Here is a 55,226-nt window from a genome sequence, read left to right as displayed (position 1 = left end):
GCCTCACCCCTTGCCTGATTCCGGGAGATTTTCATGACGACACAGACAAAGCCGATCGAACTTTATTACTGGCCGACGCCCAACGGCCACAAGATCAGCATCATGCTGGAGGAACTGGGCGTTCCCTATGAGGTCAAATATGTCAATATCGGCAAGGGCGACCAGTTCAAGCCGGATTTCCTGAAGATCGCGCCGAACAACCGCATGCCCGCCATCATCGACCCGGAAGGCCCAGGCGGCGAGCCGATCTCGGTGTTCGAATCCGGCGCCATCCTGCAGTATCTCGGACGGAAGTTCGGCAAGTTCTACCCCACCGACGAGCGCAAGCGCGTGGCGACCGAGGAATGGCTGATGTGGCAGATGGGCGGGCTCGGCCCCATGTCCGGCCAAGCGGGCCATTTCCGCATCTATGCGCCCGAGAAGATCCAGTACGGCATCGACCGTTACACCAATGAGGTCAACCGGCTCTACGGCGTGATGAACCGCCGCCTCGAAGGCCGCGATTATCTGGCGGATGAGTACTCCATTGCCGATATCGCCTGCATCGGCTGGATCAGCGCCTACAAGAACTACGACCAGAAGCTCGAGGATTTCCCGAACCTGAAGCGCTGGTTCGAGACAGTCACGGCCCGCCCAGCCGTTCAGCGCGGCATGGCGCTGGGCAAGGAAGCGAGGACCAACCTCGCCGAGGATAAGGACGCGCAGAAGGTGCTCTTCGGGCAGAAGGCGCGGTAAACGCCACCTTCCTTGTTTTAGATATTTTGTCTTCCTAGATAAGCAGAGGCCGGCTCGAAAGCCGGCCTCCAAAGCTGGACGCATAAAATTAGCGTCTGGATCCACCATGAGGCCCACTCAGGTGAATACCGTGGAGCGACCCGATATGTGCGGTCGCTCCACTTCCGATCGAAGGACCCCCGTTGGGCTGAGCACCCTGACCGATAGCGGGACCGCCATTGGGCTGGGCACCCGATCCGATGGCAGGGCCACCGTTGCCGCCCGGCTGGGCACCCGATCCGATACCGGGACCGCCATTGGGCTGAGCACCCGAACCGATGGCAGGGCCACCCTTACCGCCCGGCTGAGCGCCCGAACCAATACCGGGACCGCCATTGGGCTGGGCACCCGATCCGATGGCAGGGCCACCCTTACCGCCCGGCTGAGCGCCCGAACCAATACCGGGACCGCCATTGGGCTGGGCACCCGATCCGATGGCAGGGCCACCGTTGCCGCCCGGCTGGGCGCCCGAACCAATACCGGGACCGCCATTGGGCTGGGCACCCGAACCGATGGCAGGGCCACCGTTGCCGCCCGGCTGGGCGCCCGATCCGATCGGGGGATTGCCACCCGGCTGAGCTCCCGACCCAATCGAAGGACCACCGGCGCTCTGCGGGCCACCATCGTGCGGGGCGCCGACACGGCCGCCTACGCGCTGCGGGCCGCCATTGTGCGGGGTGCCGACACGACCGCCCGTGATCTGCGGGCCGCCATTGTGCGGCGTGCCGACGCGGCCGCCTACGCGCTGCGGACCGCCGTCATGCGGGGTGCCGACACGGCCCCCGGTGCTCTGCGGGCCGCCGTCATGCGGGGTGCCGACACGACCGCCCGTGATCTGCGGGCCGCCATCGTGCGGCGTGCCGACGCGGCCGCCTACGCGCTGCGGACCGCCATCATGCGGCGTGCCGACACGGCCGCCGGTGCGCTGCGGACCGCCGTCATGCGGCGTGCCGACACGGCCGCCGGTGCTCTGCGGGCCGCCATCGTGCGGCGTGCCGACACGGCCCCCGGTGCTCTGCGGACCGCCGTCATGCGGCGTGCCGACACGGCCCCCGGTGCGCTGCGGGCCGCCATCATGCGGCGTGCCGACACGGCCCCCGGTGCGCTGCGGACCGCCGTCATGCGGCGTGCCCACACGGCCCCCGGTGCTCTGCGGACCGCCGTCATGCGGCGTGCCGACACGGCCCCCGGTGCTCTGCGGGCCGCCATTGTGCGGCGTGCCCACACGGCCGCCGGTGCTCTGCGGGCCGCCATTGTGCGGCGTGCCCACACGGCCGCCGGTGCTCTGCGGGCCGCCATTGTGCGGCGTGCCCACACGGCCCCCGGTGCTCTGCGGACCGCCATTGTGCGGCGTGCCGACACGGCCCCCGGTGCTTTGCGGACCGCCATTGTGCGGCGTGCCGACACGGCCCCCGGTGCTTTGCGGACCGCCATCATGCGGCGTGCCGACACGGCCCCCGGTGCTTTGCGGACCGCCATCATGCGGCGTGCCGACACGGCCCCCGGTGCTCTGCGGACCGCCGTCATGCGGCGTGCCGACACGGCCCCCGGTGCTCTGCGGACCGCCGTCATGCGGCGTGCCCACACGGCCCCCGGTGCTCTGCGGACCGCCGTCATGCGGCGTGCCCACACGGCCCCCGGTGCTCTGCGGGCCGCCGTCATGCGGCGTGCCCACACGGCCGCCTGCATATTGCGGGCCGCCGTCACGCGGCGTGCCGACACGGCCGCCGGTGCTCTGCGGGCCGCCATCGTGCGGCGTGCCGACACGGCCCCCGGTGCTCTGCGGGCCGCCGTCATGCGGCGTGCCCACACGGCCGCCTGCATATTGCGGGCCGCCGTCACGCGGCGTGCCGACACGGCCGCCCGGCTGCTGAATGTGGATTTCACCGGCCCGGTGGCGATGGGGCGGCAAGGCGGCTGCACTTGCAGCCACGGTGCCAAGACCGAAGCCGGCGGCGATGGTGCTCGCGAGGAGCGTGGTTACGAGTTTGCGGTGCATCACAAGTACTCCTTTTGATGCTCTCAGCGTCAGTACCTGCTACCGGCCAATCCCGCATTACAACTGAAACTGGCAGGCAGCGGGCGGGGAGTCCTGATGCCGAATTGTGTTGTGAATATGTTATAGCGTTACGTGCAATAGTAACGCTTTCGTGCATGATATAACGTAACGCTCTCTCTATTTAACGGGACTTGAGGAGCGCAATTGATCGCCAGTTTAAAAGCGCAATCTGCTGGATTTACATAAAAATTTACTAAGTATCGATGGCTCATGTCGGCTTGGCGGCGCCCCCGCTCTCGCGAGGGGGATGCCGCATAGGAACGGCGGGCGTGTCGCCTATTGCCGCGCCAGATTCTCGCTTTTGCAGATCAATCCACCCATCACACAGCCGGATAGCGACAGGGTGTTTCCCTTGACGCTCGCCTTGCCGGTATAAGTCTTGCCTTCGTCAAGCTTGTTGACCTTGCCTTTATAGGAGCCATCCTTGCCAGACATGGAGCCGATGGACTTGCCCTTGTATTCGCCCGTCATCACGGTGCCGCAATAGGTGCCGGCGCCGCAGGGCTCGTATTTGATGATGGTGCCGTTCGGCCGCTTCCATGAGCCGACAATGGGCTCTTCCGCAAGCGCGGGCATGGCGGACAGCGTGAAAATGGCGGCTGCCGTGACGATCAATGCGCGCATTATTTGTTCCTCCCGATATGACTAAACCTTGGGGCCGGTGACGTTTTCCTCCCGGCATCGGCCTTACGCGTACGTAAAAGTAATGCAAACCCGAAGCCATGCCAATCGAATCTTTGGTTAGCGCGTGGTTGATTTCCCGATTTCACTTTTTACGAGAATTTTCGGCAAAAACCCGGAAAACCGGGCCTCGTCATGTTTAACGGAAGTATAAGTTTACTTTCGTTTCAGCTTTTGTTCCGACTTGCTTAAGCATCCTCCTTAACAGCCATTTCAAGCCTGTCTGGCACTCTCGAAGCATAGAAAGAGCACCGGGTTTAAACCGGATGTTCGATTGAAAACAGGGACTTGGACAATGGCACGGTTTGAAGTACGCGGCACGGAATCGGGCGCTTTCGACGCCTCGACACAGGCCGAGATTCTCTTCGAAATGGGCATGATGTACGCCACGGGACGAGATTGCGATGTCGATCTCGTCGCGGCGCACAAATGGTTCAACATCGCCGCCGTCAAAGGTTGCGAACGCGCCGCCATCATGCGCAACGAGATTTCCGTCTCCATGAGCAAGGTCGACCTTGCCACCGCCCTTCGCGCCGCGCGCGAATGGATGACGGCTCACTGAGTAAATTCCGGGGCGGATGAACTGGAGTTCAGACAATGAACATCAAGTGCATTCTTTTCGGCTTCGCCGCCCTGGCCTCTATTTCGGCTGCCCAGGCGGCAAACGCCGCTGACGCCGTCGCGGCGACGCAAAACACGACCGCCCCCCAGGCGGAAGCGGACGACGCACATTACTTACGCGCATGCTATACCACCGGCGCAGGCTATTTCTTCATTCCGGGCACGGAAACCTGTCTGCGCATCTCCGGTTATATCCGTCTCGACGTGAGCGGAGGGGACGCGCTCGGCAGTTATGCGCTCGACCGCCGGAGATTATACGCGGACACGCCGGAGGTGAAGTTCAACAATACCTGGAATCTGGGCACGCGCTTCGCGCTGCGCACGCAGACGGCGACGGCGACGGAACTCGGCACGCTCTATACCTATACCGAGAGCCGCTTCCAGTATGATACGAACTACCAGACATACACGATCACCCGGCCCGTTCCGGAGCAATATGAGAGCGCCTGGGCCAGCTTCGACACCACGACGCTTAATTTTGCCTATATCGAACTGGGCGGCCTGCGCATCGGCAAGGACGAAACCGCGTTCCGGACCTTCCTCGGCTATGCCGGCAATGTCGTCAATGACGATACGCTGGAGCCCTATGGCTACGATACTATGCTTATCAGCTACACTTTTACCGGCAGCAACGGGCTTTCGGCCATCCTCTCGCTGGAGCAGGGCACTGATGATTACACCATCGACAGCTATGTGCCGCATGTCGCCGCCGGCCTCAAATATATGCACGGCCGCGGCTCGATCGGCGCCGTTGCCGGCTATGACGCGAATTTCGAGGAATATGCGGTCAAGGTCCGCGCGGATTATAACGTCACCGACTATTTCTCGGTCTTCGTGATGGCGGGCTGGCGGTCGGATGGCGCGGTGGCGGATCGCTTGCACAATTTCTACGCCTCATGGGGCGGCGACTGGATCGGCTGGGCCGGGGCGAGCTATGCGCTGTCGGACAAGGCCGTCGGCAATCTGCAGGTCTCGTTCGACGATTCCAAACAGTTGGCCGTTGCCGCCAACGTCGCCTACACGCTCGCGCCCGGCTTTTCGGTAACGCCCGAACTGCTTTACAAGAAGAACTCGAAAGAACTCACCGGCAATGACGATGCCGTCTGGGGCGGCGGCATCCGGTTTCAGCGGTCGTTCTAAATAGAGTGCTTAAGCTCCGCTTCGAGAAACGCCCGCACTTCCGCCGGGCTGCGCAGGTGGAAGACCCGGACGTGCGGCGGGACGGTCTTGAGAAGCTTCAATGCACGGATGCGGCCGTTTTTCCTGTATCCGGTCACCCATTTGAGAAAAGCCCAGTCGAACCGCTCCGGGCAGCCTTCGGCCATGTCGGGCCGGGTCCTGCCGTAATGCTTCATGACGCGCCGGATCACGCGCCAAAGACGGCGGATGGTGCCGATATCGAGGAAGACGAGCGCATCGGCCCGCTCGAGTCGCGCAGGGATGGTTGCCGTATGGTTGCCCTCGAACACCCATGCCTCACCTCGCGCCGCTTCAAGCGCCAGCGCTGTCGTTTCTTCCGGCGTGCGCTGCACCCAGCCTGGCTTCCAGTACATCGGGTCGATATGGATGACAGGCAGGCCAAGCCGCTCGCCGATTTCCCGGGCGAGCGTGGATTTGCCGGAACCGGCGCCGCCGATGATCATGATGCGTTTCATGGCCTCGCTTCGCTCGGAAGGGAATAGGGGGAGTATGAGAGTAAGGGAATATGTTTCTGCATACCCCCTTATTCTCCTCCTCACTTATTCTCCTACTGCCCTATCTCTTCATCGACACCAGCGAGAACAGCGCGCCCTGCGGGTCGACGCAGTTGACGATCCAGCTATCGCCCGGCACCTGCATCGGCTCCATAAGGGTCTTGCCGCCACCCTCCTTCACGCGATCTATCGCCGCGTCGAGCCCATCGACCCAGAAATAGAACGACCACATCGGCACGGGCACGTTTTCCGGCTTGGTCATGACGGCGCCGCACAGTTTACCGTCGATTTCGAAAAGCTGGTAGACGCCCATGTCGCCGCCCATTTCCATCGCCTCGCCCTTGGTCCAGCCGAACTGGCTGGCGTAAAAGTCGAAGGCGCTCGGGCCGTCGGCGGCGTAAAGCTCGTTCCAGCCGATCGTGCCCGGCGTCTGGTCGGGCAGAGGGGGCTGTTCTTCCATGCCCGGCGTGAATAGGTTGAACACCGCCCCTTGCGGATCGGTGACGACGGAGAAGCGCCCGACTTCCGGGATATCGGCAGGCTCGCGCAATATTTTACCGCCCGCCTTTTGAACGCTTTGCGTCTCGGCATCGACATTGTCGGTATAGATGAAGGGGAGCCAGATGGGACGCGCGCCCATCGCCTTCGCTTCCTCCGGAATCGTCATCATGCCGACGACGCCGCGGTCGCCGGCCTTGCCGATGACATAGGGCATATCTCCCGGCCAGCGTTCGATGTTCCAGCCGATGACCGTCTTATAAAAAGTCTCGGCGGCGGCGAGGTCCGACGTCATCAGTTCGTACCATACGAAATTCGATTGCTTGGGCATTTCCACATTTCCCTTTTCTTTGGGTTGATCGGCGCAAGCGTTATGGCGCGGCGATATTACACTGAAAATGCGGGAACCTCACCTCTCCTGACAAATGAGACAGGTGCCCTCCTGACAGATCAACTGACAAAATACTGGCAGTTGAAGAGGGCGACCGATGCACTTTTTTCCCGCATGATCTTGCCTGTAAGTCTGCAACTGTTCGGGATCATGCTATACGTCCGCCCGCGCAAAAAGAGGGATGGCGGCGGATGAAGCTGATTGCATGGGTTATGGGTGCGGCTTTGGGCTTGGGCGTCGCGAGCGGAGCACAGGCGGAGTGGAAACCCGCCGAGCGGATCGAGACCTATCCGGTGTCCGGCCAGACGGGTATCGAGCTTTACCGCTCGATCGGCGAGAACGGCCCAAGACTGAGCCTGGGGCCGACCATCGCCTACACGACATTCGATCTCAAATGGTCGCGCAAATATGTGCCGGAGGGCGGCGGCTGCCGCCTCGCCCAAGCGGTGCCGCACCTGACCATCATCTACAAGCTGCCGAAGCCCTCAGCCAAAATGCCGCCGGATACGCAGAAACGCTGGGACCGCTTCATTGCCGGGATTGAGGCGCATGAGCGGGTGCATGGCCAAATCATCCTCGACATGGTGAAGAAGATCGAGGCCATGTCGGTGGGCCTGGCAGTGGCGAACGATCCGGGATGCAAGAAGATCAGGCAGGAACTGACCCGCCGCCTCGCCGCCCTTTCGAACGAACAGCGCCAGCAAAGCCGCGATTTCGACAAGACGGAAATGAGCGAGGGCGGGAATGTGCATCAGCTGGTGTTGGGGCTGGTGAATGGATGAAGGTAGAGCGCCCTCCTTCCCCCTTGCGGGGAAGGTGCCCGCGTTAGCGGGTGGATGGGGGTGGTAATGGCAGCGCGGTGGGATCTCCGGCAGGTTGCACTTTTTAGCTATCTGCACTTTTCATAAGTGCATAATTTTCGAAGTCACCTCTATCACAACCACCCCCATCCGTCTGCTCCGCAGACACCTTCCCCGCAAGGGGGAAGGAGGGCGCCACGCCTTGCTCACATATTCACATAAACCGGCCCCTCGCCGCCCTGCGGGGGGACCCAGTTGATATTCTGGTTGGGGTCCTTGATGTCGCAGGTCTTGCAGTGGACGCAGTTCTGGGCGTTGATGACGTAGATTTCCTTGCCGTCCTGCTTCACCCATTCATAGACCCCCGCCGGGCAATAGCGCTGCGACGGGCCGGCATAGATGTCGAATTCCGAGGTCCGCTGCAACTCCATATTCTTCACCTGAAGATGGACCGGCTGGTCCTCCTCATGATTGGTGTTGGAGAGGAAGACGGATGACAGGCGGTCGAAGGTGAGCACGCCGTCGGGCTTGGGGTATTCGATCTTCTTCGCCTCGCTGGCGGGTTCCAGCGTCCTATAATCCGGCTTGCCATGGCTCATCGTGCCGAAGGGCGACCAGCCGCCGGTCAGCGTGTTGATCCACATGTCGAGGCCGCCGAGCGCGACGCCCAGAACCGTGCCGAGCTTCGACCAGAGCGGCTTGACGTTGCGGACCTTCTTCAGATCCTTGCCGATCTCGCTTGTCCGCCAGGCTTCCTCATAGGCGGTCAGTTCGTCATGGGCGCGGCCCGCGGCGATGGCTTCGGCGACATGGTCCGCGGCCATGATCCCCGACAGCACCGCATTGTGCGAGCCCTTGATGCGCGGCACGTTGACGAAACCCGCCGAGCAGCCCATCAGCGCACCGCCGGGGAAGGTCAGCTTCGGCACCGACTGGAAGCCGCCCTCGGTGATGGCGCGGGCGCCGTAGGAGAGCCGCTTGCCGCCCTCGAAGGTATCGCGAATGGCCGAATGGGTCTTGAAGCGCTGGAACTCCTCGAAGGGCGAGAGATAGGGGTTCTTGTAGTTCAGGTGAACGACGAAGCCGACTGCCACCAGATTATCGCCGAAATGGTAGAGGAACGAGCCGCCGCCGGTCTTCGAATCGAGCGGCCAGCCGAAGGAGTGCTGCACGAGGCCGGGCTTGTGCTTGGACGGATCGACCTGCCAGAGCTCTTTCAGGCCGATGCCGAATTTCGGCGGCTCCCTGCCCTCATCAAGCTTGAATTTGGCGATAAGCTGCTTCGCCAGCGAGCCGCGCGCGCCTTCGCCGATCAGCACATATTTGCCGAGCAGCGCCATGCCGCGTGTATAGGCCGGACCGGGCTCGCCATTCTTCTCGACGCCCATATCGCCGGTGGCGACGCCGATGACCGCGCCATTGTCGTCATAGAGCACTTCGGTAGCGGCGAAGCCGGGGTAGATCTCGACGCCAAGCGCCTCGGCCTTCGTGCCCAGCCAGCGGCAGACATTGCCCAGCGAGACGATGTAATTGCCGTGATTGTTCATCAGCGGCGGCATTAGAAAATTGGGCAGGCGCACCGATCCGGCGGGCCCGAGCACGAGGAAATGATCGTCGGTGACCGGCGTTTGGAACGGATGGTCGCTTTCCTCACGCCAGCCGGGGATGAGCTTGTCGATGCCGATGGGGTCGACGACCGCGCCCGAGAGAATATGCGCGCCGACCTCGCCGCCCTTCTCCAGCACCACGACCGAGAGTTCCGGATTGACCTGCTTCAGCCGGATCGCCGCCGCCAGGCCCGCCGGACCCGCCCCGACGATGACCACGTCGAATTCCATGCTCTCGCGCTCTGGAAGCTCGTTCGCCTCGCTCATCTCATCCTCCGTGACGGCCTGTTCCCCGGAGCCGTCCTGCCTCGTTTGTTATTCTTACCTGTTATAGCGTCGCTTACATCCTCACAAGCGGCCAATTGTCCGGGGGCAATTGTGGCATTCAATGGTTAATTAGTTTACCTTGACGTAAACGTCAATGAATTCATGGCTTTTACGGCCTGTTCCTGCAATAGACGGCGCGCGCTCATTCCTGATAAGGATGCGGTCATGGCAAATGAGCAGGCATGGATGGATATCGAAGGGCTGATCCGCTTCTACGCGGAAGCCGGGGTGGATATCGCCCTTTCCGACGAGCCCATCGACCGTTTTGCCGAAAGCGCGCGGCCAAAAGCGCCATCACGGCAGGCGCACCCGGGCGCAGGCCAGGCGAGCGGCGCGGCTCCCTCCCCTCAGCAGCCCTCCCGGCAAGCGGCCCCGGCTCCGTCCGCCCCGCGCCCTGTGGTGCCCGACGATGCGCAGGTGGCGATGGCGCGCGAGGCGGCGCGCACAGCGGCGACGCTGGAGGAATTGCGCGAGCGGCTCGCGGCCTTCGATGGCTGCAATCTGAAATTCACCGCCAAGAATATGTGCTTTGCCGATGGCGACCCGGCATCGCCCATCATGTTCATCGGAGAAGCGCCGGGGCGCGACGAGGATATTGAGGGGCGGCCCTTCGTCGGGCGATCCGGGCAATTGCTGAACCGGATGCTTGTCGCCATGGGGCTGGAGCGGGACAGGGTCTATATCGCCAACACCATCCCCTGGCGTCCGCCCGGCAACCGCACCCCGACGCCGCTGGAGACCGAACTCTGCCGCCCGTTCATCGAACGGCAGATCGAGCTGGCCGACCCGAAAGTGCTGGTCGCGCTCGGCGGCCCGGCGGCTAAGGCGCTGACCGGCTCGCAGGAAGGCATCCTGCGGCTGCGGGGAAACTGGAAGTTGCATGTAACGCCATCTGGCAAGGAAATCCCGGTCATGCCGACGCTGCACCCGGCCTATCTGTTGAGAACCCCTGCGCAGAAGCGGTTTGCGTGGCGGGATTTGCTGGCGGTGAAGATAAAATTGCGGGAGCTGGGGGCGGGGAAGTGAATAGGGGCTGCGGTGGGTTGCGGGCTTCCGTCGCAGCGCTCGGGCACGGCTGATCAGCCGCTTCGCCCTCTTCTGAGGTGATAGAGCAAATTGTGTTTTGACGGAATCGCGAGGCGCCCCCCTCTGTCCTGCCAACGCTTCCGTTTAAAACACAAGCCCAGCACACCGGACCAGCACCTCAAAAAAACGCTTGTATCCCCGTCTGCGCGCGCCCCAAGATCAGCGCATGGACGTCGTGCGTCCCCTCATAGGTGTTGACGGTTTCCAGATTTTGCGCGTGGCGCATGACGTGGTAGCCGATCTGGATGCCGTTGCCGCCGTGCATGTCGCGGGCCGCCCTGGCGATGTCGAGCGCCTTGCCGCAATTGTTGCGCTTGACGAGGGAGATCATTTCGGGAGCCATCTTGCCTTCATCCATCAGCCGCCCGACGCGCAAGCTTGCCTGCAGGCCGAGGGCGATTTCGGTCTGCATGTCCGCCAGCTTCTTCTGGAAAAGCTGGGTGGCGGCGAGCGGCCTGCCGAATTGCTTGCGGTCGAGGCCATATTGCAGCGCGCGGTGCCAGCAATCCTCCGCCGCTCCCATCACGCCCCATGAAATGCCGTAGCGAGCGCGGTTGAGGCAGCCGAACGGCCCACTCAGGCCCGAGGCATCGGGCAGCAAATTTTCCTCCGGCACGATGACGCCGTCCATCACGATCTCGCCTGTTATCGACGCGCGCAATGAGAGCTTGCCGCCGATCTTGGGCGCGGAAAGGCCCTTCATGCCCTTCTCCAGGACAAAGCCGCGGATGGCGCCGCCATGCGCCTCCGACTTCGCCCAGACGACGAAAACATCGGCAATGGGTGAATTGGAAATCCACATTTTCGAGCCAGAGAGCCGGTAGCCATCCGCCACCTTTTCGGCGCGGGTCTTCATGCCCGCGGGGTCGGAGCCGGCATCGGGCTCGGTGAGGCCGAAACAGCCAATCCATTCGCCGGACGCCAGCTTCGGCAGATATTTCCGGCGCTGCTCCTCGGAGCCATAGGCGTAAATCGGATACATGACGAGCGAGGACTGCACGCTCATCATCGAGCGATAGCCCGAATCGACGCGCTCGATCTCCCGCGCCACCAGCCCATAGGCGACATAGGACGCGCCTGCCGTGCCATATTCCTCCGGCAAGGTGACGCCCAGCAGCCCCGCCTCCCCCATGAGGCGGAAAAGCGCGGGGTCGGTCTTCTCCTCCAGATACGCCTCCTCGACGCGCGGCAGCAACTCGCTTTCGGCAAACGCGCGGGCGCTGTCGCGGATCATCCGCTCATCCTCGGTCAGCTGATCCTCGACGAGGAAAGGATCGCTCCAGACGAAGGCGGCTTTGGATGATGGCATGGCGGTTCACTCCCTTTATTTGGCCGCATAATCTTATCCGAAAAGTCTACAACTTTTTGCTGACGCTGACCTTTGGTTCGGGATCATGCTTTGGCTCCCATCATAAGCGCGAATTGCGGCGGGGCAATTCAGGGCGGCCATGATGATTTCACATCGGGGGATGAGAGCGGGGAATGGAGAACCGGCAATTTCCCATATACGTCACGTATGCGAATTGACATACGATGCGTATATATGTTTATTGCATACGCGGCGTATCTGAATCCACCCGCTGCCCTACCCCGAAGGAATGGAAATGACAAAACGAGACGCAGTTTTCCCCGCCAACCGGCACGCGCTTTACGAAGAACACGGCTACTCCGCCGCGATCCGCTCCGGCGACCTCCTGTTCGTATCGGGCCAGGTCGGCAGCCGCGCCGACGGCTCGCCCGAGCCCGATTTCAAGGCCCAAGTGGAACTCGCCTTCGCCAATCTGGAAGCAACGCTAAAGGCCGCGGGTTGCAGCTTCGACGATATTGTCGACGTGACCACGTTCCACACCGACCCAGAAAACCAGTTCGGCACGATCATGGAAGTGAAGAGCCGCATATTCGACACCAAGCCTTATCCGAACTGGACTGCGATTGGGGTGAATTGGCTGGCGGGGTTCGATTTTGAGATCAAGGTGATTGCAAGGGTGCCGGAAGCGGCGCGGCAATCGCAATGAACAATTGAGGGCAGGATGACTGCCCTCAAAAGCATTCAGTTCCGCCCCAGATAATCCATCTTGCCGATCGGTACGCCCTTATGGCGCAGGATTGCGTAGGCCGTGGTGACGTGGAAGAAGAAGTTGGGAGTGGCGAAGTTGAGGATATAATCGCGGGCGGTGAAGGTTCTCGTGGTCTCACCGGACCGCAGCACCACTTCGGCTTCCTCGCGACCATCCATCGCGTGAGGCGGAACAGCTTCGAGAAGCGCAACCGTCGCGTTGATGCGCGCCTGCAACTCGTCGAAGCTCGCCTCATTGTCTTCCATTGGAACATTCGGCACCTGACCAACGCGCACAGCGGCGAATTTGGCGGTGTCGCTGGCGCGCTGAATCTGGGCAGTCAACGGGGCCATATCAGGGAAGAGCCGTGCTTCCAGCAATTCGGCGTGGGGGATGCCCTTTTCGTCGGCAAACGCGCGGCCTTTTTCCAGAATTTCGCTGAGATTTGCAAACGCCCGCAGAAATACGGGCACGCTGATATCGTAAAGCGACAGAGGCATGGTTTTTCTTTCGATAAGAGGAATCAGAAATGCTGTCCTCGCCGACCATAGACCGGAGGGCTTGCGGATCAATCAGGCTGAGGGATCAAATGATTTGTGATCGCTCTGCGACGATGCCTGAAAAGCTTGCCTAATCCGGGCATGGATGCCATTGCCAGCCCAAACATTTTCGAAAGGAGTACCCCGATGACCGATGTCAAGGGATTGACCCAGCTGGGTGCGAAGGCGGAGATTGCGGCTTCGCCTGAGGAGGCGGTGCTGGAGACCGTGCCGTTTACGCGCGGGGACGGGCCGCCGGCGATCGTGCGGTTTACCTGCCCGGAATTCACCTCGCTCTGCCCCATGACCGGCCAGCCGGATTTTGCGCATATCGTCATCGACTATGCGCCGGACGCGCGGCTGGTGGAGTCGAAATCGCTGAAGCTGTTCCTGTTTTCGTTCCGCAATCATGGCGCGTTCCATGAGGATTGCACCATCATGATCGGGCGGCGGATCGTGGAGGCGACGAAACCGCTCTGGCTGCGGATTGGGGGGTACTGGTATCCGCGCGGGGGGATCCCTATCGATGTGTTCTGGCAGACGGGTACCCCGCCGGAGGGGGCGTGGGTGCCGGAGACGGGGGTGGCGGGGTATCGGGGACGCGGGTGAGCGGGACAGCGCCGCTCGCGCCCCCCTTCCCCCTTGCGGGGAAGGTGCCCGCAGGAACAACCGCTTCATAAACCTTCTCTTTCCGCATTCCCCCGAATCCGCCTATAACACTCCCATGACGATCCGGCAGCTATCCGAAACCATCATCAACCAGATCGCGGCGGGCGAGGTTATCGAGCGGCCGGCCAGCGTGGTGAAGGAGCTTGTCGAAAACGCCATCGATGCCGGGGCGACGCGCATCGAGGTGGTGACGGCGGGGGGCGGCAAGACCTTGATCCGCGTCACCGACAATGGCTGCGGCATTCCCGCGGATGAGCTCAAGCTCGCCGTCTCGCGTCATTGCACCTCCAAGCTGACAGACGATGTGCATGACATCCGCGCGCTCGGCTTTCGCGGCGAGGCGCTGCCTTCCATCGGCTCGGTGTCGCGGCTGTCGCTGAAATCCCGGACGCCCCAGGCTGAATCGGGCTATGAGATCACCGTCTCCGGCGGGCGGCTGGACGGCCCGCGCCCAGCGGCGCTCAACCAGGGCACCATCGTGGAGGTGCGCGACCTTTTCTTCGCCACCCCGGCGCGGCTCAAATTTATGAAGACCGACCGGGCGGAGGCGATGGCGGTCAGCGATGTGGTGAAGCGCGTCGCCATCGCTTTTCCGCATATCCGCTTTTCGCTCGCCGGAACCGACCGCACGCCGCTAGATCTGCCCGCCACGGGCGCGGGCGAAGAGGGCATGCTGGAGCGCATCGCGCAGGTGCTGGGCAAGGAGTTTTCCGATAACGCTTTTTCCATCGACGCGGAGCGCGAAGGCGTGCGGCTGGCGGGTTTCGCCGGCATTCCCTCCTTCAACCGCGCCAATGCGCTGCATCAATTCGCCTATGTCAACGGGCGGCCGGTGCGCGACAAGCAGATCTGGGGCGCGATCCGGGGCGCTTATGCCGATGTCATCGCGCGCGACCGCCATGCGGTGGCCGTGCTGTTCCTGACGCTCGACCCGGCGCTGGTCGATGTCAATGTCCACCCCGCCAAGGCCGATGTGCGCTTCCGCGATCCGGGGCTGGTGCGCGGGCTCATTGTCGGGGCGATCAAGCAGGCGCTGGCCGGGTCAGGCATCCGCGCGGCGACGAGCGGGGCGGAGGCGATCATGCAGGCGTTCCGGGCGGAGGGGTTTGCGGCTCGCCCTGCCCCATCGCCACAGGCCGCGCCTTACCGCGCTCCGGCTTATCAGTCCGGCAATTGGAGCCCGCCTCCCCGTCCGCGCGCGGAGTGGTCCGCAACCACGGCACCGTTCCGGCCGCTGGAGATGGATCTGGGGTTCGGCGAAGGCGCGCAGGCGGTGTTCGAGGGCGTGGCTGTGCCCAGCGCCGATGCGCGGGCGACCATCGAGGAGCTGCCTGCGGAACTGACCGCCGCGCCGCTCGGCGCAGCGCGGGCGCAGATCCACGCCAATTACATCGTGGCGCAGACGGATGACAGCCTTGTTATCGTCGACCAGCATGCGGCGCATGAGCGGCTGGTCTATGAGGCGTTGAAGACGGCGCTTCATTCGCGCCCCCTGCCCGCGCAGATGCTGCTCATCCCTGAAATCGTCGACCTGCCGGAAGAGGATGCGGAGCGGCTCGCCGCCCATGCGGAGGAGCTCAGGCGTTTCGGCCTCGGTGTCGAACGCTTCGGGCCGGGCGCGGTGGCGGTGCGTGAAACGCCGGCCATGCTGGGCGAGACGGATGTGCAGCAGCTTATCCGCGACCTCGCCGATGAGATCGCCGAGCATGACACGTCTGATGGCCTCAAAGCCATGCTCGACCATGTGGCGGCGACCATGGCCTGCCATGGCTCGGTGCGCTCGGGGCGGCGCTTAAAGCCGGAGGAGATGAACGCACTCCTGCGCCAGATGGAGGCGACGCCCGGCTCCGGCACGTGCAATCACGGCCGCCCGACCTATATTGAGCTGAAGCTTGCGGATATCGAGCGCCTGTTCGGGCGCAGATAAAGGACGACAGGAAGACCCATGAACCGATTTGAAGGCCCCCGTTCTTCGGAAGCGCGTCTGCGTTATCTCGATGGCGATTTTCAAGTGCTGACCCCCGGTGCCTATGTGACCTGCGCCGTCACCAGCGAACGCATCCCGCTGGACGAGCTCAAATATTGGAGCGTCGCGCGCCAGGAGCCTTATGCTGATGGCGTGGTGTCCTACCAGCGCGAGCTGGAGTGCCATCCGGAAATGCGGAAGCGGGGGTAATTCCGGCAAGGGAGATTGGCGCAACTTCCATATTGCATGAATAAACCTGACCAAGGCGGCGGGGCTGTGATCGTCCCTCCTCCACCTTCGGCAGACATTCGTCGAGTGCGGAAGAAGCTCCGTTTTGCCTATCGCGCAGCAGCGGGAGTGACCGGAGATTCCGCATGCGGCGTACCATCCGGCAGCCAGTCATAAGGAATGGGCTGGGCTCGATATACCAAATTGGCGCGGCCTTTATCGGTCTCTTTCGTTCCGAAATGCGGATTGATATATTCCCAAACGATCTTGCCATCCGGCGTTACCTGAAAAAGCCGGCCATCCATGCCTTCGTCGATTAAGGTATTGCCGTTTGGCAGTCTGCGTGCGCTGCTGATAAAGGCGCTGTAGAATGTCCATGGGGGATTTCCAGATTTTTCGGCAGTGTATTGCCACACAATCTGCTTCGTTACCGGATTGATTTCCAACACACGGGACCCCAAATGATGGCTAATCCGCATGCTGGGAATGCCTGAAGGTCCTTCGTTATCGAACACGAGAATATTCCCCGCGCCGGGAAGCCCTTCCGGTATCATATGGGCATCGTGTTGTCCGGCGGTCCGGTCAAAAGCTCTCGGTATCTTCGTGCTGAATATGGGCTCGGTCCTTAATTGTGCGGCGAAACCTCCCGCTCCGGCAGGGTGCCAGGGTATTTCGTAGTTTGGACCCAACCGCCAGACCAGATGGCCGGTTTTCTTGTCTATGATCGCAATGAAATTTGCCTCGCGTGAGTCGAACATAATGTTGTCCGGCGCGAAACGCTTATCGCCGGATTCAAACCATTTGTTCGGGCCCAGCGCACGCATGTCATTGATGGTGAGAAATCCAAAGCCATGAAAACCGTCGGCGAGCGCGCTTCGCAGCTCCTTCAACCCTTCCTTTGATATGCCGAATTCCTTCAGGTGTTCAGAGACGAGATAGCGCCATATGATCCGGCCATCGGGCGTCACTTCGTACATGACCTGATCGTCGATCGGTTTTTTGCTTAATGCGGGAACCACATGCCGAAAGGTGGATAATATCAGCGTATCGCCATTGGGAAGCCGTTCGATATCGTGGTTTTGGCGAACGGCCCCGCCCGGAGCCTGGCTACCCCATTGCCAAACGGTGTCGCCCTTCCAGTCGAGTTCACCGACCGTCTTGTTCTTGATGACGCTGTTTGTGCCGTCCGTGGAGGAAAGCTGAAGGAGGACATGGCCCTTTTGTCCGCCTGTCAGTTTCGGATCGAGGACGACAGAAGGGAAGCCATAACGCGGCCACGTCTTTACGGCATTTCCGTCCATATCGATAATATATGTTTTCCAGTCGGGTGCGCTGAAGCCCACGAAGCAATTATACGCCTTCGAGGGGTCATAGATGGTGACCCCTGTCGGATAAATCGACGGGATCGCCCAAGCCATCATCATGCTCTGCGCCAGAGCAAGACAGACGATTGCCGAAAGCGCGACGCAGCTCCCAAAACTACTCCGGATGGCGCGTGCGGCCCGGGAAAGAATATGCCAGTTGAATTCCGGTTTCATGGAGCACCCTTCGCGAGATGCCCCCGTCACGCGGTCCAGAGTGCGCAAAAATATAGGCAAATCAGTGGCAATCGATCACCCGCCCGAATCGGCGGCGGAAGGAGGCCATCTTGCGGGAGAACCTGATAGCCATGCTGAAAACGCTGCCGCGGGTAGAGCTCGACAAAGCCTGTGATTTTGAAACGATGAAGCCAATCGGCCGCTGATAATTATCCTACCCGCTCGCGATACCGCTCCATCGCCGTCTCGATAATCTCCCCCGCCGCGTCCAGCTGATCGAACGCCAGTTCCACGTCCAGCACCGTCAGCCTTGCGAGGAAATCAGCTGATGTGACGGGGGATGTGGCGAGGCGGGCGTGGTCCTTGGCGGTCGTGATGAGGCCGAGATCGGCCTCAGTGGCGGTTTGCAGGAGTTCGGTGATTTCGTCCGGCTCGTAGGGGTGGTGGTCAGGGAAATCGCGGGTCAGCGCCGTCACGCCGCCCATTTCGCGGACGCTGGCGTAGAACTTCTCGGGATTGCCGATCCCGGCGAAGGCGAGGAAGCGTTTGCCGGATATCGGGCGCGCGGAGCCGGGGGCGAGCCGGGCGGTGTAGACGGGTTTCGGGAATGCGGCGGTGAGGCGGATGGCGCTGTCGCCCACGCCTATTGCCAGGAGCGCGTCGGCCTTTGCCATCTGGTCGCCCAGCGGTGCGCGGAGCGGGCCTGCCGGCAGAACATATCCATTGCCGATGCCGCGCGTGGCGTCGATGACGATCAGCGCATAATCGGCATGGAGCCGCGCGCTCTGGAAGCCGTCATCCATGATGAGAAAATCGCAGCCCTCGCCGATGAGGGCGATCGCCGCCGCCGCGCGGTCGACCGAGACCATGACAGGCGCGTGCCGGGCGAGCAACAGCGGCTCGTCACCGACATGGGCGGCGCTGTCGCTGATGGGATCGACACGGTGGACGCCTGAATAATTGCCGCCGAAGCCGCGCGAGACGATGCCGGGGGTGAGGCCCATCGCTTTGGCTGTCCTTGCGAAGGCGATGGCCGCCGGGGTCTTGCCCGCGCCGCCCACGGTGAAATTGCCGATGCAGAGCACGGGGGCGGGAACCTGCGGCGGGGTGGCGCGCATGAGCCTGCGTCCGGCGACTGCGCCGTAGAGGGCGGCTAGGGGTGAGAGCGCGAAGGCTTGCCAGCCCGGTTTCTGCCACCAGAAGGAGGGGGCGGTGGTCATCGGAGGACCTTTTCGTCAAAGGCCGGTGGGGTAACACCCCCCTCTGCCCTGCCGGGCATCTCCCCCTCAAGGGGGGAGATCGGCTGGCACAACTCGCGCCGCTTGCTCACCAAGGTCTGCGATTGGCGGCAAACGTCTCTGAGAGCGTAATCTCCCCCCTTGAGGGGGAGATGCCCGGCAGGGTAGAGGGGGGTGAAAGCCGCTTCCATGGATGCGTAACCACCTACCCCTGCGTCCCATTCAGCTGCGCCTGTACGACGAGCGGCTGGATAAAGGGCTCCAGCGCCGAGAGCGTGCGCTCCAGCGCGCCGCGCATGTCGCCGACGGTGCGGGCGGAGGCGTCGATCATTTCGCGGCGCTGCGGCTCGTTGTTGAAGAGGAAATTGACCGCGCCGGCCAGCATGTCGCGATCACGCACGAGCTTCGCGCCGCCATTCTTGATGAGGCGCTGATAGGAATCGCGGAAATTCTGCACGTTCCGGCCAGCTAGGATGGCGGTGCCGAGCATGGCGGGCTCCAGCGGGTTCTGGCCCCCCTCGCCCGTCAAGGACTTGCCGACGAAGGCGATTTCGGTCAGCCGCAGATAAAGGCCCATCTCGCCAATGGTATCGCCGAGAAAGATGTTCGTCTCCGGCGTAATCGCATCGTTGCGGCTGCGGCGCGCCACATGGAGGCCGCGCGCGGTCATCATCGCCTCCAGCGCGTCGGCGCGGTCGGGATGGCGGGGCACGATGATGGTGATGAGGTCCTTGTGCCGGGTATTCAGCATCTCATGCACCTCGACGGCGATTTCCTCCTCGCCCTCATGGGTGGAGATGGCGGCCCAGGTCTTGCGCTTGCCGATCTGCGATTGCAGCGCCGCTACCATCTCCTCATCGGCAGGCGGGGCGACCGTATCGACCTTCAGATTGCCCGAAACGATCACGGGGCGCGCGCCCAGCGAACGGAAGCGCTCGCCATCGACTTCGGACTGCGCCACGACCAGCGCGAAATTTTCAAGCAGCGCCTCAGCAATCGAGGAGCGCTTCTTCCAGGCGGCGAAGGAGCGGTCGGAGAGCCGCCCGTTGACCAGCACCTGCGGCACGCGGCGCGCGCCCAATTGCAGGATGGTCATCGGCCATATCTCGGATTCGCAGATGACGGCGAGATCCGGGCACCAATGGGTGAGGAAGCGATTGACCGCCGGCTTCAGATCGAGCGGCACATATTGGTGGATCACCTTGGCGCCCAGCCGCTCATTGACCAGCCGGGCGGAGGTGACCGTGCCTGTCGTCAGCACCACATGGATGCCCATACCGGCGATGTGCTCGATGAGCGGTATCACCGCCGTCGTCTCGCCGACGCTCGCAGCATGGACCCATATCAGCGGCCCCGCGGGGCGCGGGACGCTGGCCTTGCCATAGCGCTCGCGGCGGCGGGCATGCTCGTCCTTGCCGCGCGAGACGCGGAAGGCGACATAGGCCCCGACGGCGGGATAGGCCAGCGATCCGGCCCAGCGGTAGGCGGAAAGGATCGTGCGGGCCCATCGTTCGCTCATCGCGCCTGCTCCAATCGCGCGTAGGCCTCAGCCGTGACCGCGTTCAGCTTGTCGGTCAATTCCTTGCGCTTTTCCTCGAGCATGGCGTCATCGGCATCCATGGGAACCACAACAGGCTCACATGAAACCACGACAGACCGGCCGAAGGGCAGCGGAATGACGGTTTTGTCCCAGCTTTTTTCCAGCACCTTGCGGCGCGAGAAGGCGTAGCCGATGGGCAGGATCGGGCGGCCCGAGAGCTTGCCCAAGAGGATGACGCCCTGCCCCGCCTCGCGCGCCTTGCCATGGGCGATATCGGCGATGATGGCGGTGGACTTGCCGTCCCGGAGCGCATTCTTCAACGCCAGCAGCGCCCGCGCGCCGCCCTTGTCCATACGGGTGCGCGTGCCCCGCCCGCCGGACCCGCGCACGGTCTCTAGGCCCAGCCGCTCGCCGACACGGGCGTTCAGCTCGGCATCGGCGCTGCGCGAGAACATCGCGACCAGCGGCATATGCTTAGGCCGCAGGAACGGCGCCATCAGATGCTGGCCATGCCAGCAGGTGACGATCAGCGGGTGATAATCGCGCTCCAGCTCATAAGGGTCCTTGGAGCCAGGCAGGCGCGGATTGGTGGCGTGAACGAACTTCAGATAGGCCGATATCAGCCACACCAGCGCCGACCTCACCCCCGCCGAGCGGGCGAGCGGGCCGCGAATGCTGCGCCATATCCTCTTGGCCGCGCCCGTGTTTCGCGGCCTCTGATCGATGTTTTCCACCATGCTTTCCAGGCGTCAGCCTGCGTTTCCGGCAACACTGGCCGGGTCGAGAAGGCGGTGCAGATGCACGATGAAATAGCGCATATGCGCATTGTCCACCGTCTGTTGCGCCTTCGCCTTCCACGCGGTCTTCGCCGATTCGTAATCCGGGTAGATGCCGACGATATCCAGCTCACTCAAATCGCGGAACTCCAGGCCGGTCAAGGTCGTCAGTTCTCCGCCGAAAACAAGATGAAGAAGCTGTTTTTTGCCTTCGCCGTCTGCGCTCATGATCACAATCCCTAACCAGATGAAATGTCCGGCAGCTTTAGCCGAACGCCGTGCGCGCCACAACACCCAACATCTCGTCAAGAAGATGGCCGCTTGCCGCCACAAGCGCGCCCTGCTTGCGCGTGGGGCCGCCATAAAGGAGCCGCTCGCCATTGACGGTGACGACAGCGCCGCCTGCTTCCGATAAAATGAGGTCCGCCGCCGCCAGATCCCAGTCATGCGAATTGGGCCGCACGAATGTGCCCGCGATCTCGCCGCGCGCGACCATGGCGAGGCGGTAGGCGAGCGAGGGGACATAAGGATAAGTCTCGACGCGGGCGCGAAAATCCTGCGGCAGGAGATCCAGCGCCGCGCGCGCCATGGAAATTTTGAGCGGGCTTTGCTCGGCGGTGCGGCCCACGCTTATGGCCTCGCCGTTCTGGTATGCGCCGCCGCCGAGCCGGGCCTCAAACGTCTCGCCGCGCACCGGGTTTTCGAGCACGCCTGCCACGGGGCGGCCATCCTCGGCGAGGCCGATGCTGACGCACCATTGGTCCTTGCCGCCGATGAAAGCGCGGGTGCCGTCGATAGGATCGACCACGAAGACGCGGCGGCGATGGGCCGCCGCGCGCTCATCCGCCGTCTCCTCGGAAATCCAGCCATAACCCGGCCGGGCCGACAGAAGCGCGTCCTTCAAGAAGGCGTCGACGGCCATGTCGGCCTCGCTCACCGGCGACTGGCCTTCCTTGAGCCAGACTTCCGGGTTTTGGCCGAAATAACGCATGGCGATGCGTCCCGCCTCCTCGGCGGCGGAGCGGATGAGGGCCAGTTCCTCTTCAAGCGATGCGAAAGTCTCAATTTCCTGCAAGGGTCATGCCTTCCACGACGAGGGTCGGCGCGGCGGTGCCGAAATTGCGGTCGATATCGTTTGCCGGCGTCATGTTGAGAAACATGTCCTTGAGGTTCGACGCGATGGTGACCTCGCTCACGGGATAGGCAAGCTCGCCATTCTCGATCCAGAAGCCGGAAGCGCCGCGGCTATATTGGCCGGTGATCATGTCGACGCCCTGGCCGAACACTTCGGTGACGTAAAAGCCGGTGCCGACATCGCGGATGAGGTCTTCCGGCGAGCGCTCGCCGGGCTCGATGGCAAAGTTGGTTGAAGCCGGCACGACCGTCGAGCCGGAGCGCACGCCACGCCCGTTGGTCTCGAGTCCCAGCTCCTTGGCTGTGGAGGAGGAAAGGAACCAGTGCTTCAGCACGCCGTCCTCGACCATGACAAGCCTTTGCCCTTCGATGCCCTCACCGTCGAACGGGCGGGATGCCGCACCACGGATGCGCAGCGGGTCGTCGGTGGCGGAAACTCCGGCCTTCAGCACCTGCTTGCCCATGGAACCCTTAAGGAAGCTGGTCTTGCGGGCGACCGAGGCGCCATTGATGGCCCCGGCGAGATGGCCCGCCATGCCGCGCGCCACGCGCGGGTCGAACACCACGGTGACGGGTCCGGTCTTGGCCTTGCGCGCGCCGAGGCGCCGCACCGCGCGCTCCCCGGCATTGCGGCCGATGGCGGCGGCATCGGCAAGCGCGGCGTAATGCTGGCGCGAGGTGAAATCATAGTCGCGCTCCATGGCCGTGCCTGATCCGGCGACGGCGCTGGCCGATATGCCGAAATGGGTGGCGGCGTAATGGCCGACGAAGCCTTCGGAGGTGACCAGAACCATGCCGCCAAGGCCCGCCCAGCTGGAGGCGCCGCTGGAATTGGTGACGCCGCTGACGGCGAGCGTCGCGTCCTCCGCCGCAAGGGCATTGGCGGTCAGTTCGGCGGCACCCACTTCAGTGGGGTCGTATAGATCGAGGTCGCGCGGGGCGCTGACGAGTTTCTCCTTGGGCGCGAGCCCCTCATAGGGGTCTTCGGGCGAGACCTTGGCCATGGCGACAGCGCGCTCCGCCAGCGCCGCCGGATCGGCGCCCATATCGGCGGACACGCTCGCAATCCGCCTCCCGACGAAGACGCGAAGCGCAAAGGCATCGCTTTCGGAGGCCTGCGTCTCCTCGACCTTGCCGAGCCGGACGGTGATGCTGGTAGAGCGCGAGCGCTGAACCACTGCATCGGCGCTATCTGCCCCAGCGCGGCGGGCGGCTTCCACGAGCGAAGCGGCCTTTTCAGCCAATTGGCTGGAATGTGTTTGAGCATCCATGTCAAAATGGCCCATACTTATATGGCAGCGCGCGTGACACCCCCCTCTGTCCTGCCGGGCATCTCCCCCTCAAGGGGGGAGATTGGATGGGAGTTCCGCTTTCGCTAACCGTCAGCGTCGCAGAATTGAGCGCCGTCATTAATGAAGGCCAATCTCCCCCCTTGAGGGGGAGATGCCCGGCAGGGCAGAGGGGGGTTATTGGCCGGATGTAGACCGTTTCCATTTTAATGTTCTCTCGGCCTTCTAAGGCAGGCCGAAAAACGGCCAAGAAATATTTCGCGCGGTTTAAATTCCGCCCACAATCTTCCTATATGGTGCAATATCGGGTGCTTCAAGGCGATTGCCAAGATTCCTTTTCAAATCAAGATTCAGGACTATGCATGGTTTCGGAAGGCGGAACGCTCTATTTCCAGTCGTTGATGCTGCTTGGCGGCGCGATCGTGGCTGCCCCGCTGTTCAAGCGATTCGGCCTTGGCACGGTGCTGGGGTACCTTGCGGCGGGCATCGTTATCGGCCCGGTGGCGAGCCTCATCATCGATGGGGAAAACTTCCTGCATTTCTCCGAGCTGGGCGTCGTCTTCCTGCTGTTCATCATCGGGCTTGAATTGAAGCCGTCGCGGCTCTGGTCGCTCCGGCATTCGATCTTCGGCCTCGGGCTCCTGCAGGTGCTGTGGTCCGGCACGGCGCTGACCTACCTTGCCTATTATCTGGCCAAAATACCGTTCAACGCCTCCGTCATCATCGGCTTCGGCCTTGCGCTGTCTTCCACCGCCTTTGCCATGCAGGTGCTGGAGGACCGCGCCGAGACCAACCGCAAGCACGGCCAGCGGGCCTTTTCCATCCTGCTTTTCCAGGATCTCGCCATCGTGCCGATCCTGGCGATGGTTCCGCTGCTTTCGCCGCAGGGAACGCCGCAGGGCGAAACAGGCTTCGAGTTCGCGGGCGCGCTCGTGGCCTTGGGCGCGCTGATCATTGCCGGGCGCTATCTGCTGAACCCGATGTTCCGGATCATCGCCAATACGGGCGCGCGGGAGGTGATGATCGCCGCTGCGCTGTTCGTGGTGCTGGGCTCTGCCATGCTGATGCAGGCGGCGGGGCTCTCCATGGCGATGGGCGCATTCATAGCGGGCGTGCTTCTGGCCGAATCCTCCTACCGGCATGAGCTGGAAGCGGATATCGAGCCCTTCCGCGGGCTGTTGCTCGGCCTTTTCTTCGTCGCGGTCGGACTGTCGCTCAATCTCAAGGTCGTCGCCGAGAACTGGCTTGAGATTCTCCTCGCCGTCCCCGTCTTCATGATTGTGAAGGCGGCGATCGTCTATGTGCTGTGCCGGCTCTTCCGCTCCAGCCACAATGACGCGGTGCGCGTCGCGTTCCTGCTGCCGCAGGGCGGCGAATTCGCCTTCGTGCTGTTCACGGCGGCCTCCGCCGCCGCGATCATCACCCAGTCGCTCGCTTCGCAGCTCGTCGCCGCGGTGACCATCTCCATGGCGCTGACGCCGCTTTCCGTGGCGCTCGGCAACCGGCTGCTTTCCAAGGACCGGGAGGAAGTGCTGGAGGAGGATTTCGACGGCGCGGGCGCGGATGTCCTCATCATCGGCTTCTCGCGCTATGGGCAGATCGCGGCGCAGATCCTGCTGGCGGGCGGCATCGACGTGACTGTTATCGACATTTCGGCCAACCGCATCCGCGCGGCGGGCAAGTTCGGCTTCCGCATTTATTTCGGGGACGGTACGCGCAAGGATGTGCTGGAGGCGGCGGGCATAAGGCGGGCGAAGATCGTCGCGGTTGCGACCCAGAAGAAGGAAGTGACCAACCGCATTGTCGATCTCATCCAGACGGATTTCCCCGATGTGAAGCTCTTCGTGCGCTCCTACGACCGTGAGCACACCTTGCAGCTTCGGGCGAAGGAAGTGGATTATGAGCTGCGCGAGACGTTCGAATCGGGCCTTCTGTTCGGGCGCAAGATATTGGAGCGGCTCGATATCGGTGAAGACCTCGCCGCTGCGATCACCGAGGACGTGCGCCGCCGCGACGAGGACCGGCTGCGGGTTCAGGCCACCGAGGGCATTCTCGCTGGGCGGCACCTCCTCTTCAACAAGCCGGTGACGCCGGAGCCGCTGACGAAGCCCGTCCGTGAAGCGAAGCCGCTCGACAAGATGACCGAGGAAACGCTGGCCCCCGCGCCGGATATGGGGCCAAGCGTGGCGAAGGGCGAACTGGAGCCGGCGGAGTAGTTAAGGGAGCATCAGCTGGCTCATTCTTTATCGTTGCGGCTACGTCATCGTAGAGGCATGGATCCCAGTGACAAGCACTGGGATGACGCAGTGGAGATGTTTTTGTTCATTGTGGGAGATGCTTCTGCCAAGCAGAGAGGGTGGAGGTTGGCTTGCTAACAGCAAAGCAACCCGTCATCCCAGTGCTTGTCACTGGGATCCATTCCTCTACCTCTCCACGACAACAATGGTCCCAAAGCGGAATTCAGGTGATTTAGTCAAAACATGAACCGCTCTCATGGGGAACGGGAGTGAGAAATATGCTTTCCTATTCCCCTGCCGCCTTGAACGTCACCGCCGCATCCATCGCCCGCTTCAGATCGTCCTTCACGCTGGCCGTCTCGGTCAATATCTGCTCGGCACGCAGGAAGTCGAGGACGCCATAATGGGAGACCTCCGGGCGCAGGAGGATGACCGGGCGCACCGTCTTCAATTTCGTGGCGATGATCGACTGCATCATCAATTGTGTCGCGCCGAACATGGCGTCGATGGAGGACGGCATCTTCGTCCCATCGCCCACCGGGCCGCCCACCACATCGACGGCGATGACGATATCGGCCTTTTCCTCCAGCAGCTCGAACGGAACCGGATTGCAGATGCCGCCGTCGATCAGAATGCGCCCGTCGCGCAGCACCGGGCGGAAGAGCGCGGGGATGGCGGCGGAGGCGGCGAGCGCCGAAATCAGGTCGCCGCTTTCGAGGATGGCGCATTGCTGGCCGTAGAAATCGGTTGCAGTGACCGCGAGCGGGATTTCCAGCTCCTCGAACGTCTCCGGCAGGCGCTCGGGCAGGAAGGCGCGGAGGATCTTCTCGATGTTGAACTGCGCAACCCGGATGCCGCCCGAGAGGATTTCAGCGAAGCTCGCAGGCCGCGTTTTCCACATGCGGGCGGCGACCTCGGCGCGGTTGGCGAGCGTGGCGCTGCAATAATCCCTGATCTCGCTGCCCGTCATGCCGGCGGCCATGCCCGCCCCAACGATCGCGCCGATGGAGGAACCGGCAATCGCCACCGGGCGAATGCCCAATTCATTCAGCGCCTCGATGACGTTGACATGGGCGAGGCCCCGCGCCCCGCCGCCGCCGAAGGCGATTGCGACGCGGGGGGTGGTTGGAAGGGGTTTTGGAGCCTGAAAGGTCATCGTCGCGTCCCTTGAAGCAGTTTTAGAAACGCTGGCGGGTTCACACCCTCCTTCCCCCTTGCGGGGAAGGTGCCCGCGTTAGCGGGCGGATGGGGGTGGTGACGTTTGCGCTTTTGCTGGAGAAATTGGCGCAAACGTCACCACCCCCACCCGACCCTTCGGGCCACCCTCCCCGCAAGGGGGAAGGAGGGCGCGAAGCCGCCAGCGTCTCCAATTAACTCTCTTACGACTGCGCCGGCCCCACCATCAGAATCGCCGGGTCGGCGCTGAGCAGGCGCTTCGCCACTGCTTTTACCTGATCGAGTGTGACAGAATTTATGAGCCCGTCGCGCTTGTCGAGATAATCGCGGCCGAGGCCCTCCTGCTGCAACGCCACCAGCGTACGGGCGATGTTGCCGGAAGAATCGAGATTGTTGATGGCGTAGGAGCCGATGACATAGCTCTTGGCGGCGGCGAGTTCCTCCGCGGTCGGGCCGTCCGTCGCCATGCGCTTCACCTGATCGCGGATGATCTTCAGCGTTTCCTGCGCCTGGTCGGGGCGGGTTGCCGTCGAGATCATCAGAGCCTGCGCGTCGTCGCGGTTGATGAGCGAGGACGAGACCGAATAGGCAAGGCCGCGTTTCTCGCGCACCTCGGTATAAAGGCGCGAGGTGAAGCCGCCGCCCAAGACCTGGTTCATCAGGTGGGCGGCGAAGAAATCCGGGTCTTTGCGCGCAACGCCGGGATAGACCAGTGCCAGCGACGTCTGCGGCAGCGGATAGTTGATGCTGGTGGTGGCTCCTAGCGCCAGCTTCGCCTCCGGAACGGGCGTCAGGTCGGCCTTCTCAGGCAGGTTGCCGAACACCTTGTCGAGCAAGGGGCCGAGCTGTTCCGGCGTGATCGCGCCGACGACGCCGATGGTGAGGTTGTCGCGGGCGAGCACCTTCTTGTGGAAGGAGAGAAGATCGTCGCGCGTGATGCTCTGCAGCGTCTGCTCCGTCCCTTGCTCGCGGCGGGCATAGGGATGATTGCCGTAGAGCGCCTCGGAGAATTTCTGCGCGGCGATGGTGCTGGGGTCGCGCTCCGACGCCTTGATGTTAGCGATGATCTGCTGGCGGATGCGGTCCACCGGCCCCTGATCGAAGCGCGGCTTGTTGATGGCGAGCGCCAGAAGATCGAAGGCGGCGTCGCGGTTGTCGGAGAGCATCCGCATGGAGCCGTCGATATCGTCAGGCGTCTCCGAGAAGCTCATTTCCGCGCCGATATTATCGAGCCGCTCTTGATAGGCGTCGGAGGGCAGATCGCCCGCGCCTTCGTCGAAGAGGCCGGTCATCAGATTGGCGAGCCCTTCCTTGCCCTGAGGGTCCTGCGTCGAGCCGCCCTTCCAGGAAAAACGAATCGAGACGAGCGGCACGAAATCGTCTTGCACAAGCCAGGCGCGCACGCCCTTGGGGCTTACGACCTCCTGAATGGTGACGGCGCCGCCCGGAAGGGTGAAGAACAGCGTGAGGAACAGGGCGCCGAGAAACGAGCCGGCGTGGCGGCGGAGCGAGGAAACCGTCATATTCACTTCTGCACTCCTTCAGGTCCATTTTCCACCGGGCCCGGCTTGAGCGGAACGACGTTTCCGCTCGCCCCCTTCGACTGGGCGCTTTCGGGCTCGACCGCCGGCGGCAGCAGATAGCTCGTCACCGAGCGGGCATTGACGAGATAGCGGACGGCGACATCCTTGATCTGCTCCTTCGTCACCGCTTTGATGTGGTCAGGCCATTTCAGCACGTCATCGACGGTGCCGCCCACGGCGAGCGTCGAGCCATAGATGCGAGCCATGCCCATCTGGCTGTCACGCGAGAAGACGACGCTCTTCAGGAAGCGGTTGCGCGCCTGGGCGAGTTCCGTATCGGTGACGCCCTCCTTGACGATACGGCCGATTTCGCCATCGACCGCCGCCTCGACCTCTTCCAGCGAGGCGCTGCCGCGCGGCGCGCCATAGACGGAGAAGATGCCGTCATCGAGCGCATCGCCGGAATAATCGGCCCCGGCGCTGGCGGCAATGCCCTGCTTGACCACCAGTTCCTGATAAAGCCGGCTGCGGATGGAGCCGCCAAGGATTTCGGCGAGGAGATCGAGCGCCTCGGCATCGCCGGGCTTCTTCGCATTCTCATAGGACGGGACGACCCACATCTTGCGGAAGCTCGGCTGCGTGACCCGCTCATCATTCAGCGTGACGGTGCGGCGGGTGCGCTGCTCCGGCTCCTGCGGGCGGATGCGAGGCCCCGGATCGGCACGGCGCGGCACCTTGCCATAGGTCTTTTCCGCGAGGGTGCGCACCGTGTCGGGATCGACATCGCCCGAAATGATCAGCGTCGCATTGTTCGGCGTATAGAAGCGCTGATAGAAATCGAGCGCATCCTTGAGATTGAGCTTCTCGATCTCCGGCTTCCAGCCGATGACGGGGATGCGATAGGGGCTGTTCTGGAAAAGCGTGGCCATCGCCTCTTCCGCCAGAATGCCGCCCGGATCGCCATCGATGCGCATCCGGCGCTCTTCCAGCACCACGTCGCGCTCGGTGTTGACGACATCGTCGGTGAGGACCAGATTTTCCATCCGGTCCGCCTCATAGCCCATAATCATCTCCAGCGCGCCGGGCGCGACCTGCTGGTAATAGGCGGTGTAATCATAGGAGGTGAAGGCGTTTTCCTGGCCGCCGATCTCCGCGACCTTCTTGGTATATTCGCCTTCGGGATGGTTTTTTGTGCCCTTGAACATCAGGTGCTCGAGGAAATGGGCAATGCCTGATTTGCCGGGTGGTTCGTCGGCGGAGCCGACATGGTACCAAATCATCTGCGTGACGACGGGCGCGCGGTGATCGGGGATGACGACCACTTCCAGTCCGTTGGCCAGCTTGAAATTGCTGACGCCCTCAGCGGTGGCGATGGCCGGCTGCTTGAGCGGCGGCTGCTGCGGGGCGCGGCCGGGCGCCTGGGTTTCGGAAGTGGCTCCCGGCGCGATGGTCTGCGCATCCGCTGGTGCAACCGGCTGAAAGCCCAGCGCAGCGACCGTCAGCGTGGAGAAGAACAATTGTCGGACGATAGAACCTGGCACAGAGAGCATCCTTCGAATGGGGCCGGCGTCAAGTCACAGCGAAATTACAGCGTCCCCGTTTCAAGAGGGTTTACGCAACGCAATCAGGCGGACAATCGTTCCGCCATAGGCTCGCTCATCCTTGATGACGAACCGGTCATCCAGCGCGAGGACGGCGTCCGCCTCCTCCTCAAGCACCAAAACTGCGTCAGGATTAAGCCAGCCGCCATGAAAAGCCGATAAAAAAGCCTTTTCTCCCAAACCTTTGCCATAAGGCGGGTCGGCGAAGACGAGATCGAAGGGCTCCATCGTGCCGATTGCACCGAGATTGCAGGCGTCGCGGCGGAAGATCTTGGTCTGTCCCTGAAGGCCGAAGGCCTCGATGTTCTGGCGCAAGAGGCCCCTCCCCTCCACCGATTCCTCGACGAAGAGACAGGCGCGGGCACCGCGCGACATGCTTTCCAGCCCGAGGGCGCCCGTTCCGGCGAAGAGGTCGAGCACGCGCCCGCCCTCCAGCTTCTCGGGATAATTATGCGCAAGGATATTGAACAGGCTCTCACGGGTGCGGTCCGTGGTGGGGCGAATCGCTGATGAAGACGGGGTGGCGAGCGGACGCCCGCGAAACTTACCGCCGACGATCCGCATTGCCACCCCTCGGTCCCCTTGGCTTACCGGCGCCGCCGGGCTTATCGCCGCGCGGACGGTCCCCGCCCGGGCGCGGGCCACGCGGCTTGCCGTCGAAATCCCGCTTCTCGCCGTCACGCGGCTTGAAGGACCGCTTGCCTTCACTGAAAGAGCGCTCCTGTCCCTCACGGGCTTCGGCGCGCTCGCGCCTGCCCGCGCGCTGCTGGCGCTCGCCTTCGGGACGCTCGCGGCGGGGCGGTCTTCCCTCCCCTTCCGCAGCGGACCAATGGCCCTTCGCGTGGTTCGAGGCTCCGCGCCGCTTCGCGTCCCTTCGCGCTTCCCCATGAGGCGAAGGGGCACGGCGCGGCTTCTCGGCCGCTTCCTCGGCAGCGGATTTCTTGCTCAGCGGCCTGGCGCCCGGCGCCATCCAGACATTGACGCCGCGCGCCTTGCGCTCCGGACGCTCTTCCTTGCGGTCGCCGCCGCGCTCACGCGGGCTGGTGCTCCAGCGCGAGAGCGAATCCTCCCGCCATTCCTGTTTGCCGCGGCGGGGCCCGCCGTCTTCCTTGCCGCGGCGCGGTCCTTTGCCCTTGCCGGTGGCGGGGGAAGCAGAAATCCACTCTGACGCGCGGCGGGCTGGGCGTTCGCGCTCCACCGCGACGCGAGTGCCTGCTACTGGCGCGTTCGAAAATTCATTGATGATCGGCGCGTCGAAATCCGCGCCCGATTCCTCGATCAGCTTTTCGCCCAGCTGGTCACGCAGCGTGCGGCCGCGGATTTCGCGCACCGCGCCCTCCTCCAGATCGCCAAGCTGGAACGGGCCGAAGGAAACGCGGATCAGGCGGCCGACCGTCAGGCCAAGCGCGCCCATAATGTTCTTGACCTCGCGGTTCTTGCCTTCGCGCAGCCCGATATTGATCCAGACATTGGAGCCCTGCTCGCGCTCAAGCTGCGCCTCGATGGAGCCATAGAACACGCCGTCGACGGCGATGCCGTTCTTCAACTCGTCGAGCTGCGCCTGCGTGACCTTGCCGTGGGCGCGGACGCGGTAGCGGCGCAGCCAGCCGGTGGAGGGCAGTTCCAGAATGCGCGCCAGCCCGCCATCATTGGTCAAAAGCAGCAGGCCCTCGGTGTTGATGTCGAGGCGGCCGACCGAGAGAACGCGCGGCAGATCCTCAGGGAGCGCTTCGAACACGGTCGGACGGCCTTCCGGGTCGCGATTGGTCGTCACCAGACCGGCGGGCTTGTGATAAAGCCAGAGACGTGTGCGCTCGATGGGGCGCAGCGGCTTGCCGTCGACCTCGATGCGGTCGGTGCGAAGCACGTTGACGGCGGGGCTTTCCAGCAGCTTGCCATTGACCGAAATGCGGCCTGCGGCGATCATCGTCTCGGCCTCGCGGCGCGAGGCAATGCCGGCGCGCGCCAGCCGCTTGGCGATGCGCTCGCCCTCATCAGGCGCTTCGGCGCCTACGCTTTTCCCGCGCGCCTCAGTCTTCTCCGGACGGCGGTCACCGGAAAAGGGCTTGCGCTTGTCGGAAAACGGCTTGTCGCCCGGCCTTTTATCCTTGTCGAACGGACGCTTGGCAAAGGGGCGTTTCGGGCGTTCGCCCGCGTCATTATCATTGGTCATCTGGTATTTGCCTTTCAGCGGCGGTAACTAACAAATCGCACAACTGCGCGCGAGTGAAATTTCCCCGAAAGAGAGCGCCCATGAGGAAAGCCGCTTCAGCCCCGCCGATGGAGATCGCCCTTGCCGAAGCGAGGGCGGCGGCTCAGCGCGGCGAGGTGCCGGTGGGCGCAGTCGTCATGCGCGACGGGGAAATCCTCGCCAGGGCGGGCAACCGCACCCGGGAACTCAACGACCCCACAGCCCATGCGGAGGTTCTCGTCATCCGCGAAGCGTGCGCCAAGCTCGATGACGAACGGCTCATCGGCTGCGATCTCTATGTGACGCTGGAGCCCTGCGCCATGTGCGCCGCAGCCATTTCCTTCGCGCGTATCAGGCGGCTCTACTACGGCGCCAGCGACGAAAAAGGCGGCGGCGTCGAACACGGCGCCCGATTTTATGCCCAGCCGACCTGTCACCACGCGCCGGAGGTCTATACGGGATTCAGCGAGCGGGAGGCGAAGGCGCTGCTGAAGGATTTTTTCCGGGGGAAAAGAGATGGGAATAAGGGAATAAGGGAATAAGGGAGTATGTTTTCCCTACTCACCTATTCCCTTACTCCCTTACCACGGAATATACGAACGCCAGCTCTTCGACCCGCTGGCCGCGGCCTTGCGCTCGCGTTCTTTCCTGGCCTCGTCCTCGCCCAGATCGCCCGCGGGGGCGGTTGGCGCGGGCTGGCGGTAATCGAGCGGCGGCTCGCTCAGATATTTTCGCGTCGTCGGAGAGCCGGTCTTGGCGAGCTGACGCTGCCGGATGATTTCCTTCGACTGCTCGGGGGTCATCGTGGTCGTGCCGCGCGACGCCCGGTCGGCGGCGCGGCTGTTGGCGGAAGCAAGGTCCTTGCGCCCCCAGGAGCTGGGAGCCGGGCCTTCGCCAGCGATGGGCGAAACATAGTTCGGATTGTCCTGGTTGGCCGTCGCCTCGTCGCGCAGCCGCTTGCGGCGCGCTTCAGGCGATTCCGGCCAGTTGCCGCTGCCCGCCTGCGCCACGCTTTCCTGCGGCGGCGGCAGGGTGGTTGCGTGTCCGGCGGGCTTCACCAGCTCGGGACGCGGCTTATATTCGATCCGCTCCTTGTTGCGGGCGCCGAAAGAGGCGATATTGGACATATCGTCGATCAGCTGCTCGTTGGCGGTCTTGTCCGTGCCATAGGTGGGAGAGGAAACGCAGCCCGAAAGCGCGAAACCCGCGACCATCGCGCCGAAAACAAGAAATTGTCCCTTAGACTTCATTATCGCCACATCCCTCACTACCGGGCTTCCGCAGCCCTGCCGCATAATTCCGGCAACTCCAAGGCAAGTCCTTGTACATGAGTGTTAATAAGGCGGCAATCGGGGATATGTGGGTTATCCGCGATTGGTATCGTGATTAGATTGATTGGAAGTCTCAGCGGGGCGGCAAGGCTCGCACCCTCCCTCCCCCCTTGCGGGGAGGGTGGCCCGAAGGGTCGGGTGGGGGTGGTGACGTTTGCGCCACGGTCTTCGAAGTAAGCGCAAACGTCGCCACCCCCATCCGTCTGCTCCGCAGACACCTTCCCGCAAGGGGGAAGGAGGGCGCCACGCCTAAATCCGCCCCAGCGCCCGCAACTCCCTGAGCGCCGCGGCATCGCGGGCAGACACATCCGGGAACTCCGGGTCGCTGCCGACATCATGGGTATAGCGCCAGGAGCGGGCGCATTTTTCGCCGGTCGCGCGGGCCGGAATCACGGCAACGCCTTTTACATCGTCCAGCGTAAACGCCCCTTCCGGAGCCACCTCGTCGGTCACAACCGCAATATCGCTGGTGATGCAGATTTCGGCGAAGTCCAGACCTTCGACAGCCTCGCTGAGCACGGGGTCGCTGATATAGACGCGAGGGGCAGCCTCTAGCGACGAGCCGATGCGCTTATCCGCCCGCTCCAGTTCCAGCGCGCCTGTCACGACGCGGCGGACGTCGCGGACCTTGCGCCATTTTTCGGCCAGCGCCTCATTGCGCCATTCGGCGGGCACGTCGCGGAACTGTTCCAGATGCACCGACACGGCGTCCGGGTAGCGGTCGAGCCAGGCTTCTTCCATGGTGAAGGGCAGCATCGGGGCGAGCCAAGTCACCATGCGGTCGAAAATCTGGCGTACCGTCTGCAGCGCGGCCTTGCGGCGGATGCTCGACGGCGCGTCGCAATAAAGCGCGTCCTTGCGGATGTCAAAATAGAAGGCTGAGAGTTCGACGACAGCGAAATCCATGAGCGCGCGGGTGATGCGCTTGAAGTCGAAGGCGTCGTAGCCGGCGCGCACCACCTCATCCAGTTCCGACAGCCGATGCAGCATCAGCTTTTCCAGTTCCGGCAGGTCGGCATAGGCGACTTCCTCACCCTCGTCATGGGCGAGCGTGCCGAGCATCCAGCGGATGGTGTTGCGCAGCTTGCGATAGGCATCGATATTGGTTTGCAGGATGCTCTTGCCGAGACGCTGATCTTCCCAATAGTCCGTCGTCATCACCCAAAGGCGGAGGATATCGGCACCTGAATCCTTGATGACATCCTGCGGCGTCACGACATTGCCTAGGGATTTCGACATCTTCTTGCCGTTCTCATCCATGGTGAAGCCATGGGTGACGACCGTATCGTAAGGCGCGCGGCCGCGCGTGCCGGCGCTCTCCAGCAGCGAGGAGTGAAACCAGCCGCGATGCTGGTCCGAGCCTTCGAGATAGACATCCGCCGGCCATTTCATGTCCGGGCGATCTTCCAGCGTAAAGGTGTGGGTGCTCCCTGAATCGAACCAGACGTCGAGGATGTCCTTGACCATGATCCATGGCTCGTTGGCGCGGGAACCGAGGAAACGCTCGCGGGCGCCTTCGGCGAACCAGGCGTCCGCTCCCTCAAGCTCGAAGGCGTCGAGGATGCGCTGGTTGACCGCCTCATCCTTCAGCACATTGCCGTCCTCATCGACAAAAACGGCGATGGGCACGCCCCAGGCGCGCTGGCGGGAGAGCACCCAGTCGGGCCTGTCCTCGATCATGGCGCGCAGGCGCGTCTGCCCGGCTGAAGGCACGAAGCGGGTGTCATCGATGGCTTTCAGAGCGCGAGAGCGCAGCGTGGTGCCGTCTCCCAGCTCCTTGTCCATGTGGACGAACCATTGCGGCGTGTTGCGGAAGATGACCGGCTTCTTGGAACGCCAGGAATGCGGATAGGAATGCTTCAGCCGTCCCCGCGCGAAGAGCATGTTCTTCTCGATCAGCGCATCGATGACCGCCTTGTTGGCATCGCCCTTCTTGCCGTTGTCATCCATGACGCGCGCCGCACCGCCTTCACGGTCCGGCCCAAAGCCCGGCGCGTCCTTGGTGTAATAGCCTGCGTCGTCCACGGGGAACGGGATGGCGGTGTCCAGCCCACGCGCTTCCAGTTCACGCGCGTGCTCCATCCAGACATCGAAGTCCTCGCGGCCATGGCTGGGCGCGGTGTGGACGAAACCGGTACCCGCATCGTCGGTGACGTGATCGCCGGGGATGAGCGGCACGGGGAATTCATAACCGCCGCCGAGGCCTTTGAGGGGGTGGGCGGCAACGATGGCCGTCATCTCTTCGGCTGAAACCCCGCGCAGGCGCTTATATTCAAGCTTCGCCTTAGCGAAGGACTGTTCCGCCAGCGCATCGGCAAAGATCAGCTTCTCGCCCGGTTGCGGACCAAAATCGTTCTCCGCCGCGGTGACTTCATAGACGCTGTAAGCGACGCGGGGCGAATAGGCGATGGCGCGGTTGCCGGGGATGGTCCAGGGCGTGGTCGTCCAGATGACGACAAAGGCGTCCTTGAGCGTATCCGGACCGGACGCCACCGGAAACTTCACCCAGATCATGTCGCTTTCGACATCGGCATATTCGACTTCCGCCTCAGCCAGCGCGGTGCGCTCCACGACGGACCACATCACCGGCTTGGAGCCGCGATAAAGCTGGCCGGACATGGCGAATTTTAAGAGCTCGCCCGCGATGCGGCTTTCGGCATGGAAATTCATGGTGAGATAGGGATTGTCGAAATCGCCTGTCACGCCGAGGCGCTTGAACTCCGCGCCCTGCACCTTGATCCAGCCGGCGGCGAACTCGCGGCACTCCTTACGGAATTCGTTGATCGGCACGTCGTTCTTGTCGAGGCCCTTGGCGCGGTATTGCTCCTCGATCTTCCACTCGATCGGCAGGCCGTGGCAGTCCCAGCCCGGAACATAATTCGCATTATACCCGCGCATCTGGAAGGAGCGGGTGATGACATCCTTCAGGATCTTGTTGAGGGCATGGCCGATATGGATATTGCCATTGGCATAGGGCGGGCCGTCATGCAGCACATAGAGCGGACGGCCCTTCGCATCCTCACGCAGCTTCCTATAGAGGTTCATTTCCTCCCAGCGGGCGACGAAAAGCGGCTCGCGCTCCGGCAGCCCCGCGCGCATCGGAAACTTCGTCTCAGGCAGGTAAAGGGTCTTCGAATAATCGAGCTTTTCGGTCGTATCGGTCATGATCTGGCTTATTTGCAAAGCCGGGCGCGAAGGTGCAGCCGGGCATGTTCGAATATAGGGTGAATTGCCGTGGGCAAAGCCTGATATTCCCGGACCTTCCCCCTTAACGCTGCTGCCTCAGACAGCCGGGAAGGCCGGGCCACTAATTCGTATTATGAAAAGCCGCGTCATCATGCCCACGCTTTTAGCAATGACAGGCAGAGGAATAAAGGGGCAGACCGCAGAAACTTTATTGACTCTATGCGTAATTTACGCACATATAAAACATGCAAACCGTGGCGGAATTGAACGCATTTCGAAAATATGCCGGAATCGCCGGGATGTCCGACGAGGACATCGATGCACTTGTCGCCTATCTCGCACGCAATCCGATGGCCGGCGAGGAAATACAGGGTGCTGGCGGTTGCCGGAAAGTTCGATTTGCAATCAGCGGAAACAATAAGGGAAAAAGCGGCGGTGTCCGCACAATCACCTTTTATTCCGACAAGCCATGCCGGTTTTTCTGATTACGGTTTTCGGGAAGAGCCAGAAAGTCAATTTGACGAAGGCAGAGCGTAATTCGCTCAAAAAGCTCACCGATGCCATCGTTCACGAATATTCGGCACGGGTTCAGCCGTTCACAACTGGAGAAAGCGCATGAGCAAGCACGTTTTCGATCACATCGCCGAAGGTTTGAATGAGGCGTTGGCCGTCGCGCGTGGCGGCAAGCCCTTCAGGCTGCATATTCCGGCTGAAATCGATGTGAAATCCATTCGTGCCAAAACCGGCCTCAGCCAGCGCGATTTCGCATCAACCTTCGGCTTCGGGCTCGATCAGTTGAAGCAGTGGGAACAGGGCAGGTCCCGCCCTGTCCAGGCGCATAGAGCCTATCTTCTGCTCATCAACGCGCGCCCCCTTGAAATGCTGGAGGCGCTGCAGGAGATCAACCAGGAAAGCCCTAGTCCAGCGAAAAGTCGAAGCGGTAAGTTGCCGACATACCCACGGTGAACTGGTCGCGCTTGCCGCGTTCCTTAACGAGGCTGGAATCGGCTGCCGGGCCCTGCAGGCGGGCATATTCGGCGAAGAGGCTGGTGGTGACCTTCTCGGTCGCCTTCCAGGTGATCGCGCCGCCGACGCCTGCGGACTTGAAGCCGCCGCCGGGGCTGTACTGGCTGAGGCCCGAAGCCGCCGCCGCGTCGGCATCGACTCCGTAATAGGCGTCGAAATATTCCTTGGTGGCGAAGGAGGCGCGCGGGCCGCCGGAGACGCGGATGGTCGGCGTCACATCGACGAAGGCATCGGCTGAGAGATCGGCGACCACGCCCTTGTGTGCGCGGATACCCTGCCGTACTTCGGCGCGCATGCGCAGCCAGTCGGTCGGATAGACTTCGGCAAAGCCGCCGATTTCACCGCCGAACTTCACCGGGTCGAGGCCTTTCAGCTCGTCCGCCGTATCCCCGTCGCGCTTGAAGAGGAGCTTGCCATTGATGCCTGCGCGGAAGCGGTCGGTATCGATGAAGGCGAAGGACGGATTGTCGTTACGCGAGGAAAAGCGCGTTTCCTTGCCGGCCCGGCCGAGCGAGATCATCGGCGTGCCGCTGAATATCATGCTCGAGGAGCCTTCGAAGCGCGGGGCGGCAAAACCGGCCGCGCCGACCGTCAGATACCAGTCGCCCGACCAGAAATGTTTCCGCGTTTTCTGCACCTCCATATCCGAGGCCGGGGCGGGATAGTCCGAAGTCGAAGCGAGGTCCGCAGCGGCAGCGAAATTAGCGAAAAGAACCGCGCCCGAAAGGACGCCCAAGGAAGAAATACGCACAATTGAACTCCAGAATCGCCTGCCCAACACGCCGGCAAGGTAAACAATGCATGCAACGAAACCAGTAAAAATTGCTTAAATTCGGAAAGAAAAATGTTGGCTGCGCTTGCGAGCAAGTCAGAGCCAGCCCGTCAATGTTCTGTCGAGGGAATAATGTCGAGGCATGGATTCCTGTGACAAGCACAGGAACGACGCAGGTGGGAATGGCTGTTCCCAACGAGAACCGGTGTGTAAGATTCAACGTTGAAAATCAACAGCGACAATCGCACAATCCGTCATTCCTGTGCTTGTCACAGGAATCCACGCCTCGACATTTCCTTTGTCACAACGCTTCAAGACGGTTTTGGGAGTCCGTGTGACTCATAGCTCGCCATTCTTACGCGCTTCGTCTTTGAATTCTGCAAGAATTTCAGCGCGTGTCTGGTCTAACAATTCGCCCTGTTCGGCCCTGGCGAGCTTTGCGCGCAGCATATCGATTTCGCGGGCACGGCGGATGAGATCGTTCACCACCTCGCTCTTGCTGGCATATTCTTCGCTTTCCACCTGCGCTTTCAGCCAATCGTCATTGGGCTTCGTCAGGGAAATGCTCTGTCTCACCATAGTTCACCCTCCTGCCGGGTGGTGCGATTATACACCACACCCGCACCTTGGCAATTAGAGAGCACTAGAAATTCAGAGCCCGGTCCAGTGCAGACAGCGGCTGCACGCCGGCCAGCACGGCGCGGGCCTCCTCCTCGTCGCGGCGGATCTGCGCGATGAGCGCGTCGAGGCCGTCGAATTTCTCCTCGCCGCGCAGGTAGGCGAAGAAGGAGACGGCGCAGGTTTCGCCGTAGAGATCGCCATAGAAATCGAAAACGAAGGTTTCGAGTAGCGGCGCGCCGTCCGTATCGACGGTGGGGCGGCGGCCGAAGCTGGCGACGCCGTCATGAAGCGAGCCATCGGCGCGGCGGAAGCGCACGGCATAGATACCATGCTTGAGACTGGTTTCGGAGGGCAGCGTCATATTGGCGGTGGGGAAGCCGAGCGTGCGGCCCAGTTGCTTGCCCTTTATGACCTCGCTTTCCACGATATAGCGATAACCGAGAAGCGCGGCGGCCTCGACCACATCGCCCTCCCCCAGCAGCGCGCGGATGCGGCTCGAGGAGACGATTTCGCCGCCCTCGTCGCGGAAGGCATCGACCAGTGTCACGTGGAAGCCCAGCCGCTCGCCCGCTTCCATGAGGAAGGCCGGGCCGCCTCGTCTGCCCTTGCCGAAATGGAAATCGAAGCCGGTGACGACGCGGCTTGCCGCGAGCTTGCCGGCGATGATGTTTTCCACGAAGGCTTCGGCCGATTGCTCCGAGAATTCCTTAGTGAAAGCCAGTTCCACCACGGCATCGAAGCCAAGCGCCTCCAGCAGCTCGGCCTTTTCCGCGGCCGGGGTCAGGCGATCGACCGGCTGGTCGGGCCGGAAGACGCTGCGCGGATGCGGCTCGAAGGTCAGCACCAGAGCGGGCCTCCCCTCCGTTTTCGCCGATTCCAGCGCACGCTCCAGCACGGCCTGATGGCCGCGATGCACGCCGTCGAAATTGCCGATGGCGACGACGGCGCCTTTCAGGCGCGCGGGCAGATCGGCGGGATCCACGAGGCGGAGGAAGGCGTGTTCAGCCATGGCGCGGCGCTCAGGCAAGATGATGCATGGTGGCGACGGGATTGCTGCCGTGCTTCTGGAGGAAAGCCAGCAGCCTTTGCAGGTCAACGATTCCAGCATCGGCATAATCGCCGGCATGGATGCCGCCGGAGATATAAAGCACGTCGATGCCGAACTGCTCCGCGCCCTTCACATCGGTCAGCATGCCGTCGCCGATGGCGAGTACGCGGCTCTTGTCCACCGCATCTGCGCGCACCTCGCCAGCCGCCGCCAGCGCCGCTTCGTAGATCGGCCGGTGCGGCTTGCCGGCGATGAGCGTGCGGCCGCCCAGTTGCCCGTAATCGCGCGCCAAGGCGCCGGCGCACCAGATCAGGCGGTTGCCACGCTCCACAACGATATCGGGATTTGCGCAGATGAAGGGCAGATCGCGCGAGCGGAAGCGCTCCAGCATGTCGCGGTAATCTTCGGGCGTTTCCGTCTCGTCATCGACGAGGCCGGTGCAACTGACGCCATCGGCCTCGAACTCCTCGACCAGTTCCACATCGAGTCCGTCATAAAGGGTGAAATCCCGGTCGGGCCCCAGATGGAAGAGGCGGCGCGGGCCGTTGGCGATCAGCTCGCGCGTCACGTCGCCCGAGGTGACGATGCGGTCATAGGCATCGTCAGGCACGCCGAGCCGCTGCAACTGCTCGACCACCAGCGGCGCGGGGCGCGGCGCATTGGTGACGAGCACGACCGTCAGCCCCGCCGCGCGCGCCCTTTGCAGCGCCGCGCATGCAGACGCGAAGGCTTCGACGCCATTATGCACGACGCCCCAGACATCGCTGAGCAGGACATCATAGCGGGGCAGCAGTTCATCGAGGCGTTCGATCTTGGGCGGGTTCAGCATGCGTGGTCCTCATTCATCCGGCGCGACCGGATTAGCTCAAGCCGTCCGGCCTGTCATCAGCTTTCGGCTTCGTTCAAATTTTAACTGATCTCGTGACCAAGAATTAGAAGGCCGCCTGCTATAGCCAAGGGGCATTCTTCCATCATCAGAGAACGGAAGAAGGCTGGGGGAGCCAATGAAAGCGGGACGCAAGCAGATCTCATCCATCCTATCGGATTTCCGGCGCGACGAAGGCGGCAATTTCGCGATCATGGGCGCGATCGTCGTGGCGCCGCTCTTGCTCTTCGGCATGGCGGCCATCGACGCCTCCAACCTGATGCGGACACGCACCAATGTGCAAAACGCGCTCGACGCCGCCGCGCTCGCCGTGGGGCGGCAGTTCGGCGGGGGCGCGCCGGAGGGGGTCATGCAGGAATATGGCCAGAAATATTTCTCGGCCAATCTGCGAGCAATCGACCCGGCGAAGGTTGAGTTCAAGATCGTTCCGCCTGGGGAAACGCGCGGGGGACGGCAGCTTTCGGCAACGGCGGATTTCCCCTATGAATCGCTTTTCGGCACGCTTGCCCGCTCGCTCACAGGCGATGACTGGACGTTCCAAAACCACATGGTTTCCGACGTCCGCGTGAGGAACACGGTCGAGGTGGCGCTCGTCCTCGACAATTCCGGATCGATGGACGAGCGGGGAACCGGCTCGAACAAGAAGCGCATGGAGCTTCTGAGAACCGCGGCGACACAGCTGGTCGAGAACATGGCCGGACAGGCCGAGGCGATGGTCCGCGTCGAAAAGGCCGTGCAGTTCTCGGTGGTTCCCTTTGCCGCATCGGTCAATGTCGGGTCGGATTACCGGAACGCGGTCTGGATGGACAGCAAGGGGCTTTCGTCCGTCCATTTCGAAAATTTCGATATCAGCAAGACGATCAGTATCAGGGCGGGCCAGGATCTTGTTCCTCGGAACGGCCAGCTTTTCATGGAGGGAAATGGGTGGCCGGCGGCCAAGCGGAACCAGCCTTTCAGCCGGTTCCATCTGTTTGACCAGGTGGGCGAAGGCTGGCTCGGCTGCGTCGAGGCACGGCCCGGAAGCCTCAACCTCGACGATACGAAACCCGATGTCGCCAATCCCGACACGCTTTTCGTGCCGATGTTCGCGCCCGATGAGTATGACGGAGGAAGGGCGCGCAACAATTGGTGGCCCGACGAACAGGTGAACCGGGGGGAGCGCGATCCCGGGGCCGTCGCCAGACAGCGAAGCCTCAAAAAATATTTCACGGCATCGAGTGTTCGTGGAGAAGGGCCCAACTACAGCTGCACCACCAGCCCCATTACGCCCCTGACGGACGTCTCGACGGACACAGGACTGAGGACCATCAGGAATGCCATCAGTGGCATGGTGCCCAATGGCGCGACGAATGTGCCGGAAGGGATGGCCTGGGGCTGGCGGACGATCTCGCATGGCGAGCCCTTCACCCAAGGACGTCCGGACGACCAGGAAGACAACGACAAAGTGGTCATCGTGCTGACCGATGGCGCCAACACCTATTATACCCGCTCCTATTTCGGCGCCGACGACCAGGCCGGCAGTATCTCCGACTATTCGGCCTTCGGCTATGCGGGGCAAAGGGCCCGCGGCCATGACCGAACCCGCATTTTTGAGAACACCAGCCAGGTCGATACCGGCGTTCATACGCTCGACAATTATACGGCGGCGATGAACGAGCAGTTCGCAAAGCTATGCAACAATGTGAGGAACGCCGACGTCATCGTCATGACGGTGGCGCTCGACCTCGACGCCTCCAAGGGCACCGCCGCCGACAGGCGGAAGGTACAGGCGCAGATCGACGCGCTGACCGCCTGCGCCTCGGAATCGCGCAGCCGCCGCGATCCTAATGACCCCAGCAAGCCGGCAAGGCTTTTCTGGAACACCACCGGCGGAGACCTGGCAGAAACCTTCCGCCAGATCGGCGACGAGCTTTCGAACCTGCGGATCGTGAAGTAGGGGGCTTTACGCGGCGTCCGCAGGCGTCACTTCCGCCGCGATCCGCTCGCCCACTTCGCGCTCGGCGACGGAGAGTTCATACGCCGTCTGCAGGTTGAGCCAGAACTGGGGGCTGTTGCCGAAATATCGCCCCAAGCGCAAAGCCGTATCGGGCGATATGCCGCGCTTTGCGTTGAGGATATCGACAATCCGGCTCGACGGCAGCCGCAACGCGAGCGCCAGCTTGTTGACGGACATGTCCCGCGCTTCGAGCCCCCGCTTTAAAATCCGTCCGGGATGAACTGCGAGCATTGTCATACCACAGCTTCCTTGATCGCTCCGGCTATCCATTCGTTCAGGCTCTTTCCCTCTGCGGCGGCTGCAAGAACGGCCGCCTCATGGTCACGGGGATCCAGCCGGACATTGAATTTTCCGGAAAACTTGCGGCGTGGCTCTATTCCCTTTTCCCGGCACGCCTCAAGGAAGACGCGCAGGGACTTGCGCCCTTCCTCGATCAATTCCGGGATGCTTTCGGCGTAGAAGTCAGCGCCGCCATTCAGGCCGATAAACTCGCCGCGAAGCATCTGAATTTCCGGATCAAAGGCGACCACTGCGTTTTCCCCATCGATTTCGATAACGTTCTTCATGGCCTTACTCCATGTTCATCCAACCATTTGCGAATGCTGGCAACTGCCCCCTTATTGGTGTCCGGCGACGGGTGCGGGCGATGGAAAACGCGCATCTCGCCAAAGAGAAAGACTCACGCGGGAGCCCTCCCGCTCGCTGACCTCAGCGCCTAATGCTATAAACAGGGCTTCGATGTCAGCCCACCGGATCGAGCCACTGACGGGGCGGGAAAAAATTCGTTCCAGCGTGGCTCGGTGGCATTTGTGCATGTCAGGATTGGTACTATATTTTAGTACCGATGTCAATCAAGCCAGGGCTGAGCGCCTTTCGTCAACCCCCCGTTAACGCCATCGCCAAAAACAATTCACGTGATGGTGCCGCCTTCGCCTTGTTTCGCCCCGAAAAGCGTCCATATTGGCCGCTACCTCCGCAGGCGAAAAAGGGCGCCCGGCCTTCAAATTTTCGCTTCGCTCTTCCCTTGACAAGCCGATGCGGGATTTCTATCTCCAAGGCGTTGTTAGCACTCTCGCAAGGAGAGTGCTAACAACGCTCAAAACCACTCATCCATTTTCAACCATCCAAGGGTTCAAACCATGGCCAACACCAAGTTCCGCCCGCTTCACGACCGCGTCGTCGTCCGCCGGGTCGAATCCGAAGAGAAGACCGCTGGCGGCATCATCATTCCCGATACCGCCAAGGAAAAGCCGCAGGAAGGCGAGATCGTCGCGGTGGGCGCCGGCGCTCGTGACGAAACCGGCAAGCTTGTCCCGCTCGACGTCAAGGAAGGCGACCGCGTTCTCTTCGGCAAGTGGTCGGGCACCGAGGTCAAGATCGGCGGCGAAGACCTCTTGATCATGAAGGAATCCGACATTCTCGGCATCATCGGCTGATCGCCGGTTTTTCATTCTTGTAACAAATTCTGGATCAAACCGGGTTTAAATCCCAGGAGAGAACTGAAATGGCTGCTAAAGACGTAAAATTCGGACGCAATGCGCGCGAAAAGATGCTGCGCGGCGTCGACATCCTCGCCGATGCCGTCAAGGTAACGCTCGGCCCCAAGGGCCGCAATGTCGTGATCGACAAGTCCTTCGGCGCTCCGCGCATCACCAAGGACGGCGTGTCGGTCGCCAAGGAAATCGAGCTGGAAGACAAGTTCGAGAACATGGGCGCGCAGATGCTGCGCGAGGTCGCTTCCAAGACCAACGACATTGCCGGTGACGGCACGACGACCGCGACTGTCCTCGGCCAGGCGATCGTGCAGGAAGGCGCCAAGGCGGTTGCCGCCGGCATGAACCCGATGGATCTGAAGCGCGGCATCGACCTCGCCGTCAACGAAGTCGTCGCCGATCTCACCAAGAAGGCCAAGAAGATCAAGACCTCGGAAGAAGTCGCGCAGGTCGGCACGATTTCGGCCAATGGCGATGCTTCGGTCGGCCAGATGATCGCGGAAGCGATGCAGAAGGTCGGCAATGAAGGCGTCATCACCGTCGAGGAAGCCAAGACCGCCGAGACCGAGCTGGAAGTCGTTGAAGGCATGCAGTTCGACCGCGGCTATCTCTCGCCCTACTTCGTCACCAATCCGGAAAAGATGGTGGCCGAGCTCGAGGATCCGTACATCCTCATTCATGAGAAGAAGCTCTCCAACCTCCAGGCCATGCTGCCGGTTCTGGAAGCCGTCGTGCAGAGCTCCAAGCCGCTCCTCATCATCGCTGAAGACGTCGAAGGCGAGGCTCTGGCCACGCTCGTCGTCAACAAGCTGCGTGGCGGCCTGAAGATCGCCGCCGTCAAGGCTCCGGGCTTCGGCGACCGCCGCAAGGCCATGCTTGAGGACATCGCAATTCTCACCGGCGGCCAGGTGATCTCGGAAGATCTCGGCATCAAGCTTGAGAACGTGACGCTCGCCATGCTTGGCCGTGCCAAGAAGGTGTCGATCTCCAAGGAGAACACCACCATCGTTGACGGCGCCGGCTCCAAAGCCGAGATCGACGCCCGCGTCGGCCAGATCAAGCAGCAGATCGAGGAGACCACCTCGGACTACGACCGCGAGAAGCTGCAGGAGCGTCTGGCCAAGCTCGCCGGCGGCGTTGCCGTGATCCGCGTCGGCGGTGCGACGGAAGTCGAAGTGAAGGAAAAGAAAGACCGCGTCGACGACGCCCTCAACGCGACCCGCGCAGCCGTTGAGGAAGGCATCGTCCCGGGCGGCGGCACCGCGCTGCTGCGTTCCTCGAACGCCATCACCGTCAAGGGCGCGAATCCCGACCAGGAAGCCGGCATCAACATCGTCCGCCGCGCTCTGCAGGCTCCGGCCCGCCAGATCGCCACGAACGCTGGTGACGAAGCTTCGATCGTCGTTGGCAAGATCCTGGAAAACAACAACGACAACTACGGCTACAACACCGCGACGAGCGAATATGGCGACCTGATCGCCCAAGGCGTCGTGGACCCCGTCAAGGTTGTCCGCACGGCTCTCCAGAACGCCGCTTCGGTCGCCGGCCTGATGATCACCACCGAGGCGATGATCTCCGAGCTGCCGAAGAAGGACGCAGCCCCGGCAATGCCCGGCGGCGGCATGGGCGGAATGGGCGGCATGGACTTCTAAAAAGTCCGGCTCACGAAACGAAGAAGGCGGGTCGCGAGGCCCGCCTTTTTTGCTGTGGGGATTGGCTGGAATATCCTCAAAGCTGTATTATATTTTGTATTACGCAAGGCTATCTGGAGACGCTGATATGGCACAATTGATGACGCTTAGGGTCGATGAAGAGCTCAAGGAGCAATTCCTTGAGGCCGCGAAGGCCATGAACCAAAGTCAGAGCGATGCCATGCGAGAGGCTTTGGCCCGGTATATCAAGCGTGCCCGCTTCGAGGCCATGCGCGAAGCGGCGAAGAGGATGAGCAGCGATCCCGCGGTTCAGGCCGATGACCAGGACGCCATGAATGAAATGGCTGCCCATTGGGCCTTGAGCGATGATGATTGAACGAGGCGACATTTATGTGATGGCCGCCAAGGGGCCGTACACCGGAAAGCCGCGCCCGGTCATCGTGATGCAGAACAGCAGCATTGCTCTTGATAGCGTCATCGTCGTTCCGATCACGACAACCGATGGACATGGCTTCCCGATCCGGATCGAAATTCCACCGGATGACAAGAACGGCTTGAAATCGATTTCGTTCGCCATGTGCGAAAAGATTAATACGATTCCGAGAACGGCACTCCACATAAGAATTGGAAGACTGCCGATGGACACGCTCTCACAGATACAGAGGGTTATCCTCGATCTGATTGATGAGGGTGAGGACTAAAGCAAGTCACCGGCATTCATTGCCGCGCCACGACGACAACGCCTCAGCGCTTCCCCTTAAAAACAATCTTCCGACATATTGACTTATTGCCTCACCGCCCTACCTCCCCAGCCACTTATCCCTTTGGTAACAAAGCCTTAACCATCCGTCACTAATTGTGCGCTTAACGGTCCGGTTTGTTAGGAAGCGCTGATTGACTGGCTTCAGCAAACATGGTCAACCGCATGGCAAGGCTTGCTAATTCGAGATGGACTTCCAATTGCCCCCGCTTTAGGGAAGTCCTGTCTCGGGCAACAGGAAAGGCGGATCCCCATCCGCCTTTCCACCCCCCTCCCCTTTAGCCTTGGCATCTACTCCGCCGCTTCGCTCATGGCGGCCAGCGGCTCTGCGCCCTGCGCGGCGTCGAAGCGGGCGCGCGCGGCCTGAACGCGGTCGTGATTGGCAACGGCCCAATTGCCCAGTGCGCCGACGGGGACGAGCAGGTCGCGGCCCAGATCGGTCAATTGATATTCCACCCGCGGCGGGATGGTCGGAAACACGGTGCGAGTGACAAAACCGTCCCGCTCCAGCCCGCGCAGCGTTGCCGTCAGCATCTTTTGCGAGATGCCGGAGATGGTGCGCTTCAGCTCGTTGAAGCGCATAGGACCGTTGCCGAGATAGTTCACGACCATCACCGTCCATTTGTCGCCGATGCGCGATAAAAGCTCATGCACCGTCGCGCATTGGGACGTCACCTCGAAGTGATACGGTTTCAAAAAAGTGCCTCCTTGCGCCCTTGGAATCCGGCCCATTATATAGCGCTGGTTTCCTTTTGTTACCACCTCAGTTTTAGCCATCACCTCCTTGTGCTTATGAAGAAAGGCCCAGCAAACATGACGAAACCGAAGATCGCCGTCATCATCGGCTCGACGCGCGGATCGCGCTTCGCTCCCATCCCGGCAAAATGGATTGCCGATGTCGCCTCGGCGCGCGGCGACATGGACGTCGAGGTGGTGGACCTCCTCGATTATCCCATGGCTTTCCTGGGCGAAGAGCAGGCGACGGACGCGCAGAACGAGACGGCCGAGCGCTGGAAGAAGAAAATGCGCGAATTCGACGGCTATATCTTCACCGTTGCCGAATATAACCACGCGCCGACCGCCGTGCTGAAAAACGCCATCGACATGGGCGAATGGATTCAGAAGCCGTTCGGCTTCGTCGGTTATGGCGGTGTGGGCGGTGCGCGCGCGGTGGAGCATCTGCGCCTCATCGCCGTCGAGATGCAGGCCGCGTCGGTGCGCACGGGCGTGCATATTCTTTATCCGGAATATCTGGCCGTGGTGAGGGGCGAAAAGCAGCTTGGCGATTATGCGCATCTCTCCGATGCCGCTACCAGCATGCTGGACCAGCTCGCCTGGTGGGCGAAGGCGCTGAAGACCGCGCGCGAGGCATAAGATACTGAGAATACGAGCCGGGCGCCCTCGCCCGGCTTTGTTCCTTCTCATTCTCGCGCTATGGTTCTGCCGCCCCGAACAGGAGACCTTCATGCGCAGGAAGCTTCCCATTGCAACGGCGCCGGCGAACGGCACCAAAGTCACCGTCATCTGGACCGACGAGGACGGACGCGAGAACGAATCCGTGGCCCGCTATCACACGCTCGAGCAACTCAAAGCCGGCGGCGGCGACTGGGACGAGGCGGATACCGGCTGGTGGACATTCATCGACAGCCGGACGCAGAAGAAGATCGATCCCACGGCTTGGGTGTCCGATAACGCCGCCGACGAGAACGAGGAAGAGTGAGATGACAGGAACACGCACCGAAACCGATACGTTCGGCCCGATCGAGGTCCCTTCGGACCGTTATTGGGGAGCGCAGACGGAGCGCTCGCTCCATAATTTCAAGATCGGCGGCGAGCGGATGCCGAAGCCGCTGATCCATGCGCTGGGGATCGTCAAGCGGGCGGCGGCGGAGACCAATATCGCGCTCGGCAAGCTAGACCCTGTCATCGGGCGCGTCATCACCGTGGCGGCGGCGGAAGTGGCCGAGGGTAAGCTCGACGATCATTTTCCGCTGGTGGTCTGGCAGACCGGCTCCGGCACCCAGTCCAATATGAATGCCAATGAGGTGATCTCCAACCGCGCCATCGAGATGCTGGGCGGCGAGATGGGCTCCAAGAAGCCGGTCCATCCCAATGACCATGTCAATATGAGCCAGTCGTCCAACGACAGCTTCCCCACCGCCATTCACATCGCCACCGCCAGCGAGACGGTGAACCGGCTGTTCCCGGCGCTCGATCATCTCATCGGCGCGCTCCGGCAAAAGGAGGAAGCCTTCGCCGGTATCATCAAGATCGGCCGCACGCATACGCAGGATGCGACGCCGGTGACGCTGGGCCAGGAGTTTTCCGGCTATCGCGCGGCGCTGGAGTATGGCCGCCACCGCATCGAGCAGGCGCTCGGCGATATCTATCTGTTGGCGCAGGGCGGTACTGCTGTCGGTACCGGGCTCAACGCGCCCAAGGACTTCGATACGGGCTTTGCCGATGCCGTATCCGAGATCACCGGCCTGCCCTTCAAGACCGCGCCCAACAAGTTCGAGGCGCTGGCAAGCCATGGCGCGATCGTCAATTTTCACGGCAGCCTCAATGCGCTCGCCGCCGACCTGTTCAAAATCGCCAATGACATTCGTTTCCTCGGCTCCGGCCCGCGCTCCGGCCTCGGCGAACTGAAGCTGCCGGAAAACGAGCCGGGCTCCTCGATCATGCCGGGCAAGGTCAACCCGACACAGGCGGAAGCGCTGACGATGGTGGCGACGCAGGTATTCGGCAACCAGACCACGGTGACGGTGGCGGGTGCCCAAGGTCATTTCGAGCTCAATGTCTTCAAGCCGGTCATCGCCTTCAACGTGCTGCAATCGATCCGGCTGCTGTCGGATGCGATGGTGTCGTTTGCGGATAATTGCGTTGCCGGTATCGAGGCGGACGAGGTGCGGATCAAGGAGTTGCTGGAGCGCTCGCTGATGCTGGTGACAGCGCTTGCCCCCGCCATCGGCTATGACAACGCCGCCAAAATCGCCAAGACCGCGCATAAGAACGGCACGACCTTACGCGAGGAAGCGCTGGCGAGCGGGCTGGTGTCGGCGGAGGATTACGACAAGCTGGTGCGGCCGGAGCGGATGATCGCGCCGGAGTAGGCGAAGCGCCCTCCTTCCCCCTTGCGGGGAAGGTGCCCGCGGAGCGGGCGGATGGGGGTGGTGACGTTTGCGCTTTTGCTGATGAACGTCGCGCAAACGTCGCCACCCCCACCCGACCCTATCGGGCCACCCTCCCCGCAAGGGGGAGGGACGGTGCCAAGCGCACCTCGTCTCCCATCTGTGAACAATCTGTCGTTAACCTTGCAGCTTTCTTTGACAAAGCCATGTGGTTATCTGCCCGAGACATTTAACCTCTGGAGAACCACCCAATGTCAGGCATCGCTTCCAGCAATCCGTACGGCACGCTGATCGGCCGTATTCTTCTTGCGTCGCTGTTCATCCCCGCCGGCTTCAGCAAGCTGACGGCGCTTTCGGGCACGGCGGGCTATTTCGCCAGCAAGGGCCTTCCCGCCCCGATGGTGGTCGCCGTTCTCGTCGGCCTGCTTGAGCTTGTGGGCGGTCTTGCCGTTCTCGTCGGCTTCAAGACCCGCATCGCCGCTATTCTGCTCGGCCTCTTTACGATTGCTGCGGCTTTCGTTGCGCATATGGATTTCGCCGATCAGGGCCAGCTCATCAATTTCCAGAAGAACCTCGCCATCGCCGGCGGCTTTTTCGTGCTGGCAGCGGTTGGCGCTGGTGCGCTGTCGGTGGATGCCAGGAAATAAGGGAATAGGGGAGTAAGGGAATAAGGGAGTATGTTTCTTTACATATTCCTCTACTCCCCTACTCTTTCAAGCTTTCCCTAATTCGCGCCGCGAGTTCCGCGACCCTCGGCGTCCCATGACTGCGCCGCGCTGAAACCAGACAGGCCTGCGAGCGCAGGATCACCCCGTCTTCCAGCACTTTCAGCCGGTTCGCCCTAAGGGTCGAGCCGGTGGAGGTGATATCGACGATGATATCCGCTGACCCGGCGGCTGGGGCGCCTTCGGTGGCGCCCAGGCTTTCCACAATGCGGTAGACCTGGATGCCGTGCTTCTGCGAGAAGAATTGCTGCGTCAGCCGCCAATATTTAGTGGCAATGCGCAGGCGGCGGCCATGGCGCTGGCGGAAATCGGCGGCGACGTCGTCAAGGTCGGCCATGGTCGTGACGTCATGCCAGACCTCCGGCACCGCCACCACCACATCCGCATGGCCGAAGCCGAGCTGCGCCTCGATGGCGATGCGCTCATCCGAGCGGCTCAGCGACTCGCGGATCAGATCTTCACCGGTAACGCCCAGATCGACCCCGCCATAGCCGAGCTCACGGGCGATTTCCGAGGCGGACAGGAACAGGATATCGAGATCGTCCTCGCCCTCGACACGCGCGCGGTAATTACGGTCATCATCGGGCAGGACGACTTTCAGCCCCGCCTCTTTCAGCACGGCGAGCGACTGCTCCTTGAGCCGGCCCTTGGAGGGAAGCGCCAATGTGACGGTCATTCTCCCCTCCCCGCTTTTTTATCCTTACGCGCCTTACCGGCGAGATTTTCGAGCCGGTCGAGCCAGATGGAGAAGCCGACGGCCGGAATCGGGTCTGCCGCGCCCAGCAGCGTCAACAGCCGGTCGAAGCGCCCCCCGCCGACGACCACATTGCCATCGATGGCTGCGCGGATTTCATAGACGAGGCCGGTATAGTAATCGAGCGGACGGCCGAACGCCGCATCATACTGCACCTCAGCAAGCGCGATGCCCGCCTCCTCCATCGCCGCCGCACGGGCGGTGAAGGCTTGCAGCGCCGCGCCGAGGTCGAGCGCGTTCTTCGCGGCGAAATCCTTGAGACGGGCCGAGGCGCGGTCGAGCGGCTCGCGGATGGCGAGGAAGTTTTCCAGCGCGGTAAAGGCTTCCTTCGGCAGCCGAACGGAGGCGAGGTTTTCCTTCTCGATCAGGCGGCGGGCGATTTCGATGGGCGCGCGGCCTGCAGCAGGCGAGATGCCCGCCGCGCGCATGTCCTGTTCCAGAAATGCACTGAGCGCGGCTTCATCGCCCGTAGCAACGAGACTGGCCAAAGGCTCCGGCAGCGCGCCATTCTCACGCGGCTGGACAAGCCCGGCGAGCAGGCTTTTCAGCGCTTCCGGGTTGCCGAAGGTGCGGGCCAGCTTCTTCTGCCAGCCGCGCGGCAGGCCGAGCGCGGCAAGCACCGCCTCGAACATCGCCTGATCGCCCAGCACGATTTCCAGCGTTGCCTCTGACGCGGCGAGGCGCACGCAGGCCAGCGCATCGGCAAGCGAGCGGGCATCGGCCCTGGCTTCATCCGCCTCGCCCAGATCCTCTATGCCCGCCTGATAAAACTCGGTCCCGCCCTCGCGGCGCTGGCGGAAGACTTCGCCCAGATAGGCATAGCGCTTCGGCGTCGCGGCGTTTCGCGCGATGTGATTGCGGCAGACGGGGATGGTGAATTCCGGGCGGAGGCACAGGCTGTCGCCGTTCTCGTTCTCGGTGAGGAAAATCCGGCGGCGCAAATCCTCGCCCGCCATGTCGAGGAACGGATCGGCGGGCTGGATGACGGGGATGTCGGTCAGTTCCGCACCGCGCGCGGCAAGCAACGCGGCAAGGTCCTTGGCAAAGGCGGGGGGGCGGGAGGGGGTCATGCGGAAACAACCCGGTTAGCGGGAATTGGTGCGATTGCCGTCTCACCCCCCTCTGCCCTGCCGGGCATCTCCCCCTCAAGGGGGGAGATTACGCCTTCATCGACGCTCGGCACCAACCGCTTACGTTGCAGGATGAGGGCGGAGCGTCTTGTCAGCTGATCTCCCCCCTTGAGGGGGAGATGCCCGGCAGGGCAGAGGGGGGTGAGCGGCAGCGAAGCAAGCATAAGCTTTACGCTCCCCGCTCTCTATCCTGCTTCTGCTGCTCAAGCATCCGCTTCACCGTCGCGACCAGATCGGCTTCCTTCACCGTCACCTGCGCGGGGCGGGTGGCGCGCCATTCCTCGTTGCTCTCGATTTCCTCCGACAAGCGCTTGCCTTCGATCAAATCCTTGATCTGCACCTCGCCATTCGCCCGCTCATCCGCACCCTGGATGATGGCGAGCGGGGAACCGCGGCGGTCGGCATATTTCAGCTGGTTGCCGAATTTCTTCCAATTGCCCTGATACATTTCGGCGCGGATACCGGCGGCGCGGAGCTTCTGGGTGAAATCCTGATATTTCCCCATCGCCTCCATGTCGCCATCCATGACGGTGACGAGCACGGGCGCGAGCGCATCGCCCTCCCCCAGCTTGCCGAGGTTTTTCAATGCCGTCATAAGGCGCGAGACGCCAATAGAGAAGCCCGTCGCCGGGACCGGCTGGCCACGGAAGCGCGAGACCAGCCCATCATAACGCCCGCCGCCACCGACCGAGCCGAAGCGCACGATCTCGCCCTTTTCATTGGGGATCTCGGCAGTGAGTTCGACTTCGAAGACGGGGCCGGTGTAGTATTCGAGGCCGCGGATGACTGACGGGTCGATCTTGATGCGATCTTCTTCATAACCGGCTGCGATGCAAAGCGCTTTGATGTCGGCAAGCTCGTCGACGCCCTTATTGGCTTCGATTGTGCCTGTCTCGATATAGGCGAGCACTTTGCCGATGGATGCATCATCCAGCCCCGCACCCTTGGTGAAATCGCCGCTTTCGTCCTTGCGGCCCGCACCGAGTAGCAGTTTGACCCCTTCCGTGCCGAACTTGTCGAGCTTGTCGATGGCGCGCAGGATCGTCAGCTTCTGCCCCTCATCGGTCACGCCGATGGCTTCCATCAAGCCGTCCAGCACCTTGCGGTTATTGACACGCACGATGTAATCGCCGCGCTTGATGCCCAGCGCCTCCATCACATCGGCCATCATCATGCACATCTCGGCATCCGCCGCGACTGACGGTGCGCCGACCGTATCGGCGTCGAACTGCATGAACTGGCGGAAGCGGCCGGGGCCGGGCTTCTCGTTGCGGAAGACGTAACCCGCGCGATAGGTGCGGTAGGGAAGCTGAATCTCGTTGAAATTTTCCGCGACATGGCGGGCGAGCGGCGCGGTCAGATCATAGCGCAGCGACAGCCATTGCTCGTCATCGTCCTGCAGCGAGAACACGCCCTCATTGGGGCGGTCCTGATCGGGCAGGAACTTGCCGAGCGCATCGGTATATTCCAGCATCGGCGTCTCGATGGGATCGAAGCCGTAGCGCTCATAAACCTCACGGATCGCCGCCAGCATCTTGTCGGTGGCGCGGATATCGGACGCATGGCGGTCGACAAGTCCGCGCGGAAGCCGTGCCTTCAACTTGTCAGCCTTGTTCGCCATGATGTTCGTCCATGCTTTGGATGTTAGCCCACAATCAATTTAAATGTGATAATAAGCATTTAAATTGATGCCGCTTCCTATCCCAGCGATGAGCATATGCCAAGAGCGCTTTATTTCGGCCTTTTCAGATTTCGCCGTAGCTCCTCCACCGCTCCCCGGCAGCAGCAGCCCTCAATGTGATCGTTGACCATCCCCATGGCCTGCATGAAGGCGTAAACCGTTGTAGGACCGACAAAAGTCCAGCCGCGCTTTTTCAAATCCTTCGAGAGCCGGATCGAGGTGGGGCTGGTTGGATTGGCCCGCAGCGTCTCATAATCCATGGTGGCCGGCCGCTCGCCCTCCCCCGGCTCGAAGGACCAGAAATAGGCTGCCAGCGAGCCTTTTTCCGAGGCCAGTTCGATGGCACGTTTCGCATTATTAATGGTGGAGGCGATCTTGCCGCGGTGGCGGATGATGCCGGGATTGGCGAGCAACCGCTCGATATCGCTATCGCCGAAGCGGGCGACGCGCTCGAAATCGAAGCCCTCGAAAGCCTCGCGGAAATTCTCGCGCTTGCGCAGGATCGTCAGCCAGGAAAGGCCGGACTGGAAGCCTTCGAGGCAGATCTTCTCGAAGAGCCTTATGTCGTTGGTGACAGGCCTGCCCCATTCATGGTCGTGATAATGAAGATAATCCGGCAGATTGCCGTGCCAGAAGCAGCGCATCTTGCCATCCGGCCCTTCGACGAGGCCGGTCTTGACGGGGGTCATTTCGGTCATTGGCATCCTCTTCGCCGCCATTGAGGCCGCATTAACCATCACGCGAAACCGGGCGCTAACCACAAATGGAGTTGCCGCGAAGAATCGCCTTTTTAT

The 55,226-nt window shown here is 62.3% G+C and carries 54 protein-coding genes; 22 read left to right on the top strand and 32 right to left on the bottom strand.

The features are described 5' to 3' along the window. The first annotated feature begins 33 nt into the window (after positions 1-33). Entirely contained in the window at positions 34-735 is a 702-nt protein-coding gene (locus ACOWVG_RS01070) for a glutathione S-transferase N-terminal domain-containing protein (protein ID WP_420959583.1), read from the top strand. Between the two features lie 88 nt (positions 736-823). On the opposite strand, the gene ACOWVG_RS01065 is transcribed toward ACOWVG_RS01070, so the two are convergent. Together ACOWVG_RS01065 and ACOWVG_RS01060 are read right to left on the bottom strand one after the other, a co-directional pair. Next, complete coding sequence (locus ACOWVG_RS01065; protein WP_420959581.1) at positions 824-2,773, bottom strand: hypothetical protein; 1,950 nt, start codon at positions 2,771-2,773, stop codon at positions 824-826. Positions 2,774-3,109: 336 nt separating this feature from the next. Continuing rightward, a complete protein-coding gene (locus tag ACOWVG_RS01060) occupies positions 3,110-3,460 on the bottom strand; it encodes a DUF2147 domain-containing protein (RefSeq protein WP_420960144.1) in 351 nt (116 codons plus the stop codon). A 349-nt stretch (positions 3,461-3,809) separates the two neighbouring features. On the opposite strand from ACOWVG_RS01060, the gene ACOWVG_RS01055 reads away from it, so the two are divergent. Both ACOWVG_RS01055 and ACOWVG_RS01050 read left to right on the top strand, forming a co-directional pair. Next, positions 3,810-4,076: an SEL1-like repeat protein gene (locus ACOWVG_RS01055; protein ID WP_420959580.1), complete on the top strand. Its 267-nt coding sequence runs from the start codon at positions 3,810-3,812 to the stop codon at positions 4,074-4,076. A 35-nt stretch (positions 4,077-4,111) separates the two neighbouring features. Continuing rightward, a complete protein-coding gene (locus ACOWVG_RS01050; protein ID WP_420959578.1) occupies positions 4,112-5,275 on the top strand; it encodes a porin in 1,164 nt (387 codons plus the stop codon). Here the strand turns inward: ACOWVG_RS01050 and ACOWVG_RS01045 are convergent. Continuing rightward, positions 5,272-5,790, bottom strand: a complete 519-nt coding sequence (locus ACOWVG_RS01045; RefSeq protein ID WP_420959576.1) for a DNA topology modulation protein FlaR — start codon at positions 5,788-5,790, stop codon at positions 5,272-5,274. The two genes, ACOWVG_RS01050 and ACOWVG_RS01045, sit on opposite strands and share 4 nt — an antisense overlap. Positions 5,791-5,890: 100 nt before the next feature. Continuing rightward, positions 5,891-6,658 carry a VOC family protein gene (locus ACOWVG_RS01040; protein ID WP_420959575.1) on the bottom strand — a complete coding sequence of 256 codons (768 nt, stop codon included), beginning with the start codon at positions 6,656-6,658 and terminating at the stop codon, positions 5,891-5,893. Between the two features lie 251 nt (positions 6,659-6,909). Between ACOWVG_RS01040 and ACOWVG_RS01035 the strand changes: the two genes are divergently transcribed. Beyond that, entirely contained in the window at positions 6,910-7,500 is a 591-nt protein-coding gene (locus ACOWVG_RS01035; RefSeq protein ID WP_420959574.1) for a DUF922 domain-containing Zn-dependent protease, read from the top strand. A gap of 224 nt (positions 7,501-7,724) precedes the next feature. Here the strand turns inward: ACOWVG_RS01035 and ACOWVG_RS01030 are convergent, their stop codons facing one another. Continuing rightward, the gene (locus tag ACOWVG_RS01030) at positions 7,725-9,392 is read right to left on the bottom strand and encodes an electron transfer flavoprotein-ubiquinone oxidoreductase (RefSeq protein ID WP_420959572.1); all 1,668 of its coding nucleotides are present in this window, start codon (positions 9,390-9,392) and stop codon (positions 7,725-7,727) included. A gap of 225 nt (positions 9,393-9,617) precedes the next feature. On the opposite strand from ACOWVG_RS01030, the gene ACOWVG_RS01025 reads away from it, so the two are divergent. After that, a complete protein-coding gene (locus ACOWVG_RS01025) occupies positions 9,618-10,478 on the top strand; it encodes a uracil-DNA glycosylase (protein WP_420959571.1) in 861 nt (286 codons plus the stop codon). Positions 10,479-10,656: 178 nt separating this feature from the next. Here ACOWVG_RS01025 and ACOWVG_RS01020 read toward each other — a convergent pair whose 3' ends face one another. Then, positions 10,657-11,847: an acyl-CoA dehydrogenase gene (locus ACOWVG_RS01020; RefSeq protein WP_420959569.1), complete on the bottom strand. Its 1,191-nt coding sequence runs from the start codon at positions 11,845-11,847 to the stop codon at positions 10,657-10,659. 295 nt (positions 11,848-12,142) lie between these two features. Between ACOWVG_RS01020 and ACOWVG_RS01015 the strand changes: the two genes are divergently transcribed. After that, positions 12,143-12,553, top strand: a complete 411-nt coding sequence (locus tag ACOWVG_RS01015; protein ID WP_420959567.1) for a RidA family protein — start codon at positions 12,143-12,145, stop codon at positions 12,551-12,553. 35 nt (positions 12,554-12,588) lie between these two features. Here the strand turns inward: ACOWVG_RS01015 and ACOWVG_RS01010 are convergent, their stop codons facing one another. Continuing rightward, positions 12,589-13,095, bottom strand: a complete 507-nt coding sequence (locus tag ACOWVG_RS01010) for a DUF1993 domain-containing protein (protein WP_420959565.1) — start codon at positions 13,093-13,095, stop codon at positions 12,589-12,591. Positions 13,096-13,281: 186 nt separating this feature from the next. Between ACOWVG_RS01010 and queF the strand changes: the two genes are divergently transcribed. The 3 genes from queF (at position 13,282) to ACOWVG_RS00995 (ending at position 15,979) form a co-directional block, all read left to right on the top strand. Further along, positions 13,282-13,743, top strand: a complete 462-nt coding sequence (queF, locus tag ACOWVG_RS01005) for a preQ(1) synthase (protein ID WP_420959564.1) — start codon at positions 13,282-13,284, stop codon at positions 13,741-13,743. Between the two features lie 115 nt (positions 13,744-13,858). Then, positions 13,859-15,730 carry a DNA mismatch repair endonuclease MutL gene (gene mutL, locus ACOWVG_RS01000; protein ID WP_420959562.1) on the top strand — a complete coding sequence of 624 codons (1,872 nt, stop codon included), beginning with the start codon at positions 13,859-13,861 and terminating at the stop codon, positions 15,728-15,730. A gap of 18 nt (positions 15,731-15,748) precedes the next feature. Beyond that, positions 15,749-15,979 (top strand): DUF2093 domain-containing protein, encoded by a 231-nt coding sequence (locus tag ACOWVG_RS00995; RefSeq protein ID WP_420959560.1) that lies wholly within the window; start codon positions 15,749-15,751, stop codon positions 15,977-15,979. 128 nt (positions 15,980-16,107) lie between these two features. Here the strand turns inward: ACOWVG_RS00995 and ACOWVG_RS00990 are convergent, their stop codons facing one another. The 7 genes from ACOWVG_RS00990 to ACOWVG_RS00960 form a co-directional block, all read right to left on the bottom strand. Next, the gene (locus ACOWVG_RS00990) at positions 16,108-17,535 is read right to left on the bottom strand and encodes an aryl-sulfate sulfotransferase (RefSeq protein ID WP_420959558.1); all 1,428 of its coding nucleotides are present in this window, start codon (positions 17,533-17,535) and stop codon (positions 16,108-16,110) included. A 209-nt stretch (positions 17,536-17,744) separates the two neighbouring features. Next, entirely contained in the window at positions 17,745-18,755 is a 1,011-nt protein-coding gene (gene lpxK / locus ACOWVG_RS00985; RefSeq protein WP_420959556.1) for a tetraacyldisaccharide 4'-kinase, read from the bottom strand. 223 nt (positions 18,756-18,978) lie between these two features. After that, positions 18,979-20,292: a lipid IV(A) 3-deoxy-D-manno-octulosonic acid transferase gene (waaA, locus tag ACOWVG_RS00980; protein ID WP_420959554.1), complete on the bottom strand. Its 1,314-nt coding sequence runs from the start codon at positions 20,290-20,292 to the stop codon at positions 18,979-18,981. After that, positions 20,289-21,050 (bottom strand): lysophospholipid acyltransferase family protein, encoded by a 762-nt coding sequence (locus ACOWVG_RS00975; RefSeq protein ID WP_420959552.1) that lies wholly within the window; start codon positions 21,048-21,050, stop codon positions 20,289-20,291. Before ACOWVG_RS00975 ends, waaA begins: the two co-directional genes overlap by 4 nt. A 12-nt stretch (positions 21,051-21,062) precedes the next feature. After that, positions 21,063-21,317, bottom strand: a complete 255-nt coding sequence (locus ACOWVG_RS00970) for a DUF4170 domain-containing protein (protein ID WP_420959551.1) — start codon at positions 21,315-21,317, stop codon at positions 21,063-21,065. Between the two features lie 37 nt (positions 21,318-21,354). Continuing rightward, the gene (locus tag ACOWVG_RS00965; RefSeq protein WP_420960142.1) at positions 21,355-22,080 is read right to left on the bottom strand and encodes a 3'(2'),5'-bisphosphate nucleotidase CysQ; all 726 of its coding nucleotides are present in this window, start codon (positions 22,078-22,080) and stop codon (positions 21,355-21,357) included. Between the two features lie 70 nt (positions 22,081-22,150). Then, complete coding sequence (locus ACOWVG_RS00960; RefSeq protein WP_420959549.1) at positions 22,151-23,494, bottom strand: TldD/PmbA family protein; 1,344 nt, start codon at positions 23,492-23,494, stop codon at positions 22,151-22,153. A 380-nt stretch (positions 23,495-23,874) separates the two neighbouring features. Here ACOWVG_RS00960 and ACOWVG_RS00955 point away from each other — a divergent pair, with 380 nt between their 5' ends. Then, entirely contained in the window at positions 23,875-25,728 is a 1,854-nt protein-coding gene (locus ACOWVG_RS00955) for a monovalent cation:proton antiporter-2 (CPA2) family protein (protein WP_420959547.1), read from the top strand. Positions 25,729-26,035: 307 nt separating this feature from the next. Here the strand turns inward: ACOWVG_RS00955 and ACOWVG_RS00950 are convergent, their stop codons facing one another. The 5 genes from ACOWVG_RS00950 to ACOWVG_RS00930 form a co-directional block, all read right to left on the bottom strand. Beyond that, positions 26,036-26,905 carry a patatin-like phospholipase family protein gene (locus tag ACOWVG_RS00950; RefSeq protein ID WP_420959546.1) on the bottom strand — a complete coding sequence of 290 codons (870 nt, stop codon included), beginning with the start codon at positions 26,903-26,905 and terminating at the stop codon, positions 26,036-26,038. 223 nt (positions 26,906-27,128) lie between these two features. After that, positions 27,129-28,448, bottom strand: coding sequence for a M16 family metallopeptidase (locus tag ACOWVG_RS00945; RefSeq protein WP_420960141.1), 1,320 nt, complete (start codon positions 28,446-28,448; stop codon positions 27,129-27,131). Between the two features lie 2 nt (positions 28,449-28,450). Next, positions 28,451-29,998, bottom strand: coding sequence for a M16 family metallopeptidase (locus ACOWVG_RS00940; RefSeq protein ID WP_420959545.1), 1,548 nt, complete (start codon positions 29,996-29,998; stop codon positions 28,451-28,453). Positions 29,999-30,049: 51 nt separating this feature from the next. Beyond that, on the bottom strand, positions 30,050-30,613 hold the full coding sequence (gene rsmD / locus ACOWVG_RS00935) for a 16S rRNA (guanine(966)-N(2))-methyltransferase RsmD (protein ID WP_420960139.1): 564 nt from the start codon (positions 30,611-30,613) through the stop codon (positions 30,050-30,052). Further along, positions 30,594-32,222 carry a pseudouridine synthase gene (locus ACOWVG_RS00930; RefSeq protein WP_420959544.1) on the bottom strand — a complete coding sequence of 543 codons (1,629 nt, stop codon included), beginning with the start codon at positions 32,220-32,222 and terminating at the stop codon, positions 30,594-30,596. Before ACOWVG_RS00930 ends, rsmD begins: the two co-directional genes overlap by 20 nt. Before the next feature lie 80 nt (positions 32,223-32,302). Between ACOWVG_RS00930 and ACOWVG_RS00925 the strand changes: the two genes are divergently transcribed. Further along, entirely contained in the window at positions 32,303-32,782 is a 480-nt protein-coding gene (locus ACOWVG_RS00925; protein WP_420959542.1) for a nucleoside deaminase, read from the top strand. A 39-nt stretch (positions 32,783-32,821) separates the two neighbouring features. Here ACOWVG_RS00925 and ACOWVG_RS00920 read toward each other — a convergent pair whose 3' ends face one another. Together ACOWVG_RS00920 and ileS are read right to left on the bottom strand one after the other, a co-directional pair. Further along, the gene (locus ACOWVG_RS00920) at positions 32,822-33,490 is read right to left on the bottom strand and encodes a hypothetical protein (RefSeq protein WP_420959541.1); all 669 of its coding nucleotides are present in this window, start codon (positions 33,488-33,490) and stop codon (positions 32,822-32,824) included. 330 nt (positions 33,491-33,820) lie between these two features. Beyond that, complete coding sequence (gene ileS, locus ACOWVG_RS00915) at positions 33,821-36,736, bottom strand: isoleucine--tRNA ligase (protein ID WP_420959540.1); 2,916 nt, start codon at positions 36,734-36,736, stop codon at positions 33,821-33,823. Positions 36,737-37,056: 320 nt separating this feature from the next. Here ileS and ACOWVG_RS00910 point away from each other — a divergent pair, with 320 nt between their 5' ends. Both ACOWVG_RS00910 and ACOWVG_RS00905 read left to right on the top strand, forming a co-directional pair. Continuing rightward, a complete protein-coding gene (locus ACOWVG_RS00910; RefSeq protein WP_420959538.1) occupies positions 37,057-37,242 on the top strand; it encodes a hypothetical protein in 186 nt (61 codons plus the stop codon). 130 nt (positions 37,243-37,372) lie between these two features. Continuing rightward, on the top strand, positions 37,373-37,723 hold the full coding sequence (locus ACOWVG_RS00905) for a helix-turn-helix domain-containing protein (protein ID WP_420959537.1): 351 nt from the start codon (positions 37,373-37,375) through the stop codon (positions 37,721-37,723). On the opposite strand, the gene ACOWVG_RS00900 is transcribed toward ACOWVG_RS00905, so the two are convergent. The 4 genes from ACOWVG_RS00900 to ACOWVG_RS00885 form a co-directional block, all read right to left on the bottom strand. Then, positions 37,674-38,537, bottom strand: coding sequence for a MipA/OmpV family protein (locus tag ACOWVG_RS00900; protein ID WP_420960138.1), 864 nt, complete (start codon positions 38,535-38,537; stop codon positions 37,674-37,676). The genes ACOWVG_RS00905 and ACOWVG_RS00900 overlap by 50 nt on opposite strands. Before the next feature lie 357 nt (positions 38,538-38,894). Continuing rightward, positions 38,895-39,134 (bottom strand): ribbon-helix-helix domain-containing protein, encoded by a 240-nt coding sequence (locus tag ACOWVG_RS00895; RefSeq protein ID WP_420959534.1) that lies wholly within the window; start codon positions 39,132-39,134, stop codon positions 38,895-38,897. Positions 39,135-39,198: 64 nt separating this feature from the next. Then, complete coding sequence (locus ACOWVG_RS00890; protein ID WP_420959533.1) at positions 39,199-40,185, bottom strand: bifunctional riboflavin kinase/FAD synthetase; 987 nt, start codon at positions 40,183-40,185, stop codon at positions 39,199-39,201. Between the two features lie 10 nt (positions 40,186-40,195). Further along, positions 40,196-41,053: a TIGR01459 family HAD-type hydrolase gene (locus ACOWVG_RS00885; protein ID WP_420959530.1), complete on the bottom strand. Its 858-nt coding sequence runs from the start codon at positions 41,051-41,053 to the stop codon at positions 40,196-40,198. A gap of 175 nt (positions 41,054-41,228) precedes the next feature. Here ACOWVG_RS00885 and ACOWVG_RS00880 point away from each other — a divergent pair, with 175 nt between their 5' ends. Next, positions 41,229-43,046, top strand: a complete 1,818-nt coding sequence (locus tag ACOWVG_RS00880) for a TadE/TadG family type IV pilus assembly protein (RefSeq protein WP_420959528.1) — start codon at positions 41,229-41,231, stop codon at positions 43,044-43,046. A gap of 6 nt (positions 43,047-43,052) precedes the next feature. On the opposite strand, the gene ACOWVG_RS00875 is transcribed toward ACOWVG_RS00880, so the two are convergent. Continuing rightward, complete coding sequence (locus ACOWVG_RS00875; protein ID WP_420959527.1) at positions 43,053-43,343, bottom strand: HigA family addiction module antitoxin; 291 nt, start codon at positions 43,341-43,343, stop codon at positions 43,053-43,055. Next, entirely contained in the window at positions 43,340-43,672 is a 333-nt protein-coding gene (locus ACOWVG_RS00870) for a type II toxin-antitoxin system HicB family antitoxin (RefSeq protein WP_420959525.1), read from the bottom strand. Before ACOWVG_RS00870 ends, ACOWVG_RS00875 begins: the two co-directional genes overlap by 4 nt. Positions 43,673-44,245: 573 nt before the next feature. Between ACOWVG_RS00870 and groES the strand changes: the two genes are divergently transcribed. The 4 genes from groES to ACOWVG_RS00850 all read left to right on the top strand — a co-directional run bounded on the left by groES (position 44,246) and on the right by ACOWVG_RS00850 (position 46,952). Then, positions 44,246-44,542 carry a co-chaperone GroES gene (gene groES / locus ACOWVG_RS00865; protein ID WP_420959523.1) on the top strand — a complete coding sequence of 99 codons (297 nt, stop codon included), beginning with the start codon at positions 44,246-44,248 and terminating at the stop codon, positions 44,540-44,542. Positions 44,543-44,610: 68 nt separating this feature from the next. Next, positions 44,611-46,251 (top strand): chaperonin GroEL, encoded by a 1,641-nt coding sequence (groL, locus tag ACOWVG_RS00860; protein WP_420959521.1) that lies wholly within the window; start codon positions 44,611-44,613, stop codon positions 46,249-46,251. A gap of 127 nt (positions 46,252-46,378) precedes the next feature. Continuing rightward, entirely contained in the window at positions 46,379-46,627 is a 249-nt protein-coding gene (locus ACOWVG_RS00855) for a ribbon-helix-helix domain-containing protein (protein ID WP_420959519.1), read from the top strand. Continuing rightward, positions 46,617-46,952: a type II toxin-antitoxin system PemK/MazF family toxin gene (locus tag ACOWVG_RS00850; RefSeq protein ID WP_420959517.1), complete on the top strand. Its 336-nt coding sequence runs from the start codon at positions 46,617-46,619 to the stop codon at positions 46,950-46,952. The genes ACOWVG_RS00855 and ACOWVG_RS00850 overlap by 11 nt, the downstream gene beginning before the upstream one ends. Before the next feature lie 350 nt (positions 46,953-47,302). Here ACOWVG_RS00850 and ACOWVG_RS00845 read toward each other — a convergent pair whose 3' ends face one another. Further along, positions 47,303-47,707, bottom strand: coding sequence for a winged helix-turn-helix transcriptional regulator (locus tag ACOWVG_RS00845; RefSeq protein WP_420959516.1), 405 nt, complete (start codon positions 47,705-47,707; stop codon positions 47,303-47,305). Between the two features lie 117 nt (positions 47,708-47,824). Here ACOWVG_RS00845 and ACOWVG_RS00840 point away from each other — a divergent pair, with 117 nt between their 5' ends. The 4 genes from ACOWVG_RS00840 to ACOWVG_RS00825 all read left to right on the top strand — a co-directional run bounded on the left by ACOWVG_RS00840 (position 47,825) and on the right by ACOWVG_RS00825 (position 50,789). Beyond that, positions 47,825-48,385, top strand: a complete 561-nt coding sequence (locus ACOWVG_RS00840; RefSeq protein ID WP_420959514.1) for an NADPH-dependent FMN reductase — start codon at positions 47,825-47,827, stop codon at positions 48,383-48,385. A 91-nt stretch (positions 48,386-48,476) separates the two neighbouring features. Next, a complete protein-coding gene (locus ACOWVG_RS00835; protein ID WP_420959512.1) occupies positions 48,477-48,731 on the top strand; it encodes a hypothetical protein in 255 nt (84 codons plus the stop codon). Between the two features lies 1 nt (position 48,732). After that, positions 48,733-50,124 carry a class II fumarate hydratase gene (fumC, locus tag ACOWVG_RS00830; RefSeq protein WP_420959510.1) on the top strand — a complete coding sequence of 464 codons (1,392 nt, stop codon included), beginning with the start codon at positions 48,733-48,735 and terminating at the stop codon, positions 50,122-50,124. Between the two features lie 269 nt (positions 50,125-50,393). Continuing rightward, positions 50,394-50,789 (top strand): DoxX family protein, encoded by a 396-nt coding sequence (locus tag ACOWVG_RS00825; protein ID WP_420959508.1) that lies wholly within the window; start codon positions 50,394-50,396, stop codon positions 50,787-50,789. Positions 50,790-50,847: 58 nt separating this feature from the next. Here the strand turns inward: ACOWVG_RS00825 and hisG are convergent, their stop codons facing one another. The 4 genes from hisG to ACOWVG_RS00805 form a co-directional block, all read right to left on the bottom strand. Then, the gene (gene hisG / locus ACOWVG_RS00820; protein ID WP_420959506.1) at positions 50,848-51,543 is read right to left on the bottom strand and encodes an ATP phosphoribosyltransferase; all 696 of its coding nucleotides are present in this window, start codon (positions 51,541-51,543) and stop codon (positions 50,848-50,850) included. Further along, entirely contained in the window at positions 51,540-52,691 is a 1,152-nt protein-coding gene (locus ACOWVG_RS00815; protein WP_420959504.1) for an ATP phosphoribosyltransferase regulatory subunit, read from the bottom strand. Before ACOWVG_RS00815 ends, hisG begins: the two co-directional genes overlap by 4 nt. Before the next feature lie 229 nt (positions 52,692-52,920). Next, positions 52,921-54,372 (bottom strand): histidine--tRNA ligase, encoded by a 1,452-nt coding sequence (hisS, locus tag ACOWVG_RS00810; RefSeq protein ID WP_420959502.1) that lies wholly within the window; start codon positions 54,370-54,372, stop codon positions 52,921-52,923. A gap of 110 nt (positions 54,373-54,482) precedes the next feature. Beyond that, on the bottom strand, positions 54,483-55,121 hold the full coding sequence (locus ACOWVG_RS00805) for a DNA-3-methyladenine glycosylase I (RefSeq protein WP_420960137.1): 639 nt from the start codon (positions 55,119-55,121) through the stop codon (positions 54,483-54,485). Positions 55,122-55,226 lie beyond the last annotated feature (105 nt).

Origin of the sequence: Brucella sp. IR073 (assembly GCF_049065735.1) — a bacterium.
Taxonomy (GTDB): domain Bacteria; phylum Pseudomonadota; class Alphaproteobacteria; order Rhizobiales; family Rhizobiaceae; genus Paramesorhizobium.
The sequence above is the reverse complement of the archived record's forward strand: the minus strand, read 5'-3'. Positions and strand labels throughout refer to the sequence as shown.

Coding starts and splice junctions, on each gene's coding strand:
- ACOWVG_RS01070 (WP_420959583.1), top strand. CDS start 34: ATGACGACACAGACAAAGCCGATCGAACTTTATTACTGGCCGACGCCC.
- ACOWVG_RS01065 (WP_420959581.1), bottom strand. CDS start 2,773: ATGCACCGCAAACTCGTAACCACGCTCCTCGCGAGCACCATCGCCGCC.
- ACOWVG_RS01055 (WP_420959580.1), top strand. CDS start 3,810: ATGGCACGGTTTGAAGTACGCGGCACGGAATCGGGCGCTTTCGACGCC.
- ACOWVG_RS01050 (WP_420959578.1), top strand. CDS start 4,112: ATGAACATCAAGTGCATTCTTTTCGGCTTCGCCGCCCTGGCCTCTATT.
- ACOWVG_RS01045 (WP_420959576.1), bottom strand. CDS start 5,790: ATGAAACGCATCATGATCATCGGCGGCGCCGGTTCCGGCAAATCCACG.
- ACOWVG_RS01040 (WP_420959575.1), bottom strand. CDS start 6,658: ATGCCCAAGCAATCGAATTTCGTATGGTACGAACTGATGACGTCGGAC.
- ACOWVG_RS01035 (WP_420959574.1), top strand. CDS start 6,910: ATGAAGCTGATTGCATGGGTTATGGGTGCGGCTTTGGGCTTGGGCGTC.
- ACOWVG_RS01030 (WP_420959572.1), bottom strand. CDS start 9,392: ATGAGCGAGGCGAACGAGCTTCCAGAGCGCGAGAGCATGGAATTCGAC.
- ACOWVG_RS01025 (WP_420959571.1), top strand. CDS start 9,618: ATGGCAAATGAGCAGGCATGGATGGATATCGAAGGGCTGATCCGCTTC.
- ACOWVG_RS01020 (WP_420959569.1), bottom strand. CDS start 11,847: ATGCCATCATCCAAAGCCGCCTTCGTCTGGAGCGATCCTTTCCTCGTC.
- ACOWVG_RS01015 (WP_420959567.1), top strand. CDS start 12,143: ATGACAAAACGAGACGCAGTTTTCCCCGCCAACCGGCACGCGCTTTAC.
- ACOWVG_RS01010 (WP_420959565.1), bottom strand. CDS start 13,095: ATGCCTCTGTCGCTTTACGATATCAGCGTGCCCGTATTTCTGCGGGCG.
- queF (WP_420959564.1), top strand. CDS start 13,282: ATGACCGATGTCAAGGGATTGACCCAGCTGGGTGCGAAGGCGGAGATT.
- mutL (WP_420959562.1), top strand. CDS start 13,859: ATGACGATCCGGCAGCTATCCGAAACCATCATCAACCAGATCGCGGCG.
- ACOWVG_RS00995 (WP_420959560.1), top strand. CDS start 15,749: ATGAACCGATTTGAAGGCCCCCGTTCTTCGGAAGCGCGTCTGCGTTAT.
- ACOWVG_RS00990 (WP_420959558.1), bottom strand. CDS start 17,535: ATGAAACCGGAATTCAACTGGCATATTCTTTCCCGGGCCGCACGCGCC.
- lpxK (WP_420959556.1), bottom strand. CDS start 18,755: ATGACCACCGCCCCCTCCTTCTGGTGGCAGAAACCGGGCTGGCAAGCC.
- waaA (WP_420959554.1), bottom strand. CDS start 20,292: ATGAGCGAACGATGGGCCCGCACGATCCTTTCCGCCTACCGCTGGGCC.
- ACOWVG_RS00975 (WP_420959552.1), bottom strand. CDS start 21,050: ATGGTGGAAAACATCGATCAGAGGCCGCGAAACACGGGCGCGGCCAAG.
- ACOWVG_RS00970 (WP_420959551.1), bottom strand. CDS start 21,317: ATGAGCGCAGACGGCGAAGGCAAAAAACAGCTTCTTCATCTTGTTTTC.
- ACOWVG_RS00965 (WP_420960142.1), bottom strand. CDS start 22,080: ATGCGTTATTTCGGCCAAAACCCGGAAGTCTGGCTCAAGGAAGGCCAG.
- ACOWVG_RS00960 (WP_420959549.1), bottom strand. CDS start 23,494: ATGGATGCTCAAACACATTCCAGCCAATTGGCTGAAAAGGCCGCTTCG.
- ACOWVG_RS00955 (WP_420959547.1), top strand. CDS start 23,875: ATGGTTTCGGAAGGCGGAACGCTCTATTTCCAGTCGTTGATGCTGCTT.
- ACOWVG_RS00950 (WP_420959546.1), bottom strand. CDS start 26,905: ATGACCTTTCAGGCTCCAAAACCCCTTCCAACCACCCCCCGCGTCGCA.
- ACOWVG_RS00945 (WP_420960141.1), bottom strand. CDS start 28,448: ATGACGGTTTCCTCGCTCCGCCGCCACGCCGGCTCGTTTCTCGGCGCC.
- ACOWVG_RS00940 (WP_420959545.1), bottom strand. CDS start 29,998: ATGCTCTCTGTGCCAGGTTCTATCGTCCGACAATTGTTCTTCTCCACG.
- rsmD (WP_420960139.1), bottom strand. CDS start 30,613: ATGCGGATCGTCGGCGGTAAGTTTCGCGGGCGTCCGCTCGCCACCCCG.
- ACOWVG_RS00930 (WP_420959544.1), bottom strand. CDS start 32,222: ATGACCAATGATAATGACGCGGGCGAACGCCCGAAACGCCCCTTTGCC.
- ACOWVG_RS00925 (WP_420959542.1), top strand. CDS start 32,303: ATGAGGAAAGCCGCTTCAGCCCCGCCGATGGAGATCGCCCTTGCCGAA.
- ACOWVG_RS00920 (WP_420959541.1), bottom strand. CDS start 33,490: ATGAAGTCTAAGGGACAATTTCTTGTTTTCGGCGCGATGGTCGCGGGT.
- ileS (WP_420959540.1), bottom strand. CDS start 36,736: ATGACCGATACGACCGAAAAGCTCGATTATTCGAAGACCCTTTACCTG.
- ACOWVG_RS00910 (WP_420959538.1), top strand. CDS start 37,057: ATGTCCGACGAGGACATCGATGCACTTGTCGCCTATCTCGCACGCAAT.
- ACOWVG_RS00905 (WP_420959537.1), top strand. CDS start 37,373: ATGAGCAAGCACGTTTTCGATCACATCGCCGAAGGTTTGAATGAGGCG.
- ACOWVG_RS00895 (WP_420959534.1), bottom strand. CDS start 39,134: ATGGTGAGACAGAGCATTTCCCTGACGAAGCCCAATGACGATTGGCTG.
- ACOWVG_RS00890 (WP_420959533.1), bottom strand. CDS start 40,185: ATGGCTGAACACGCCTTCCTCCGCCTCGTGGATCCCGCCGATCTGCCC.
- ACOWVG_RS00885 (WP_420959530.1), bottom strand. CDS start 41,053: ATGCTGAACCCGCCCAAGATCGAACGCCTCGATGAACTGCTGCCCCGC.
- ACOWVG_RS00880 (WP_420959528.1), top strand. CDS start 41,229: ATGAAAGCGGGACGCAAGCAGATCTCATCCATCCTATCGGATTTCCGG.
- ACOWVG_RS00875 (WP_420959527.1), bottom strand. CDS start 43,343: ATGACAATGCTCGCAGTTCATCCCGGACGGATTTTAAAGCGGGGGCTC.
- ACOWVG_RS00870 (WP_420959525.1), bottom strand. CDS start 43,672: ATGAAGAACGTTATCGAAATCGATGGGGAAAACGCAGTGGTCGCCTTT.
- groES (WP_420959523.1), top strand. CDS start 44,246: ATGGCCAACACCAAGTTCCGCCCGCTTCACGACCGCGTCGTCGTCCGC.
- groL (WP_420959521.1), top strand. CDS start 44,611: ATGGCTGCTAAAGACGTAAAATTCGGACGCAATGCGCGCGAAAAGATG.
- ACOWVG_RS00855 (WP_420959519.1), top strand. CDS start 46,379: ATGGCACAATTGATGACGCTTAGGGTCGATGAAGAGCTCAAGGAGCAA.
- ACOWVG_RS00850 (WP_420959517.1), top strand. CDS start 46,617: ATGATGATTGAACGAGGCGACATTTATGTGATGGCCGCCAAGGGGCCG.
- ACOWVG_RS00840 (WP_420959514.1), top strand. CDS start 47,825: ATGACGAAACCGAAGATCGCCGTCATCATCGGCTCGACGCGCGGATCG.
- ACOWVG_RS00835 (WP_420959512.1), top strand. CDS start 48,477: ATGCGCAGGAAGCTTCCCATTGCAACGGCGCCGGCGAACGGCACCAAA.
- fumC (WP_420959510.1), top strand. CDS start 48,733: ATGACAGGAACACGCACCGAAACCGATACGTTCGGCCCGATCGAGGTC.
- ACOWVG_RS00825 (WP_420959508.1), top strand. CDS start 50,394: ATGTCAGGCATCGCTTCCAGCAATCCGTACGGCACGCTGATCGGCCGT.
- hisG (WP_420959506.1), bottom strand. CDS start 51,543: ATGACCGTCACATTGGCGCTTCCCTCCAAGGGCCGGCTCAAGGAGCAG.
- ACOWVG_RS00815 (WP_420959504.1), bottom strand. CDS start 52,691: ATGACCCCCTCCCGCCCCCCCGCCTTTGCCAAGGACCTTGCCGCGTTG.
- hisS (WP_420959502.1), bottom strand. CDS start 54,372: ATGGCGAACAAGGCTGACAAGTTGAAGGCACGGCTTCCGCGCGGACTT.
- ACOWVG_RS00805 (WP_420960137.1), bottom strand. CDS start 55,121: ATGACCCCCGTCAAGACCGGCCTCGTCGAAGGGCCGGATGGCAAGATG.